General features: G+C 72.8%; 40 protein-coding genes and 2 pseudogenes (1 of these 42 running past the window's edge). 13 read left to right on the top strand and 29 right to left on the bottom strand.

Translation table 11 applies throughout. The annotated features are described in order from the left end of the window. Positions 1-226: the 5' portion of a DUF2399 domain-containing protein gene (locus RM812_RS14715; protein ID WP_311573101.1), read on the bottom strand. The gene continues 11 nt to the left of window position 1, outside the view; the window shows 226 of its 237 coding nt (coding positions 1-226); it begins with the start codon at positions 224-226; its stop codon lies off the left edge, out of view. Between the two features lie 189 nt (positions 227-415). On the opposite strand from RM812_RS14715, the gene RM812_RS14710 reads away from it, so the two are divergent. Further along, positions 416-1,285, top strand: a complete 870-nt coding sequence (locus tag RM812_RS14710) for a helix-turn-helix domain-containing protein (protein ID WP_311572974.1) — start codon at positions 416-418, stop codon at positions 1,283-1,285. Then, positions 1,282-1,464: a DUF397 domain-containing protein gene (locus RM812_RS14705; protein WP_311572973.1), complete on the top strand. Its 183-nt coding sequence runs from the start codon at positions 1,282-1,284 to the stop codon at positions 1,462-1,464. Before RM812_RS14710 ends, RM812_RS14705 begins: the two co-directional genes overlap by 4 nt. 191 nt (positions 1,465-1,655) lie before the next feature. On the opposite strand, the gene RM812_RS14700 is transcribed toward RM812_RS14705, so the two are convergent. From RM812_RS14700 to RM812_RS14690, 3 genes are all read right to left on the bottom strand, one after another. Beyond that, positions 1,656-2,267 (bottom strand): DinB family protein, encoded by a 612-nt coding sequence (locus RM812_RS14700; protein WP_311572972.1) that lies wholly within the window; start codon positions 2,265-2,267, stop codon positions 1,656-1,658. Between the two features lie 198 nt (positions 2,268-2,465). Beyond that, positions 2,466-5,567 (bottom strand): amidohydrolase family protein, encoded by a 3,102-nt coding sequence (locus RM812_RS14695; protein ID WP_311572971.1) that lies wholly within the window; start codon positions 5,565-5,567, stop codon positions 2,466-2,468. Positions 5,568-5,832: 265 nt separating this feature from the next. Next, positions 5,833-7,260 carry a non-reducing end alpha-L-arabinofuranosidase family hydrolase gene (locus tag RM812_RS14690; protein WP_311572970.1) on the bottom strand — a complete coding sequence of 476 codons (1,428 nt, stop codon included), beginning with the start codon at positions 7,258-7,260 and terminating at the stop codon, positions 5,833-5,835. 756 nt (positions 7,261-8,016) lie between these two features. Between RM812_RS14690 and RM812_RS14685 the strand changes: the two genes are divergently transcribed. Further along, a complete protein-coding gene (locus RM812_RS14685) occupies positions 8,017-9,447 on the top strand; it encodes an endo-1,4-beta-xylanase (RefSeq protein WP_311572969.1) in 1,431 nt (476 codons plus the stop codon). A 327-nt stretch (positions 9,448-9,774) separates the two neighbouring features. Here the strand turns inward: RM812_RS14685 and RM812_RS14680 are convergent, their stop codons facing one another. Further along, positions 9,775-12,549, bottom strand: a complete 2,775-nt coding sequence (locus tag RM812_RS14680) for a glycosyl hydrolase (protein WP_311572968.1) — start codon at positions 12,547-12,549, stop codon at positions 9,775-9,777. A gap of 335 nt (positions 12,550-12,884) precedes the next feature. Further along, positions 12,885-13,028 carry a hypothetical protein gene (locus RM812_RS14675; RefSeq protein ID WP_311572967.1) on the bottom strand — a complete coding sequence of 48 codons (144 nt, stop codon included), beginning with the start codon at positions 13,026-13,028 and terminating at the stop codon, positions 12,885-12,887. Positions 13,029-13,794: 766 nt separating this feature from the next. Between RM812_RS14675 and RM812_RS14670 the strand changes: the two genes are divergently transcribed. From RM812_RS14670 to RM812_RS14655, 4 genes are all read left to right on the top strand, one after another. Then, positions 13,795-14,490 carry a DUF4232 domain-containing protein gene (locus tag RM812_RS14670; protein ID WP_311572966.1) on the top strand — a complete coding sequence of 232 codons (696 nt, stop codon included), beginning with the start codon at positions 13,795-13,797 and terminating at the stop codon, positions 14,488-14,490. A 201-nt stretch (positions 14,491-14,691) separates the two neighbouring features. After that, a complete protein-coding gene (locus RM812_RS14665) occupies positions 14,692-16,785 on the top strand; it encodes a SpoIIE family protein phosphatase (RefSeq protein WP_311572965.1) in 2,094 nt (697 codons plus the stop codon). A 206-nt stretch (positions 16,786-16,991) separates the two neighbouring features. Beyond that, positions 16,992-17,207, top strand: a complete 216-nt coding sequence (locus RM812_RS14660; RefSeq protein WP_311572964.1) for a hypothetical protein — start codon at positions 16,992-16,994, stop codon at positions 17,205-17,207. 12 nt (positions 17,208-17,219) lie between these two features. After that, complete coding sequence (locus RM812_RS14655; protein ID WP_311572963.1) at positions 17,220-18,161, top strand: hypothetical protein; 942 nt, start codon at positions 17,220-17,222, stop codon at positions 18,159-18,161. A gap of 71 nt (positions 18,162-18,232) precedes the next feature. Here the strand turns inward: RM812_RS14655 and RM812_RS14650 are convergent, their stop codons facing one another. The 4 genes and pseudogenes from RM812_RS14650 to RM812_RS14635 all read right to left on the bottom strand — a co-directional run. Then, entirely contained in the window at positions 18,233-18,667 is a 435-nt protein-coding gene (locus RM812_RS14650; protein ID WP_311572962.1) for a DUF6299 family protein, read from the bottom strand. Positions 18,668-18,830: 163 nt separating this feature from the next. Continuing rightward, positions 18,831-19,229, bottom strand: a complete 399-nt coding sequence (locus RM812_RS14645; protein ID WP_311572961.1) for a RidA family protein — start codon at positions 19,227-19,229, stop codon at positions 18,831-18,833. Further along, positions 19,226-19,963 (bottom strand): annotated as a pseudogene (locus RM812_RS14640) (acyl-CoA dehydrogenase family protein); the annotation flags it as partial. The gene RM812_RS14645 and the pseudogene RM812_RS14640, both read right to left, overlap by 4 nt. Before the next feature lie 546 nt (positions 19,964-20,509). Further along, positions 20,510-20,920: pseudogene (locus tag RM812_RS14635) on the bottom strand (acyl-CoA dehydrogenase family protein); the annotation flags it as partial. Positions 20,921-21,026: 106 nt separating this feature from the next. On the opposite strand from RM812_RS14635, the gene RM812_RS14630 reads away from it, so the two are divergent. The 3 genes from RM812_RS14630 (at position 21,027) to RM812_RS14620 (ending at position 24,597) form a co-directional block, all read left to right on the top strand. Further along, the gene (locus RM812_RS14630) at positions 21,027-22,754 is read left to right on the top strand and encodes an AMP-binding protein (RefSeq protein WP_311573100.1); all 1,728 of its coding nucleotides are present in this window, start codon (positions 21,027-21,029) and stop codon (positions 22,752-22,754) included. A gap of 15 nt (positions 22,755-22,769) precedes the next feature. Continuing rightward, positions 22,770-23,600, top strand: coding sequence for a PaaX family transcriptional regulator (locus tag RM812_RS14625; protein WP_311572960.1), 831 nt, complete (start codon positions 22,770-22,772; stop codon positions 23,598-23,600). Between the two features lie 97 nt (positions 23,601-23,697). Then, a complete protein-coding gene (locus tag RM812_RS14620; protein WP_311572959.1) occupies positions 23,698-24,597 on the top strand; it encodes a sulfotransferase family protein in 900 nt (299 codons plus the stop codon). Here the strand turns inward: RM812_RS14620 and RM812_RS14615 are convergent. Beyond that, positions 24,585-26,990, bottom strand: coding sequence for a bifunctional salicylyl-CoA 5-hydroxylase/oxidoreductase (locus tag RM812_RS14615; protein WP_311572958.1), 2,406 nt, complete (start codon positions 26,988-26,990; stop codon positions 24,585-24,587). The two genes, RM812_RS14620 and RM812_RS14615, sit on opposite strands and share 13 nt — an antisense overlap. A 4-nt stretch (positions 26,991-26,994) precedes the next feature. Beyond that, positions 26,995-27,822 (bottom strand): enoyl-CoA hydratase family protein, encoded by an 828-nt coding sequence (locus tag RM812_RS14610; RefSeq protein WP_311572957.1) that lies wholly within the window; start codon positions 27,820-27,822, stop codon positions 26,995-26,997. Between the two features lie 265 nt (positions 27,823-28,087). Here RM812_RS14610 and RM812_RS14605 point away from each other — a divergent pair, with 265 nt between their 5' ends. Next, a complete protein-coding gene (locus RM812_RS14605) occupies positions 28,088-28,528 on the top strand; it encodes an ATP-binding protein (protein ID WP_311572956.1) in 441 nt (146 codons plus the stop codon). Here the strand turns inward: RM812_RS14605 and RM812_RS14600 are convergent. The 7 genes from RM812_RS14600 to RM812_RS14570 form a co-directional block, all read right to left on the bottom strand. Further along, positions 28,485-29,933 carry an amino acid permease gene (locus RM812_RS14600; RefSeq protein ID WP_311572955.1) on the bottom strand — a complete coding sequence of 483 codons (1,449 nt, stop codon included), beginning with the start codon at positions 29,931-29,933 and terminating at the stop codon, positions 28,485-28,487. The two genes, RM812_RS14605 and RM812_RS14600, sit on opposite strands and share 44 nt — an antisense overlap. 100 nt (positions 29,934-30,033) lie before the next feature. Then, on the bottom strand, positions 30,034-31,041 hold the full coding sequence (gene argF / locus RM812_RS14595; RefSeq protein WP_311572954.1) for an ornithine carbamoyltransferase: 1,008 nt from the start codon (positions 31,039-31,041) through the stop codon (positions 30,034-30,036). 138 nt (positions 31,042-31,179) lie between these two features. Next, a complete protein-coding gene (locus RM812_RS14590; RefSeq protein ID WP_311572953.1) occupies positions 31,180-32,406 on the bottom strand; it encodes an arginine deiminase in 1,227 nt (408 codons plus the stop codon). A gap of 89 nt (positions 32,407-32,495) precedes the next feature. Next, a complete protein-coding gene (locus RM812_RS14585) occupies positions 32,496-33,788 on the bottom strand; it encodes an aKG-HExxH-type peptide beta-hydroxylase (RefSeq protein ID WP_311572952.1) in 1,293 nt (430 codons plus the stop codon). A 766-nt stretch (positions 33,789-34,554) separates the two neighbouring features. Continuing rightward, positions 34,555-34,794 (bottom strand): hypothetical protein, encoded by a 240-nt coding sequence (locus RM812_RS14580; protein ID WP_311572951.1) that lies wholly within the window; start codon positions 34,792-34,794, stop codon positions 34,555-34,557. 100 nt (positions 34,795-34,894) lie between these two features. Further along, on the bottom strand, positions 34,895-36,028 hold the full coding sequence (locus RM812_RS14575; protein WP_311572950.1) for an effector-associated domain 2-containing protein: 1,134 nt from the start codon (positions 36,026-36,028) through the stop codon (positions 34,895-34,897). Continuing rightward, the gene (locus RM812_RS14570; protein ID WP_311572949.1) at positions 36,025-37,188 is read right to left on the bottom strand and encodes a hypothetical protein; all 1,164 of its coding nucleotides are present in this window, start codon (positions 37,186-37,188) and stop codon (positions 36,025-36,027) included. The genes RM812_RS14575 and RM812_RS14570 overlap by 4 nt, the downstream gene beginning before the upstream one ends. Before the next feature lie 206 nt (positions 37,189-37,394). Here RM812_RS14570 and RM812_RS14565 point away from each other — a divergent pair, with 206 nt between their 5' ends. Beyond that, a complete protein-coding gene (locus tag RM812_RS14565; protein ID WP_311572948.1) occupies positions 37,395-38,714 on the top strand; it encodes a cation:proton antiporter in 1,320 nt (439 codons plus the stop codon). Positions 38,715-38,787: 73 nt separating this feature from the next. Here the strand turns inward: RM812_RS14565 and fxsT are convergent, their stop codons facing one another. From fxsT to RM812_RS14515, 10 genes are all read right to left on the bottom strand, one after another. Then, complete coding sequence (gene fxsT, locus RM812_RS14560; RefSeq protein ID WP_311572947.1) at positions 38,788-43,389, bottom strand: FxSxx-COOH system tetratricopeptide repeat protein; 4,602 nt, start codon at positions 43,387-43,389, stop codon at positions 38,788-38,790. Further along, entirely contained in the window at positions 43,390-44,511 is a 1,122-nt protein-coding gene (locus RM812_RS14555; RefSeq protein ID WP_311572946.1) for a MoxR family ATPase, read from the bottom strand. Then, a complete protein-coding gene (locus tag RM812_RS14550; RefSeq protein ID WP_311572945.1) occupies positions 44,508-46,055 on the bottom strand; it encodes a VMAP-C domain-containing protein in 1,548 nt (515 codons plus the stop codon). The genes RM812_RS14555 and RM812_RS14550 overlap by 4 nt, the downstream gene beginning before the upstream one ends. A 169-nt stretch (positions 46,056-46,224) precedes the next feature. Beyond that, positions 46,225-48,777, bottom strand: coding sequence for a polynucleotide kinase-phosphatase (locus RM812_RS14545; RefSeq protein ID WP_311572944.1), 2,553 nt, complete (start codon positions 48,775-48,777; stop codon positions 46,225-46,227). Continuing rightward, complete coding sequence (locus RM812_RS14540; RefSeq protein WP_311572943.1) at positions 48,774-50,243, bottom strand: 3' terminal RNA ribose 2'-O-methyltransferase Hen1; 1,470 nt, start codon at positions 50,241-50,243, stop codon at positions 48,774-48,776. The genes RM812_RS14545 and RM812_RS14540 overlap by 4 nt, the downstream gene beginning before the upstream one ends. Positions 50,244-50,408: 165 nt before the next feature. Continuing rightward, positions 50,409-51,332 (bottom strand): LLM class F420-dependent oxidoreductase, encoded by a 924-nt coding sequence (locus tag RM812_RS14535; RefSeq protein WP_311572942.1) that lies wholly within the window; start codon positions 51,330-51,332, stop codon positions 50,409-50,411. Positions 51,333-51,451: 119 nt separating this feature from the next. Then, positions 51,452-51,943, bottom strand: a complete 492-nt coding sequence (locus RM812_RS14530) for a DUF6099 family protein (protein ID WP_311572941.1) — start codon at positions 51,941-51,943, stop codon at positions 51,452-51,454. A 183-nt stretch (positions 51,944-52,126) separates the two neighbouring features. Continuing rightward, positions 52,127-52,474, bottom strand: coding sequence for a nucleotide pyrophosphohydrolase (locus RM812_RS14525; protein WP_311572940.1), 348 nt, complete (start codon positions 52,472-52,474; stop codon positions 52,127-52,129). After that, entirely contained in the window at positions 52,471-53,634 is a 1,164-nt protein-coding gene (locus RM812_RS14520; protein ID WP_311572939.1) for an ATP-binding protein, read from the bottom strand. Before RM812_RS14520 ends, RM812_RS14525 begins: the two co-directional genes overlap by 4 nt. A 213-nt stretch (positions 53,635-53,847) precedes the next feature. Continuing rightward, positions 53,848-54,240 carry a cell division protein SepF gene (locus RM812_RS14515; protein ID WP_311572938.1) on the bottom strand — a complete coding sequence of 131 codons (393 nt, stop codon included), beginning with the start codon at positions 54,238-54,240 and terminating at the stop codon, positions 53,848-53,850. Between the two features lie 199 nt (positions 54,241-54,439). Between RM812_RS14515 and RM812_RS14510 the strand changes: the two genes are divergently transcribed. Continuing rightward, entirely contained in the window at positions 54,440-57,571 is a 3,132-nt protein-coding gene (locus tag RM812_RS14510) for an FAD-binding and (Fe-S)-binding domain-containing protein (protein WP_311572937.1), read from the top strand. Positions 57,572-57,671 lie beyond the last annotated feature (100 nt).

Below are 57,671 nucleotides of genomic sequence, written 5' to 3'. Positions count from 1 at the left end.
GCGTGCCGAGGTCCGTGAGCAGGTCGTTCAGCACTGTTTCCTCCTCGGCCCGGACACCGCACTCGGCGAGAGCGACGGCCAGGGCCGGGTCCCAGGGGGTCGCGGCGGGCGGGCCCGTCACATCCGGGGCTTCGGGCACTGCGGTCACCGCTGCTCGGTATTCCGCCGCCGTGTAGCGCCACGGCCGCCAAGGGACGCTTCGCGCCAGTGCTGTGGCGATGCGCACCCCCCATTGGGGTGCGTTGATGGGGCTGGGGAGTTGGCTCGTCACGCCGACAACGGTGCCTTCGGTCGCGTAACGTCACCAGCGGTGACGCACCGACGCGGCCCGTTGTACGCGTTGGGGCGGTACGGGTACGAGGCGCACGGCGTGACGAGGCCGCCGGGGCGGCGTTGGGCCAGGGAGGCGGTAGCGATGACCGAGGTTGCACGCGAAGGGGCCGACACCGTGGTGGCGGACGACGCGAACCAGGCGACGGCGGACACGTCCGGCCAGGCCGTGATCGTCGCGTTCGGGCAGACGATGAAGACACTGCGGGTACGGGCGGGGCTGGAGCGGGAGGAGTTCGGGCGGCGGATCGGGTATTCGGCGTCCACGGTCGCGTCGTACGAGCAGGGGCGGCGGATCCCGTCACCCAGGACCATCGAGCGTGCCGACGAGGTTCTGGACGCGGGCGGGCTGCTGACGGTGTGGAAGGAGCAGGTGGAGCGGGCTCAGTATCCGGTTCGTTTCCGGGGGATGGCAAAGCTGGAGAAGGAGTGCGTCGAGCTGCTCATGTACGACGCGCTCATCGTCAACGGCCTGCTCCAGACTGAGGAGTACATGCGGGCCCTGCTTGGTATGAGGCGTCCGCCCCTGACCCAAGAAACGATCGATCAGCGAGTGACCGCGCGGCTGGCCCGGCAGGACATCTTCGACCGGCAGCCCGCGCCACTACTGGGGTTCGTAATGACCGAGGCGGTGTTGCGGCAACGCTACGGCGGCAAGGGCGTACTGCGCGGCCAGCTGGAGTACCTCCTTTTGATCGGGCAGAAGCGGAACGTCGAGATGCAGATCATGCCGCTCGACTGCGAGGACAACGCGGGCGTGAACGGGCCGTTCACCATCGTCACTCGGAAGGACGGCAATAAGTTCGTCTACTCCGAGGCGCATGCGATCAGCTCACTCGTAGCCGACCCTGAACAGACGGTTCTCGCCGCGGCACGCTATGGGATCATCCGATCACAGGCTCTCAGTCCGCGAGAGTCCTCGCAGTTCGTCGAGAAGTTGCTGGGAGAGCTATGAACACCGCCGAGTCCGAACTCACCTGGTTCAAGAGCAGCTACAGCGACACCGAGGGCGCCCAGTGCGTCGAGGTCGCGGCCGGTGAGGATGTCGTACACGTCCGGGACTCCAAGTCCGAGGCCGGGCCGGTCGTCCGTGTCTCGCGTGAGGCGTGGGCGGGGTTCGTCGGGGAGGCCTGAGAGTTACCCAAGGACGTGAGCCCTGCTGAACCGGGAGGAACAGCAGGGCTCACGAACAGCAGGGACCGCGGCCTTCAGTTCCTCGCGGCCCAGGCGCCGGGGGTCCGTGCTCTCCGTGACGTCCGGCTGCTCGGCCGGGGTGAGCGTCATCCCGGCCCGCTGGAGGACACTCTGGCCCACCACAACGCAGCTCAGGACACGATCCGCCTGCTGGAGTACTGAGCCTTGACCGGTGCGGCCGACCTGGCGGCCTGCTCGATCTTCGCGCAGTGGGCCGCACGGGCTTCCTCGTCGATCCGCTGCTCGTGTTCGGCGCGCAGCCCGGTCCGGCCGTCGAGGCCCTCGCGCAGGATGTCGGCGTGCCCTGCATGCCGGACGGACTCGCTGAGGACGTGGACCATGACGGCGAACAGGTTCGTGTTGGGGCGAGGCTCCGGCCACCACGGCACGTGGCCGGGGGCGTCGAGGGGAAGCTCGTTGATCGTCGCGTCCGCGTGTTCCCACGTGCGCCGGTAGAACCCGATGATCTGGTCGCGCGTCTCGTCCTCGGTCGCCCACAGATCGCTGCCGTCGTGGTCCTGCCACCGGGGCAGCGGTTCCGGGGAAGGGCGGTCGAAGACCTCGCCGAAGTACCTGGCCTCGACGCCGGCCACGTGTTTGACCAGGCCGAGGAGGTTGGTCCCGGTCGCTGTCAGAGGTCGGCGGGCGTCGTATTCGGACAAGCCGTCGAGTTTCCAGAGCAGCGCCTCGCGGTCCCGCCGCAGTCTCCCGTGCAGGTCGTCTTTCGCGAATTCATCGATCACGCGGCATGAGCCTGCCATGGGCTGCTGGTGGCCTCAAGATCCCGTACATGGTCCGCAACGACCGACGGAGCCGAGGCCCGGCCATGGCCTCCGCCCCGACCTGCTACAAGAAGTTCGCGGGACGTGCCGCGCGAGACCACCTGCTACCGGACGCGTCGGGCCGCGCGGGGATACGGCCCACCGCCGGCCCGGCGTCCTTCACCCGCTGCAGCAGGCGTGCCGTGCCTCCTCCACGTACGCGTGCCCGTGCCACCAGAACGCGCCGTTGGCCGGGTGGTCGGGCACCGGAGGCAGCACGGTGCCGCCCCCGTCCGGCTTCCGGAAGCCGGACACCGGGGCCTCGGAGAACGGCCGCATCAGGGAGTCGACGGTGTGCGCGATTCCCGACACGAGCACCTGCCCGACGTTGGCGGCGTCCTTGATGTCGGTGAGGGGATCACCGTCGACGACAGCGAGGTCGGCGTACATGCCGGGTGCGATCCGGCCGAGGTCTTCGTGCAATGCCTCCCCCGCCAGGCTCGTCGCGGTCACCAGTGCCTCGTACGGAGTGAACCCGTAGGTGACCATGGCCCGCAGGTTCATGTGCAGGCTGACTGCCGCGTGGTCGATCGGGGCGTCGGTGCCGGCGACGATGCGGCCTCCCCTGCGGAAGATGTCGAGGGCCTGGCGGACCTGCGCCTGGAGATGCGCACGCCGCGCGGTCTGGTCGGTCCGGCTCGCCGCGTCGGCGCTCTCCCGCAGGGCGGCCATCCGCCACGGGGGATTGAGAGTCCGTACCCGGCGGTCTTCGACCAGGGATCTGTCCTCCCGGTACAGCGTGGTGGAACCGAAGAGGGTCGGTGTGCGGGCCATGTCCGACGCGACGAAGAGATCGGTGACGTCGGAGTAGCCCGTTCCGAGCGGTGTCACGGTGCGCGAGTAGCCGAACCGGTTCGTCGCCCCCGTGTGTTCCATGGCGTCACCGCCGAACGCCATGGCCGGGTAGTGGTAGTGCGAGGTGACGGGGATTCCGAGGCCGTGGGCGAAGGCGACGACCCGCTTGTGCCACACGGCCGGCAGGCGGACATAGCACTTCACCAGGTCGTACTCCAGACTTTTCGCACGCTCCAGTTCGAGCTTCAGCTGAGCGTCGGTGAACGTGGGGCGCATGAAGTTGTAGTAGACGCGCGGCCCGTCGACCGCCTCGCCCGTCGCGAAGTACCTGGGCGCGATCCGGGCGCCGGACCGGGTGGCCTCGCGCTCCTCGACCATGTGGTAGGCGGGGCTCCCCGGAGACCTCGTGGTGGTCACGCCCAGGGAGAGCCAGAGCCGTCCCTGCCGGTCGCCGTAGGCGTAGCCCTGCATCTCCCGGTGGTGGTGCATGTCGATGAGTCCGGGCATCACCAGTCGGTCGCGCGCGTCGATGCGCCTGCCCGCCCGGCCCTCGGTGTGCGGCTCCACGGCCCTGATCCGGTGTCCTTCGATGACGATGTCGACGTCGCGCCGGATCTGCCGGCGGAGGCCGTCCCACATCCGGCCCGCGTGGACCACGGTGCGCGCCGGCGGACGGACGGCGGTCCACGTCAGTGGCACGGCGACCGTGCGAGGGCGCCCGCCGTCCGCCGGTACGAGGCGGAGCCTGCCGTTGCTGAGGTACAGGAGGTGCTTCGAGTCGCCGCTCCATGACGGCGCGTCGGTCACTTCGCCGGTGATCTGCCGGGGTTCACCGACCGGCGTACCGTCCGTGGCGACGTCCACGGTGTACAGGAGGCTCGCGACCGCGAACGCCATGCGCCTGCCGTCGGGGGACCAGACGGGTCCGTCGTCCCCCCGCGTCTGGATCGAGCGGCCGGCCACGGCCTCGACGTACCTGCCCCGCCCGGTGGCCCGGTCGACGAGCAGGATCTGGCTCAGCCCTTCACGGAATCTGCCCGAGTACGGTTTCACGGCTGCCAGGGCGATCGTTTCACCGTCGGGGGACCAGGTGGGTCTCCCGGGCTCGAACGTCGCGGTGAAGACACGGCGCACGTCGCCGGCCGCCACGTCGGCGGTCCACAGCGCGCCGTCCTGGTCCAGGAAGGCGATCTCCTTTCCGCTGGGCGACCATGCCGCCGACACCGCCGCCCTGGTACCGAGGTCGGTCAGTTGCCGGTCCCGGCCCGTGGCGAGATCCCTGATCCAGATGTCGAGCGTCCCGCCACGGTCCGTCGAGTACGCCAGCCGCTTCCCGTCGGGCGACCAGGCGGGATCGCACTTCCACCAGTGGTCGCGGGTCAGGGGTTGTGGCGCACGGCCGAACTTCATGACGTAGATGTCGTTGAGCGCGCGGAAGGCGACGTGCTCCCCGTCGGGGGACAGCACCGGGCCACCGATTCCGCGCACGGGCCGTGGACCGGTGCTCTCGAAGTCGGACCGGCGCCTGGTGTACCGCGGCCTGCGGACCGTGACGGCGGCGGAGAAGCCGATGGTCCGGGTGCCCGAGCCGTGGAGTGACCGCACGTGGATCCGGCCGTCCGCGGTGTAGAGGAAGCGTTCCTGATCGAGCCAGGACACCCTGAACGGGAACGTCTCCTGGTCTTCCACCAGGGGCGTGTCACCGGTCATCAGGTGGCAGCGCCCGTCGTAGGTCAGGTGGTGGACCAGGCCGGTACCGTCCGGGGTCCATTCCGGCTGGTGGATCACCTGGCCCGCGGGCACGGTGACACGGGTGCCGCGCCGGCCGGTGGTGCGGTCCACGACCTCGATACGGGTGTTGTCCACCACGAAGGCCACCTGGTTGCCGTCCGGCGACCAGGCCGGTTCGTACTCCTCGCCGGGACCGTCGGCGAGTACGCCGACCCGTCCGCTGCCGACGTCGTAGGTCTGGATCGCGTAACTGCCCGTCGCGTCGCCCGAGAAGACGATCGTGCGCCCGTCCGGCGACCAGCGAGGCTCCCGGTGGTCGAAGGGGCCCTCGGTCAGCCGGCGCACCCCACTGCCGTCGGGCCGGACGGTCCAGAGGTTGAAGACACCGTCGCGGTAGGACTGGAAGACCAACCGGCTGCTGTCCGGCGACCAGTCGGGCTGCGCGATGTCGAACAGGTCGCTGGTCAGCCGCCGCGCGGGCCCGCCCGACGCCGGCATCACCCACAGGACCCCCAGTAGGTCGAGGGCGATCCACCGGCCGTCGGGCGAGACCCGTGCCCCGAAGGTGGTACCCGCGCCCAGCCGCAGGCTGCCTGTGCCGCCGGTGCGGGGACCGGCCGCGACGGCACTCGGCCCGGCCGACGACGTCAGCGCCACCGCGGCTCCGGCGCCTGCCAGGAAGCCGCGGCGGGACACCGGTGACGCCTTCGCCCCTCGGCCGGACTCGGCTTCTTCCGGTGATGCCGCAGAAGACGCTTCGTTCACAGCACATCCCTCGATCCGTACGAGGCGCCCGCCACCGGGCGCCTTCTTCATGAGGTGCTATGCCCGGTCGAGGGGTGTACGGAGCCCTGCTTCTTGTGCCGCTGCGCGAGTGGCCGCACAGGGCGATGTCGGTGAACACCGCCCGGCCGCCGCACGGCTGGGGTTCCTCGGAGAGGTCGGTCAGCGACCGGGGAGGTCAGCGCCGCAGGGTGAGGACACCCGGCCGCCACGGCAGTTGGTCGTAGGGGCCGCCCGCGGTGGGGGACTTGCCCTGGTAGAGGAACTGCAGGTTGCAGGGGTCGATGGTCATGGTCTGGTCGGGGTTGTCGCGGACCAGGTCACCGTGACTGATGTCGTTGGTCCAGGTGGCACTGCTGTTGGCCTTGCCCGCGAAGGGGTTGCTCTCGCTCGCGGCCTGCGGGGTCCACGATCCGCTCAGGCTGGAGGCCGTGAAGGAGCGGAAGTAGCGCCCGTTCGCGCCCATCGCCTCGACGATCATGAGGTACTGGTTCTGGCCCTGAACCTTGTAGACCTGTACGCCCTCGAACAGGTTGGCCTTCGTGTCGCTCATGATCGTCGTGTACGACGAGCCGAAGTTGCCCGGGAAGTTCCCGATCGGCATGCTCGCCCGATAGATCTTGCCGTTGTCACCGGCGAAGAACAGGTACATGTTCTGGCCGTCGGCGATCAGGGTCTGGTCGATCGGGCCGGTGTCGGAGCCGGAGATGCTCCCGGTGAACAGCGGCTGCGGAGCGGACCAGCCGTTGGGGTTGGTGGGGTCGCTCGACGTGCGGTAGATGAAGGGCCACGCACCCCACTGGTAGGCCAGTACCCAGATGTTCTTGGGCGCGAAGTAGAACAGCGTGGGCGCCACCGCGGCCTGACTCATCCCGGTCTGGCCGGTCGACGCCATGTCCGACCAGTTCGTGAAGGGGCTGAACATCATCGAGCCGTAGGACGATCCCGACACGTTCGACGCGTAGACCAGATGCCTGCCGTTGTGGGTCACGGTGGTGAAGTCCTTCACCGCGGCCCACCCGTTCGCCGGCTGCGCGAGCACGCCCGTCGACGACCACCGGTACGTCGACGGAAGGGAGCACGGGCCGTCCGTCGGCGGCGTCCCGGTCAGGCCGGTCCACTTCTGGTTGCCGGCGCCGTTGCACGTGCCGATCTGCACCGCCGTACCGTTGGCCGTTCCGGCCCCCGCGGCCTCCAGGCACAGCCCGGACTGCACGCCGACGACCGTGCCGTCGGTGTTCACCCGCCACTGCTGGTTCGCACCGCCGGAACAGGACCAGATCTGCACCCGTGTACCGGGCGTGGTGGCGTGCCCCGGAACATCCAGGCATTTGTTGCCGTACACGGTGAGCTGGTTGGTGTCCGTCGACGTCCACTGCTGGTTGGTCCCGCCCCAGCAGTCGTGGATCTGCAGGAGCGTGCCGTCGGTCTGACCACCGCCCAGCACGTCGAGACACCGGTTCGAACCCACACCGCGCAGGGCGCCACTGGTGGCCGCCTGAGCCGGGGTGGTGGCGACGAGCATCGCCGCCAACGCGGCGAGAGCCGCGGCCACGGCCGCGAGCACCGCGGACGTGTGCCCGCCGTTGAGCTTTCCTCTGTGCATGGGGACTTCCTCAACCTTGAGTGAGCGGTTCCGGTCGGCCTCGTCAGAGGTTGTCCGGACGGTCGGTGCAGTGCGGTGTGAACCTGCCGTGAGCACCGCGGCAGGCCACTTGTGACTTCCCGGTCCTTCGCGCCCTTCTGAACGACCGGTGGCGCCCGGAGCCTTCGGCGGCGACGACAGTGAGTTGGCGAGTCCATGACACATCCATGCGCACGGCTCCTTGCGGCTCTGCGTTCGGGTGACCGACCCGGCGTCGCCCTGCTGCGCGGCGGAGAGACCCACCATGTTCGTGATATCGAACGAACGTCGAAGTGTCGGGCAACCTGAATGATAGGGAACCGGTGAACGGCGTCAACACCTCTCGCATGCGTCGCCGACAGAGCCGAAACTTTTGCGGGCACCCGCGCCCGAAACGGCCGGGCAGGCTGCCACGTCGGCCAGAATCGTCCCCACACCCCGCTCCGACCCGGCCCTACGGCATCCGCCGAGCACGGCTTGGGAGGTTCACCGGCCGACACACGGGAGCTTCGAAAGTTTCGGACATGAAGCAGAAACTTTTTCCACATGAGGCATTGACGATGCATCGTCAATGCCTCAATCATTCCTGTCTGAGGAACCGGCCGCAGCTCGATACCTGCGCCAACCCAGCGGTCCCCATGACCTCGGTGTCTGATCCGTCCGTCTGCCGCGTGGGAGCGGACGACGCAATCCCCTGCGCTTCAGCCCTTCCGTGATTTCTACCTTGGAGGCACAGTCATGGGCTCGTACGCCCTTCCCAGACCCGTTACCCGCCGGAAGATCCGCGGCCTGCTGTTGGCCCTGGTCGTCGGCGTCCTCGGTGCGGTCACCGCACTGGTCGCACCGCCGAGAGCACACGCCGCCGAGAGCACGCTCGGCGCCGCGGCGGCGCAGAGCGGCCGCTACTTCGGCACCGCCATCGCCTCGGGCAAGCTGGGCGACTCGACGTACACGACGATCGCGGGCCGTGAGTTCAACTCGGTGACGGCCGAGAACGAGATGAAGATCGATGCCACCGAACCGCAGCGCGGCCAGTTCAACTTCACCGCTGCTGATCGCGTCTACAACTGGGCGGTGCAGAACGGCAAGCAGGTGCGCGGCCACACCCTGGCCTGGCACTCCCAGCAGCCCGGCTGGATGCAGAACCTCAGCGGCAGCGCGCTGCGCCAGGCGATGATCGACCACATCAACGGCGTGATGGCCCACTACAAGGGCAAGATCACCCAGTGGGACGTCGTGAACGAAGCCTTCGCCGACGGCGGTTCGGGGGCCCGGCGGGACTCGAACCTGCAGCGCACCGGCAACGACTGGATCGAGGTCGCCTTCCGCACCGCGCGCGCCGCCGACCCGGCGGCCAAGCTCTGCTACAACGACTACAACGTCGAGGACTGGACCTGGGCCAAGACCCAGGCCATGTACGCCATGGTCCGGGACTTCAAGCAGCGCGGCGTGCCGATCGACTGCGTCGGCTTCCAGTCGCATTTCAACAGCGGCAGCCCCTACAACAGCAACTTCCGCACCACCCTGCAGAACTTCGCCGCCCTCGGCGTCGACGTGGCCGTCACCGAACTCGACATCCAGGGCGCCCCGGCCTCGACCTACGCCAACGTGACCAACGACTGCCTGGCCGTCCCGCGCTGCCTCGGCATCACCGTCTGGGGCGTGCGCGACACCGACTCCTGGCGATCGGAGCAGACGCCGCTGCTGTTCAACGGCGACGGAAGCAAGAAGCCCGCCTACACCGCCGTCCTCAACGCGCTCAACGGCGGCTCCACCACGCCCCCTGCGGAATCCGGGCAGATCAAGGGCGTCGGTTCGGGCCGCTGCCTGGACGTGCCCAGCGCCGGCACCACCGACGGCACCCAGCTCCAGCTGTGGGACTGCCACAACGGCACCAACCAGCAGTGGACGTACACCGACGCCGGCGAGCTCAGGGTCTACGGCGACAAGTGCCTGGACGCCGCCGGCACCGGCAACGGCTCCAAAGTCCAGATCTACAGCTGCTGGGGCGGCGACAACCAGAAGTGGCGGCTCAACTCCGACGGATCCGTCGTCGGCGTCCAGTCCGGCCTCTGCCTCGACGCCGTCGCAGGCGGCACCGCCAACGGCACCCTGGTCCAGCTCTACTCCTGCTCGAACGGCAGCAACCAACGCTGGACCCGCACCTGAGGGGACGCCTCGGTGATCCGGCGCCCGCCGGGACGGCTCGGTGACGTCGTCCACCGGGGGCGGTGACCCGGCCGGCGGCTCGGTCGGGTCTCCCCCGTCGGCGGCCTCGTTCAGCACGTCGTCGACGGTCAGCGACTCACCGAGGTCCGGTTCCGATGCCGTCCGGGTGCAGGACAGGGCCAGGTCGCCGTACCCGGCCAGACCGAGTGGGTGCGGCCGGCCGGCACGTGCGCGTCACCGCCCCCTGGGCGGACACAGCGCGGAGCGGCGGGCGCGGGGCCGGAGCCCCGCACCCGCCGCCTCACCTGCCGGAGGCCGCCGCGTGCGTCACTCGTAGGGAATGACCACCACGGACGTGTCGCCGCCGGTGCGCAGCAGCGCGCTCGCGTTGCCGATCGCGCTCCAGACCTCCAGCCGCACCGTTCCCCCGCGCAGGTTCGCGAGGGTGCCGGTGGCGGCCTTCAGGCCGCGGGTCTGGTTGTACTCCTCCCAGCCCGTGACCGGGTCGGTGGCGAAGTACTGATAGGTCTCGGTCCGGTCGAAGGTGCCGTCGCCGGTGAGGTCGTAGCTGATGCGGGCCTGCTGGCCGAGGCCGACCGCGGTGCCGGCGTCCACCGGGAGGCGGAACGCCGTGGACGCGCCCGCCTTGAGGGTGGCGTTGACCCCCTTGGCTTCGTAGACGAGCGGCTTGTTCGGGGTGCCGTCGTGGTTGCGGCCCTCGGCCGAGGGGACGGTGTCGCTGACAGCCGTGCCGCCGGTGGCCGTGGTGAGGGCGCCGCCGGAGCGGAGCCGGAAGGTGTTGCCGGTGGACGGCTCGGGGTCCGGGCCGCCGGTGTCGGTGCCGGTCCCCGTCGCGGTGGAACGGGCGGGCACGGTGAGGCTCTTGCCGTCGGAGAAGGTGACCGTGCGGGCCGTGGAACCGTGGTTGTGGGCGGCGTAGGTGCGGGTGCCGTTCCGGGTGAACACCGCCGACGTGGGCAGGTCGCCGGTCACCGACGGGTCGGGGGCGCCGAGCGCGTCCAGGGTGGTGATCCAGTGGTACGTGTGCGCCTTGGACTCACCCTGCTCCGGGGTGTATCCGGCGTGGCCGGCGTCCCACTTCGCCTTCGCGGTGGCCGGGTCGGCCAGCGACTGGAACTCCCAGAGGATGTCGCGCCATTCGACGGCGGGCCCGCCGTTCTCGCGCTCCAACTCCGCGATGTTGCGCCGGATCGCGTCCTTGTGTCCGGCGAGGTGCGGGGTGCTTCCCGCGGTCACGGGCAGGACGTTGATGCCGTGGATCTCCTCCGGGTTGGCGGTCCACCAGGTGGAGTACGCCCCGCCGCTGCCCCACACCATGCCGACCGTGTCGTGGGTGAAGGAGCCGGGAAAGACCTGCTGGTCGGCGTCGAACCAGTACTGCGCGATCGCCTCGCCCTCGGTGGCGAGCAGATAGCTGCCGAGGTCGCGCAGTTCGGTGTTGCCGGTGGCCGAGCCCCAGAGCACCAGCGCCGCGCTGAGGTTGGTGGACTCCGAGGAGGACTCCTGGTTGTTGCCGGCCGCGAAGCCCTGGTGGCCGGAGGCCCAGCTGTGCCCGGCGTAGACGTCGAAGCCGCGGAGGAAGGGGAAGGCGCTGTCGGTGCGGCTCGGGTTGGCGGTGTCGCGGATCAGGGCCCTGACCATGCCGCCCCAGGCGGAGTCCGCGGCCCAGGAGGCGTCGTACTGGGCGACGATCGCGGCGGCGTACACGTAGTAGCCGTAGTGGAAGTGGTGGTCGTTGAGCTCGGCGTCGCTGCCGTAGGAGGCGGGGTAGCCGGTGAGGGTCTTCCAGTCCCTGTCGTACGAGAACTCGCTCGCCCCGCCCGCGGTGAACCACTCCTGCAGACGGCCCTTGAGCAGGCCGACGAGCTTGTCGCGGACCGCGGTCTCGCCGATCTGGTCGGCGAGCGGCACCAGCTGGGCGAGCTTGCCCAGCGCCTTGCCGGTCCAGTAGGTGTCCGCGGCCCCGGAGAACGGGTCGGCCGAGTTGGCGACCTCGGACAGGTAGGTGCGCAGCCGGGCCGTGTCGACCGCGCTGGTCCTCGGCAGCGCGGGCAGGACCGGGGCGGCCTTCTGGCGGGTGGTGAAGGAGGCGCTCTCCCGGACCTTCATGGTGCCGCGGGGAGAGACGTAGGTGTACGGGGTGAGGGTGTCGGTGGTGTGCAGCCACTGGTGCCGGTAGAGGGCCTGGAGGGTGCCGCGTTCGGTGCCCTCCTTGGCCTCGGTGGTGAGCCTGTACGTGGCGCCGACCGTGCCGCCGGACGTGCTCCAGTCGACCTGCGATCCGGTGACGAAGCTGAACGCGTACCTGCGGAAGGTCGCCAGCGCGTCCGTGGAGGGCAGTACGGCGAGGGAGAAGTAGTCCTTGCCGCCGAGACCGGCGGTGATCGTGGTACCGGAGATGTTCCAGTCGCTGCCGGTCGGCGCGAAGAGGGCGTAGTGGTGTCCGCCGACCGTGACGCCGACGACGTTGCCCTGGTCGGCGAAGACGGTCGGCGTGGCGGCGGTGGTGATCCGGGCGTCGCCGCCGGAGCCCTGGGCGTAGACGAAGGGCATGCCGTGACCGATGGTGGTCCGCAGGGTGCGGGTGCCGTCGGACCAGTACGGGGTGACCGTCCAGTCGGACCAGGCGTCGGCCTTGGTGTCGGGCGAGTTGAGCCCGCTCAGCCCGAGGGTGAGGTCGCGCTTGTGCGCGTACTCGTACTGGCGTCCCTCGCCCACGACGGTGGGGCTGGTCGGGTAGCCGACCTCCAGTCCGCCGGAGACGGCCTGGTACGTGAGCGGGTGGCCGTACATGGGCGTGGAGTACGGGTTGTCGCCGTAACGCTGGAAGGCGAGCGAGGACCACCAGTCGTTGGTGGGCACGGGCTTGCCCTTGGCGGCCTGTGTGACCTTCGGGGTGACCGGCGCGCCGGTGTTGGTCGTGGGGCCGGTCGTCCCCGACGGTCTGGTGTCGGAGTAACTCCCGGCTCCTACGGGGACGGTGGCGGCCGCCGCCGGGGTCGCGGCCGGGCCGAGGCCCACTGCCGCCAGTGCGGCGGCCAGGACCACCGCGGCAGCCGGCCGTGATCGGGGAGTTGGCATGGGGTGCACCTCGTGTCGTCGAGAGGGACGGCTCGTCAGCGGCGGTCGGGGGCCGAATGACGTGAAGTCGCGGCGGGACCGTGGTGGGGAGAGTGGGAGAGCACGGCCTGAGAGCGCTCTCAGGTGGCCCGAAAAGTAAGACTCCTGAAAGCGCTTGTCAATAGATCGCGCACGACGAGGTGGCTATGGGGGCAAGTTGGACATTTGAACATGTCCTCGCTTCGTTGTCCCTTCAAGTCTTGACGGGACGCATGCGAGGGAACGAGACCGACGGCAACGGTCACCGGCAGCCGGGGGACCTCCTCGCCCCGGATCTGACTCAGTGCCACCAGCGCCTACAGCGCGGTGACGCCGAACCCGGCGAGCGTGATCACGCCGCCGGCGAACGCGGCCGGCGTCGCCCGCGCCGTGGACGCGTCGAAGGTCGGGCCGGCCTCCGGCGGACTCCGCTCCCAGCCGGGCAGCGTCCAGTCGGGCAACGCCCCCGCTGCCAGGTTTGGGTCCGAGACTCACTCCTGCTCACTGATGAGGAACGCTTCCTGTCCCGTCCCGCCGGTGCTGCGGGACCGCGGTGAGCCGCAAGGCCGCTTCAGGGTGCGATGCCGGACAAGGACGAGCCGGAGCCCGTCGTGGCCGGTTCGTCGCACGTCACGCCAGGCCCCCCCCCCGGGGCGTCGTGTCATGCACTCCGGTCGGGTCGGGCGGAAGCGGCGCTCCGGCCGGCGCGCGCCGAGGTGGCGCGGGCGGAGTCCGTGGCGGGGGCTCTGCCGTAACCGGCCGGCACGCGGCGGGTGACGTGGGCACGGGGCCTGCTGCGCGAGCCGTAGCACCGGCCCGGGAAGCCGTCTGCGCGTGGTACTGGTCAAGGAAGGGCGGTGGACGACGGTGCCGACCATCGTGGTCAAGTTCCGCCGGGTCACGGGTCTGTCCCAGCGGGCGGTGAACGCGAAACGGTGCCGAGGGGTGGCCGGAACCGGGGGGCACCGCGTTCGGGCCCGTTTCCGGGCCGGACGGCGTCAAGGGAGGGCACGGCAGGAGCACGGGAGGGACCGGCCGGATTCCCCTGGGTGGCCCGCAGGGTGCCGGGCTGGTGCCGGGCTGTATGTAACAGGGGTGTCCTAGGGCGCGGTCACGCGGAACGGCTCGCCGGGCCGGGCGGGTCCTAGTGATCAGAAACGGTCGCTCGTACCGACTCGGACCGAGCGGCCGGCACCTCCCACCAAGACTGAGACTGAGGAAGAAACGATGCGCGTTCGCAAGCTCACCTTCGCCGCCCTGGCCGTTGTCGCGGGTCTCTCGCTCACGGCCTGCAACAGCGATGACGGTACGGCGCAGAGCGACGGTTCGTCCGCCTCCTCCGCGTCGTCCTCGGGCGGCGGTTCGGGCTCGGACGGCTCCCAGGAGGGCGGTTCGGAGCAGGGCGGCGGGAAGGACTCCACCGGAAAGAACTCCGGCGGGAAGAGCTCCGGCGGGAACGGTACGACCACCGGGAACGGCTCCGACGCGAACGCCGAGGCCGGCAAGTGCCGCACCGACGAACTGGACATCACCGCGTCGGACAGCACCATCGACGGCGACCCCCAGGGCTCGGTCGCGGTCACGTTCAAGAACGGCGGTGGCCGCGACTGTGCCCTGTCCGGTTACGCGGGCGTCGACCTCAAGACCAACGCGGGGGACCTGTCCGCCAAGCGCAGTGGTCAGGAGTCCAGCCCCGTGATCCTCAAGGACGGCGAGTCGGTGTCCTTCGGCATCACCTACCCGGTCAACGACTCGGGCGGCTCCGGCGTCCGCATCACCGGACTCGTGGTGACCCCGCCCAACGAGACCAAGTCGGTCTCCCTCCAGTGGCCGGGCGCCGCCAGCCTGCCCGTCACCGACGGCTCCGGCGCCCCCGTCGAGGTCGGCCCGATCGGCAGCGCCGGCCAGGGCGGGGCGAGCTGACCTCCCCCTTCGACGACGTAGTCTGCGCCGGTCGTACCGCCGTACTCGATCGGGCCCGTACCCGGCAGACGCGCACTCATCGATGAGATGCGGACTGATCATTGGAGGGGCCACCTGGCCGAGCCCTCCGAGAGCCGGCCGAGTTGCCGCGTGCGGCCGATGCGAGAAGGTGAGGAGGAAGGTCCGCGAAGGGAGCTTGCGGTGGCAGGCCGTTCCATCGACGACGCAGCGGTGCTGGCCGCGCTGTTCGCCGGTTCGCCCCAGGGTCTGTTCGTTTTCGATTCCGAACAGAAGGTCACCCGGTACCACCCCGCCGGTCGGGGAGTGCCCCCCGACGACATCATCGGCCACTCCGCCGAGGACTTCGCCCCCGGATTCGACCGCGCGGAGATCAGGGCCCTGATCGACGAGACCCTCGCGACCGGCGAGCCCCTGCGGGGTCGGCTGGTCCGGGGACGGTCGCCGTCGGTCCCGCACCGGACCCTCGCGCTGGAAGTGTCCCTCTTCCCCCTGCACGGCACGGGCGACGGGGCGCCGGGACTGGTGGCCGTGGTCGAGGACGTGACCGAGAGGCAGGAGTCGGCAGCCCGCCTGGCCGTTCTCAGTACGGTGCACGCGATCGTCGGCTCCACGCTGGAAGCGCGGACCACAGCCGACGAACTGGTGCGCGCTCTGGTGCCCGCCTTCGCCGACGCGGCGAGTGTCGACCTCCTGGACGACGGTCGGGACGGGCCCTGCGGGCAGGACGGCCCCCGGCCGACGAGTCTTCCGCTGCGTCGCGTGTCCTTCGCTCCGTCCGCCGCCGAGACGGGCAGAAAGGAGGGCGACAGCCGCCCGTTCCCCTTTCCCACCCCCTACACGCAGGTCCTCAACGACAGGGAGGCCCGTGTGGTCCGGGTCTCCCCGGACGCGCCGTGGCTGTCCGCCGATCCGGAGGGGTTCGCGCCGATGATCAGGGCGAACGTGCACTCCATGATCGTCGCCCCGCTCACGGCCCGGGACAGCGTCCTCGGGCTGCTGACCCTGTACCGGAACCGGACGGACGCCTTCGACGAGGCGGATCTGGACGTGGCCCGGCAAGCGGCCTCCACGGCGTCCGCGCACCTGGACAACGCGCGCAGCTACCACCGCGAGCACACCGTGGCCACGGCGTTGCAGCGCAGGCTCCAACCCGGTGCGATCCCGGAGCTCTCGGCGGTGGAGACCGCCCATGTGTACCTGCCGGAGAGCGCCGGCGGTGACTGGTTCGACGTCATCCCGCTCTCCGGCACGCGCGTCGCCCTCGTCGTCGGCGAGGTCGCCGGTCACGGCATCGAAGCGGCGGCCACCATGGGCCAGCTCCGGGTCGCTCTGCGCACGCTCGCCCTGCAGGACCTGGAGACGGACGAGTTGCTGACCCGACTGGACGAGGTCGCGGCCCAGCTCGCGAGCGCCTCCGCGTCGGCCGCGGACGCCCATGTGGCGACGTGCGCGATCACCGTCTACGACCCCGTCTCGTGCCACTGCACCATGGTCCGCGCGGGACACCCCTCCCCCATCGTCATCGACCCCGACGGCTCCCCGCTCACCGTGGACGTGCCCCAGGGGCCGCCCCTCGGAGCGGGCAGCGGACGTGCCTTCACCCCGATAGTGATCGAGCTGCCCCCGGGCAGTCTCCTCGCCCACTTCACCAACGGCCTCCTCACCGCCGACGGCCGCGACCAGGGCGACCGGGCCGCCGCCGCACGCCGCCTCGAACGCGTCCTCGCCACCACCACCCAGCCGTTGCAGGAACTGTGCGACACCACCGTGTACCGCGTGGCGCCTTCCCGGCACGACGACGCCGTCCTCCTCCTCGCGCGCACCCAGGCCCTGCCGGCGGAACGGGTCGCGGACTGGACGCTGCCCGCCGACGCGTCCGTCGTGAGCACGGCACGGCTGCTCACCGACCGGCAACTCGCCGCCTGGGACCTCGACGACGCGGTCTTCACCACCGAACTCGTCGTCAGCGAACTCGTCACCAACGCCATCCGCTACGGGAAGGGACCGGTCCGCCTGCGGCTCATCCACGACCGGGACCGGCTGCTGACCGAGGTCACGGACGCCAGCAGCGCCAGCCCCCACCTGCGCCACGCGAGGGAGAGCGACGAGGGCGGACGCGGCCTCTACATCGTCACGCGGCTCAGCTCCCGCTGGGGCGTCCGGCACAGCCGCCGGGACAAGACCATCTGGTCCGAACAGCAACTCGACGGCGCACCCGCGGACCCGTCGGTCATGCTGGACGCCGTCGACATGAGCGCCGCGGCGGAGCCCTGATCCGCCTCCCGGCGTTATTCATACAGAGATACCATCGCTCTTCCATGCATTCGGATGGGGTGAGAATCCCAGAATTCGTTCACTCGACTGCCACGCATCCGATGGAGTAGGCAGACGTTACTTCGGATATGACCGAGCAAAACGGGGAATTGGTCTCCTGTCCGTTGAAGCGAGAGCAAGGGCACGTCATCGAAGGGGGGTGTTCGGTGACGCTGGGCCCCTACACCTACACGCCCGGCAGGAACCACAGCCCGTCGCCGGTCGACGGAACCCTGACCAGAGGCGGGTTCCCCGTCCCGCTCCGGGTGACCGAGCCCGTACTGCAACGCTTCCTGGACGTCATGACCGAGCTGGAGGCCGGTTTCGCCGAGCGTTGGGGCCGGTCCTCCCAGGGTTCCCTGACGTACACCACGGCGGAGTGACCCGGGCGCGTCATGCACGATGAGCACATTCATCAGCCCCTGCCCTACGGCGAAGGCCTGTTCCCCTCCGCGGGCACCGGCCGCCACCGGGGGCCCCGGGAAGCGGCTCCGGAAGCCCTGGTCCCACCGGAACCCGGCTGGGACCCGGCCGAAGAACTCGCGTTCCTGCTCCAGGACGCGATGGAACAGCAGACCACCGCGCTTCAGGAAACGGACACGTCTGCGATCACCCCCGCACCGGGAACACCGCTCAGCAATCTGCAGGAAATCACGGCGGAACTGCCGCCGTTGAGGGATTCCCCCACGAGCCACCGCAGGGTCCGCACGGGCAGAAAGGTGAGCCGGCTGCGCGCCACCAGCCTGAGCATCGCCGCCCTCGCCGCGGTCATCGCGGCCTCGGTCAGCCTGTTCGGCGGCATGGTGGCCTACGAGTCCCTGCGCCTGGCGGCCGTGACCCGCGCCCGCGGCAGCGTCGTGTCCTGGTGGCCGCTGCTGGTGTACGGGCCCTGGTTGGTGGCGTCGCTGGCCGTCCTGCGGTCCGCGCTGCACCAACGCCGCGCGGTCCACTCCTGGGCCATGGTGCTGCTGTTCTCGGCCATCGCGATGCTGCTGTGCATCGCACAGGCACCCAGAACCCTCAGCGACAGCGCGGCAGCGGCCCTGCCGGGGCTGGCGTCGCTGGTCTGCTTCCAGCAGATCGTCCGCCAGATCACCCTCACCCGTCCGCCGCGGCGAGTGGTGCCGCGCCACCGCCAGCGCCCCGTGCCGGCGCCGGCCGACGAGGCCGCGGGCACGGCAGCGCGGGACTCGGTGGCGCGGGACTCGGCGGACCGGGACTCGCTGTCCTTCCCCCAGCAGCGGCATGCCCAGCACCCGTCCCGGTCCGGCGTACGGACCCGCCCGGCCGACCCGGTCGGCCGGCCCCCCGGACGGCCGGCGCGGAAACGCACCTGACCGGGACGTCATGGCGAACGTACCGGCGTGGGCCCCCGTACCGGGTCGGTGCGGGGCCCGACGGCGCGGGCTCAGCCCGCGACCAACGTGACGGCCTGCTCCTGCCATGCGTGGAAGTGCGGCAGCAGCAGGCCGCTGGTGGGCCGCAGCTCCATCAGGCTGGCCTCGACGTGTGCCTCGCCCGACTTCAGGGCGTTCGCGAACGCCCTTCCTCTGTTGACCCAGCGGTGCTCCTGGCCGTCGCACACCGCGCGGGTGCCTCCGATGCCGTACCGCACGGACGGGTTGCTCTGGCTCACTGAGGAGCTGACGAAGACGGGACCGGTGCCGGCGGTGCAGCGGTAGGTGCCGGAGAGGGTGACGGTGCCGTCCGAGGCGATGCGGCCGGTCCGGTCGACCGTCACCGTCTCCGTGTCGGCCGCCGCGAACGCGGCGGGGGTGGCCGGCAGGAGCAGGGCTGCGCCGGCGGCTGCGGCGAGGGCGGCGGATCGTACACGTACGGGCATGGTGGGACCTCCCGGTCGGTCGGAATGGAGGGTTCCACTGGTACAGGGTGAGGGGGCCGACGACAGTGACCGTCACCCCTTCGGTGGCGAGTCCGCGACGGCCGTCACGGACTCGCCACCGGGTGTCCCTCCGGGGCGGACACGGGAGTTGTGGCAGGGGGGCCTACGGCAGTACGGCGAAGCCGTCGAGTTCCACGAGCGCCCGCTCGTCCCACAGGCGTACGACCTCCACCACCGCCATCGCCGGGTAGTCGCGGCCCGCCAGTGCCCGCCAGATGCGGCCGAGGTCGGCGGCGTGGGCGCGGTAGGCGGCGACGTCCGTGGCGTAGACCGTGACGCGGGCGAGGTCGGCGGGGGTGCCGCCGGCGGCGCGCAGGGCGGTCAGGAGGTTGGTGAGGGCCCTTTCGAACTGGGCGGGGAGGGTGTCGCCCGTGACCTCGCCGTCGGTGTCGAGGGCGGTCTGGCCGGCCAGGAACACGACACGGGTGCCGGTGGCGACGACGGCGTGGGAGAAGCCGGCGGGCGGGGAGAGGCCAGGCGGGTTCACCCGTTCGGCGGTCATGCTCCGGCCTCCTCGGTCGCGTCCTGCGCCCGGTACAGCTCCTTGGCGATGATGCCGCGTTGCACCTCGCTCGCGCCCTCGTAGACGCGGGGGGCGCGCACCTCGCGGTAGAGGTGTTCGAGGAGGTGGCCGCGTTGCAGGGCGCGGGCGCCGTGGAGTTGGACGGCCTTGTCGACGACGTACTGGGCGGTCTCGGTGGCGAGGAGTTTGGCCATGGCGGCGCGCTGCGGGACGTCCGGCGCGTGCTCGTCGTACGCCGTGGCGGCCGCGTACACCATGAGGCGGGCCGCCTCGGTGCGCAGGGCCATTTCGGCCACCTGGTGGGAGACGGCCTGGAGGTCGCGCAGCTTTCCGCCGAAGGCGTCGCGGGCGGTGGTGTGCGCCAGGGTGGCGTCGAGGGCGGCCTGCGCCATGCCGACCGCGAAGGCGCCGACGCTGGGGCGGAACAGGTTGAGGGTGTCCATGGCGACCCGGAAGCCGCGGTCCGGTTCGCCGAGGACGTCGTCGGCCGTGACGGGTACGGCGTCGAAGGCCAGGGTGCCGATGGGGTGCGGGGAGAGCATGTCGAGGGGAGCGCCGGTCAGGCCGGGGCGGTCGGCGGGCACGAGGAAGGCGGTGACGCCGCGGGCGCCGGCGTCGGGGGTGGTGCGGGCGAAGACGGTGTAGAAGTCGGCCTCGGGGGCGTTGGAGATCCAGCACTTCTCGCCGGTGAGCCGCCAGCCGGAGCGGCCGTCGCGGTCGGCGCCCAGAGCGCCCAGAGCGGCGGTCGCGGCCGGGTGCTCGCCGGTGCCCGACCTGTCGCCGGGCGGGCTCGGCTCCCCGGGGCGCGCGGCGGCGTCACGCGCGGCGGCCTCCGGGGGCGGCGGATACGCACCCGCACCGGGGTCGGCGGTCGACCGCACGGCGTCCGCGGCCGAGGGATTCGAGGGGGCCGGCCCCACGCCACGCCACGCCCCACCCCGCGCGCCACCCCGGGCCGAGGGATCCGGGTCCACCGCCCTCACGTCCCGTCCCACGCCGGTCCTCATGACGTCGGCGGCCGACGAGCCCGTGCCCACGCCACGCCCCACGCCACGCCCCGCACCACCCCGCCCGGCGTCCGGCGCCTCGCCCCGGCCGACGGCGGGCCGTGCGGCGTCCGATGCCGACGGGCTCGAACCCGTGCCGCGCCCCGCGGTGGGCCGCCCGGGGCGACCGGCCCCGGCCTCCTGCCCGGCGGTGGCCCGGCCGGCGGGCGGGGAGCCCGCGGGGCCGCCTTCCCGTGTCGTCCATCGCGCCGTCGCGGCCGGGTCCGCCCGGAGCGTCAGCGCCGCCGCGTCCGAGCCGGCGTCGGGCTCGCTGAGCGCGAAGGCGGCCACCGCACTGCCGTCGCTCACGCGGGGCAGCCAGCGGGCGCGCTGGGCGTCGGTGCCGTGGGCGTGCACCGGGTGGGCGCCGAGGCCCTGGAGGGCGAGGGCGGTCTCGGCCTCCGTACAGGCGTGGGCGAGGGACTCGCGCATCAGGCACAGGTCGAGCGCGCCCGAGGTGAACAGGCGGGGCAGCAGGCCGAGGGCGCCGAGTTCGGCGACGAGCGCACGGTTGACGCGGCCCGGTTCGCCCTTCCGGGCCAGGGGGCGCAGCCGCTCGGCGGCCAGGGTGCGCAGCTCGTCGCACCAGGTGAGTCGTGCCGGTTCGAGCGAGAATGCGGTCATCGCCGGTCCCTTCCCCTGCTCCCCTGCTCCCCTGTTCACAAGCCACAAGCCACAAGCCACGGGCCACGGGCCACGGGCCACGCCCGAGGTTATCGCGCACCGTTGACTGCCGTCACCAACACGATACGCTCATGGCGCGAGCCCACCACGGCAAAGGGGGCGAACCGCCATGGCAGATCCGCACCGCACGGAACCGCACCGCTCCGCCCACGTCGACACCTTCGCGCGCGAGCACCTGCCGCCCCCCGACCAGTGGCCCGAGCTCCGCTTCGACCTCCCGGAACTGCGCTATCCCGCCCGGCTGAACTGCGCCGCCGAGCTGCTCACCGGCCCGCCCGACGACCGCCCGGTCTTCCGTACCGCGTCCGGGGACACCTGGAGCTACGGAGGGCTGCGGGCCCGCGTCGACCGGCTCGCCCACCTCCTCACCGGCGACCTCGGTGTCGTCCCCGGCAACCGGGTGCTGCTGCGGGGCCCCACCACCCCGTGGCTGGCCGCCTGCTGGCTCGCGGTGCTGAAGGCGGGCGCCGTGGCGGTCACCGTGCTGGCCCAGCAGCGTCCGCACGAACTGCGCGCGGTCTGCGAGATCGCCCGGGTGCGGCACGCCCTGTGCGACGTCCGGGCCGTCGACGACCTCGCCGGGGCGGAGATCCCCGGGCTGCGGATCACGACGTACGGCGGGGACGGGCCCGGCGACCTGCTGGCCCGCGCGGAGGCCGGCACGGCGCCGCACGTCCCGTACCCGGCCGTGGACACCGCGGCCGACGACGTGGCGCTGATCGCCTTCACCTCGGGCACCACCGGGCGCCCCAAGGGCTGCGTGCACTTCCACCGCGACGTGCTGGCGGTCGCCGACACCTTCTCCCGGCACGTGCTCAAGCCCCGCGCGGACGACCTCTTCGCGGGCAGTCCGCCGCTCGGCTTCACCTTCGGGCTCGGCGGGCTGGTGATCTTCCCGATGCGGGCCGGGGCGAGCGCGCTGCTGCTCGAACAGGCGGGCCCCCGGCAGCTGTTGCCGGCCGTCGCCGAACACCGGGTGTCGGTGCTGTTCACGGCGCCGACGGCGTACCGCGCGATGCTCGACGACCTGGACGCGTACGACCTGACGTCTCTGCGACGCTGCGTGTCGGCGGGCGAGAACCTGCCCGCGGCCACCTGGCACGCCTGGCAGGAGGGCACCGGCCTGCGCATCATCAACGGCATCGGCGCCACCGAGCTGCTGCACATCTTCGTCTCCGCGGCGGACGGTGACATCAGGCCCGGCACGACGGGCGTTCCGGTGCCGGGGTGGCAGGCGCGCGTGCAGGACGAGCACGGCGCGCCCGTGCCCGACGGGGAGCCCGGACTGCTGGCGGTGCGCGGGCCGGTGGGCTGCCGGTACCTCGCCGATCCGCGGCAGCGGGAGTACGTGCGCGACGGCTGGAACATCACCGGCGACACCTACGTCCGCCGGCCCGACGGCTACTTCCGGTACGTGGCACGCGCCGACGACATGATCATCTCCGCCGGTTACAACATCGCCGGGCCGGAGGTCGAGGACGCGCTGCTGCGGCATCCGGACGTCGTCGAGGCGGCGGTGGTGGGCCGGCCCGACCCGGCCCGCGGGCAGGCGGTGGTGGCCCACGCGGTGCTGAAGGAGGGTGCCGAGCGGGACCCCGACGCGCTGCGCGCCTTCCTCCGGGCCGAGCTGGCGCCGTACAAGTGCCCGCGCGAGATCGTCTTCCTGGACGCGCTGCCGCGCACGGCGACCGGCAAGCTCCAGCGCTACCGGCTCCTGGCCCCACCCGGCCCCGCTCCCGGCTCCGCTCCCGGTCCCCGGTGTGACCAGGCGTGATGCCGACGACCTAAGATGATCAACGTGTCCGAGCAGCACGCGCAGCACGCCCCGAGGTCCCTGATCGTCACGCTCTACGGCGCGTACGGCCGGTTCGCCCCGGGCCCGGTGCCCGTCGCCGAGCTGATCCGGCTGCTGGCCGCGGTGGGGGTGGATGCGCCCTCCGTACGCTCGTCGGTGTCCCGGCTGAAGCGGCGCGGGCTGCTGCTGCCCGCCCGGACGGCCGAGGGTGCGGCCGGGTACGAACTGTCCGCCGAGGCACGGCAGTTGCTGGACGACGGGGACCGGCGCGTCTACGCCACGGCACCCTACGAGGACGAGGGCTGGGTGCTCGCCGTGTTCTCCGTGCCGGAGTCGGAGCGGCAGAAGCGGCACGTACTGCGGTCCCGCCTGGCCGGCCTCGGTTTCGGCACCGCGGCCCCCGGCGTGTGGATCGCCCCCGCCCGCCTGTACGAGGAGACCCGGCACGCGCTGGGCCGCCTGGGCCTCGACTCCTACGTGGACTTCTTCCGCGGAGAGCACCTGGGGTTCACGCCGACCGCTCGGGCGGCGGCACGCTGGTGGGACCTGGCCGCGATCGCCAAGGAGCACGAGACGTTCCTCGACCGCCACGCGCGCGTACTGCACGCGTGGGAAGGCCGCTCGGACACCCCGCCCGAGGAGGCCTACCGCGACTACCTCCTCGCCCTGGACTCCTGGCGACACCTTCCCTACACGGACCCCGGGCTGCCCGCCCGGCTCCTGCCCGGCGACTGGCCCGGCACGCGCTCGGCGGCCGTCTTCCGGGCCCTGCACGAGCGGCTGCGCGACGCGGGGGCGCGCTACGCGCTGCCGGAGCGCCAGTGAACTCCTCGCGGTGAACCGCGCCACATTTCTCCGGGATCAGGGAACCCTCAGGTCCTTCCGACCCTCTTCTCAGGTTTCCCCCCTACCGTCCGGACGCATGAGTCTCACACGTCACTTGAACCGGGCCCTCACCGTCACCACCGGCCTGCAGGTACGGAGAGCTCCCCGGGCCGCGAAGGGCACGAAGGGGGAGACGTCCGTCGTCCGGAAGCCCGCCGGGCCGCCCGCGGCGACCTACCGATGTCCGTCGGCCGACGAACTGGCGACCGACCGGCTGCTGCGGCGGCCGGTCTTCGTCATCTCGTCCATCCGTTCCGGTTCCACCCTGCTGCGCATGATGCTGGGCGCCCATCCGCGGCTGCACGCCCTGCACGAGCTGCACCTCGGCCGGACGGACGTCGTCTGCGGCAACTGGCACTCCGAGCGCGCCATGAGCGCCCTCGGTCTGGGCCGCGGCGACCTGGAGCACCTGCTGTGGGATCGCGTCATGCACCGCGAACTGGTCAAGTCCGGCAAGGACTTCATCGTCGAGAAGACCCCGGCCAACGCCTACATGTACGGGCGCCTGAAGGACTGCTGGCCGGACGCGCGCTTCGTCTTCCTGCTGCGGCACCCGGAGTCGATCACCCGTTCCTGGCACGAGAGCGACCCCGTCAAGCGGCCGTACGACAAGGCCGTCACCGACGTACTGCGCTACCTGACGGCCGTCGAGGAGGCCCGCGCGGCCGACGCCGACGGATTCACCGTGCGCTACGAGGACATCACCGCCGACCCCGAGCGGGAGATGCGCCGCCTGTGCGCGTTCCTCGGCGTCGACTACGCGCCGGCCATGCTGAACTACGGCAGGAAGAGCGGAAGCGAGCTGGTCAGGGGCCTCGGCGACTGGCGCGACAACATCCGTACCGGAACGGTCCAGCCGGGGCGCGCGCTGCCCAAGGACGACGAGATCCCCGAGCGGCTGCGCGGGATGTGCGAGGCCTGGGGTTACACGTCCTGAGGCGGGGTGCGCAGCGTGAGCCTGGGCCTGGGCGCGTCCGTGCGTCCGGTCACCGGGCGGCGGCTGCCCGCCCGGTAGGGCGCCGGCCAGACGGCACCCGGGCCGTCGTAGCCCTGCTCGGCCGCCGCGTGCAGCGTCCAGTGCGGGTCGTAGAGGTGGGGGCGGGCGAGCGCGCACAGGTCGGCGCGTCCGGCCAGGATCAGGGAGTTGACGTCGTCCCAGGAGGAGATCGCGCCGACGGCGATCACCGGGACACCCGCCTCGTGCCGGACGCGGTCCGCGAACGGGGTCTGGTACGACCGCCCGAACTCCGGCCGCTCCTCGGCCACCACCTGGCCCGTGGACACGTCGATCGCGTCGGCGCCGTGCGCCGCGAAGGCGCGGGCGATCTCCACGGCGTCCTCGGCGCTCGTGCCGCCCTCGGCCCAGTCGGTGGCGGAGATGCGGACCGTCATCGGCCGTTCCCCGGGCCACACGCCGCGTACGGCGTCGAAGACCTCCAGGGGGAAGCGGAGCCGCTTCTCCAGGGAGCCGCCGTAGGCGTCGGTGCGGTGGTTGGTGAGCGGAGAGAGGAAGCCGGAGAGCAGGTAGCCGTGGGCGCAGTGCAGTTCGAGCAGGTCGAAGCCGGCCCGGGCGGCCCGCGCCGCGGCGCCCGCGAACTGCTCCCTGAGGTCCGTCAGCCGGGCCCGCGACAGCTCGCGGGGAGTCTGGCTGCCCGTCCTGTAGGGCAGCGCGGAGGCGGCCACGAGGGGCCAGTTGCCGTCGGGGAGCGGTTCGTCCATGCCCTCCCACATCAGCCGGGTCGAGCCCTTGCGTCCGCTGTGGCCGAGCTGCACGCCGATCGCGGTGCCGGGCGCCCGGGCGTGCACGAAGTCCGTGACCCGCTTCCACGCCTCGGCCTGCCGGCCGGTGTAGAGGCCCGTGCAGCCGGGGGTGATGCGGCCCTCCTCGCTGACGCACACCATCTCGGTCATCACCAGTCCCGCGCCGCCCAGGGCCCTGGCCCCCAGATGGACCAGGTGGAAGTCGCCGGGGAGACCGTCGGTGGCCGAGTACATGTCCATCGGCGAGACGACGACGCGGTTGCGCAGGGTCAGGCCGCGCAGCCGGAACGGGGTGAACATCGGGGGCGTGCCGGGCGGGCAGCCGAACTCGCGCTCCACCGACCCGGTGAAGCGGACGTCGCGCAGCCGGAGGTTGTCGTGGGTGACGCGGCGGCTGCGGGTGAGGAGGTTGAAGGCGAACTGGCGGGGCGGCTGGTCGAGGTACCGGGGCAGGTCCTCGAACCATTCCAGGCTGGCGCGGGCCGCGCGCTGGGTGGAGGCGACCACGGGGCGCCGCTCCTGCTCGTAGGCGGCCAGCGCCTGCGCGAGGGAGGGCTGTTCCTCCAGGCAGGCGGCGAGGGCGAGGGCGTCCTCCACGGCGAGCTTGGTGCCGGAGCCGATGGAGAAGTGGGCGGTGTGGGCGGCGTCGCCGAGGAGGACGAGGTTGCCGTGGGACCAGCGTTCGTTGACGACCGTGCGGAAGGTGGTCCACGCCGACTTGTTGGACCTCAGCGGCCGGCCGCCGAGGGCGTCGGCGAAGATCTTGGCGCAGCGGGCGGTGGACTCGGGTTCGTCCAGTTCGTCGAAGCCGGCCGCCCGCCACACCTCCTCGCGCATCTCCACGATGACGGTGGAGGCGTCGGCCGCGTACGGGTAGCCGTGCAGCTGCATCACGCCGTGCTCGGTCTCGGCGATCTCGAACCGGAAGGCGTCGAAGGCGAAGTCGGCGGCCAGCCAGATGTAACGGCAGCGGTGGCCGGTGACGCGGGGCCGGAAGACGTCGCGACAGGTCTCGCGGGTGGTGCTGTGCACTCCGTCGGCGGCGACGACGAGGTCGTACGTCTCCGTCAGCCGGGCGGGGTCCGGGGCCTCGGTGCGAAAGCGCAGCTCGACGCCGAGGGCGCGGCAGCGCTCGTGCAGGATCTCCAGGAGGCGGCGGCGGCCGAGGGCGGCGAAGCGGTGTCCTGAGGAGGTGTGGCGGGTGCCTCGGTGGACGATGTCGATGTCGTCCCAGCGGACGAAGTCCTGTTTCAGGGCCGCGTGGACGACGGGGTCGGCGTGTTCGATGCCGCCGAGGGTTTCGTCGGAGAGGACGACGCCGAAGCCGAAGGTGTCGTCGGGGGCGTTGCGTTCCCAGACGGTGACCTGCCGGTCGGGGGCGAGGCGTTTGAGGAGGGCGGCGGTGTAGAGGCCGCCGGGGCCGCCGCCGATGATCGCCGCGTGCAGGGGGTGGCTGGTCGTCGCGGGCGGCTGCGGGTGCGTCGTGGCTCCTCGCGCCCCGCGGCGGAGCCGCTGATCGTCACAGCCCCGCGCCCCTGAGAGTGCTGCGGTCCCCTTGGCCGGAAGCATCCCCCTACCTCCCCTGCCACTTGGGCGGCCGCTTCTCCGTGAAGGCCGCGTGGAACTCGGCGTAGTCCTCGCCGTTCATCAGGAGGGCCTGGGTCGAGGCGTCCAGCTCCACCGCCGCCGCCAGGGGCATGTCCAGTTCCGCGGTGAGCAGGGCCTTGGTCTGGGCGTACGCCAGGGCGGGGCCGTCGGCCAGGCGGCGGGCGAGTGAGTGGGCGGCCTCGTCGGCGCGGCCCTCGTCGGTCAGCTCGCTGATCAGGCCGATCCGCTCGGCCTCGGGCGCCCGCACCGGTTCGCCGAGCATCAGCAGGCGGGTGGCGTGTCCGAGGCCCACGACGCGGGGCAGCAGGTAGGCGGCGCCCATGTCGCCGCCGGAGAGGCCGACGCGGGTGAAGAGGAAGGCGAAGCGGGCGGACGGGTCGGCGACACGGAAGTCGGCGGCCAGCGCGAGGACCGCCCCCGCCCCGGCCGCGACGCCGTGGACCGCGGCGATCACCGGGAACGGCGCTTCCCGTACGGCGCGCACCACCTGGCCGGTCATCCGGTTGAAGTCCAGCAGCCGGGCGGTGTCCATGGACAGCGTGGCGCCGATGATCTCGTCCACGTCGCCGCCGGAGCAGAAGCCGCGTCCCTCGCCGGTCAGGACGAGGGCCCGTACGCACCGCTCCCGGGACAGCTCCGCCAGCAGGTCGCGCAGGTCGGCGTAGGCCTCGAAGGTGAGCGCGTTGAGCTTGTCGGGGCGGGCGAGGGTGACGGTGGCGACACCGTCGGTGAGATCGACGCGCAGGTGCCGCCAGTCGGGGGTGCGGGCGGCGGAGCCGGTGAAGGGACTCATGACGGGCGGCCTCCTCGGGCGGGCGCGGCCTCACTGAGCTCCGGGTACCGAAGCACTTCGAAGCTATCACCGTCCTGTGACTGTCGTCACGTAGGCGCGATAGGACGGCTCCCGGACGGATGCCGCCGCGTTCACCCGGGTACGCCGTCCGGTAGCGGGCCGAAGGTCCCGCGAGGTGCCCGTCGAACGGCTCTGCCGGGATGCGCCGTACCATTCGTAGGGTTGAAAGCAGGACAGGACCGCCTGCTCCAGAAACGGATCAGCCGTGCACGATCGCTCTCATGCCCCCGCCTCCTGGCGCATCGCGCTGCCGCACTCCGCCGCGGCCGTGCCGGTGGCGCGTGCCCTGGTCCGTACGGCGCTGGCCGAGCTGGAGCACCCGGCCGACAGCGACACCGCGGAGCTGCTCACGGCGGAACTGGTCGCCAACGCCGTCGAGCACACCTCCGGCGAGACGCCGATCGAGCTGGTGGTGGAGCTGATGCCGACAGGCTGCCAGGTCGAGGTCCACGACCCGGACCCGGCGCCGCCCGGCGACCTCACCCGTCCCGGTGTGGAGCCGCCCGACCCCTGGCAGGAGTACGGGCGCGGTCTGCTGCTGATCCGCGCCCTGAGCTCGTCCTGCGGCCACCGGCCCACCGGGTCCGGCAAGGCGGTCTGGTTCAGGCTTCCTGCGGTACCCGCTCAGCGTCGTCCTCCGGCGTGACCTGCGCGCCGGCCCCGGCGAGGCGGGAGTGCCGGCGCCCGTAGGCGGCGTAGACCAGCAGGCCCACCGCCAGGAACACCGCGAACTGGAGCCAGGTGGCCCGGCCCGTCTCGTAGATCAGGTAGAGGCAGAAGCCGACCCCGAGGAGCGGCGTCACCGGGTACAGCGGCACCCGGAAGGTGCGGGCGAGGCCGGGCTCGCGGCGGCGCAGCGCGATCACGGAGACGTTGACGGCGGCCATGGTGGCGAGGGTGCCGATGGTGCACAGGTTGACCACCGCGTCGAGCGGGGCGAAGGCCGCGGGGAGCGCGAAGACCACGCCCACGATGAGGGTGCCGGCGACGGGGGTGGCGGTGCGCGGGGAGATCTTCTCGAAGACGCGCGGGATCAGACCGTCCCGGGACATGGACATCAGGATGCGGGTCTGGCCGTACATCACGGCGAGCACCACCGAGGCGATGGCCACCACCGCGCCGAAGGCGACGACACCGCCGCCGATCGTGGAGCCGGTGACCTCGTTCACGACGTAGGAGAGGGCGGCGGGGCGGTCGCCGACCGTGTCACCGCCGACGGCGCCGATCGCGGCGACGGCGACCGCGCAGTACAGCAGGGTGACCAGGCCGATGCAGACCAGGATCGCGACCGGGATGTCCCGGCGCGGGTTCTTGGCCTCCTCGCCGGCCGTGGTGATCGCGTCGAAGCCGATGTACGAGAAGAAGGCGGCCGTGGTGCCGGCGCCGATGCCGCCGAGGCCGGCCGGGGAGAACGGGGTGAGGTTGCCGTCCTGGAAGGCGGAGAAGCCGATGGCGCAGAAGGCGACGAGGACGGCCAGCTTGAGGACGGCCATCGCGGCCGTGGCCCGGGCGCTCTCCCGTACCCCGCGCACCAGCAGCACGCAGGCCAGCGCGATGACGATCACCGCGGGCAGGTTGACCACGCCACCGTCGCCGGGCCCCGCCGAGAGCCCCTGGGGCAGCTGGATGCCGAGGACGCTGTCCAGCAGTTCGTTGACGTACTGGCTCCAGCCGACCGCGACCGCGGAGACCGACACGCCGTACTCCAGCAAGAGGCACCAGCCGACCAGGAAGGCGGTCCGCTCGCCGAGTCCGGCGTAGGCGAAGGAGTACGAGGAGCCGGAGACCGGGATGGCGCCGCCCAGCTCGGCGAATGCGAACGCGGTGAACACGCAGGTGATCGCGGCGAGCACGAAGGAGACGACGACGGCCGGGCCGGCCTCGGCGACCGAGTCGGACAGACCGACGAAGATGCCGGTGCCGACGATGGCGCCCACACCGAAGCAGACGAGCTGGAACAGCCCCATCGTGCGCTTCAGGCCGTGGCCTTCGCGGTCGGCGCCGGATTCGGCCACCAGGAGGTGGGGCGACTTGATACGGGAAGCGGGCATTGCGGGTGGTGCTCGTTTCTGGTGGTGCGGAGGCGACGGGTGTGTCGCACGGCGGCCTGCGGAAGGGGTGGCTCCGGGCCGCCGGACAGCATAGGTCGGTTCAGGCGAGGGTGGCGACGAGTACGGCCTTGATGGTGTGCAGCCGGTTCTCGGCCTCGTCGAAGACGACCGAGTGCCGGGACTCGAAGACCTCGTCGGTGACCTCGAGGGAGTCGAGGCCGTGGCTCTCGTGGATCTCCTGGCCGACCTTGGTGCCCAGGTCGTGGAAGGCGGGCAGGCAGTGCAGGAACTTGACGTCCGGGTTGCCGGTGGCGCGCAGGACGTCCATGGTCACCGCGTACGGGGCCAGCGCGGCGATCCGCTCGTCCCAGACCTCCTTCGGCTCGCCCATGGAGACCCAGACGTCGGTGGCGACGAAGTCGGCGCCCCGGACCCCCTCTTCCAGGCCCTCGGTGAGCGTGATGCGCGCCCCGTTCGCCTCGGCCAGCTTGCGGGCGCTGTCGACGATCTCCTGGGCGGGCCAGTAGGCCTTCGGGGCGACGATGCGCACGTCCATGCCGAGCAGGGCACCGGTGACCAGGTAGGAGTTGCCCATGTTGAAGCGGGCGTCGCCGAGGTAGGCGAAGGACATCGCCTTCAGGGGCTTGGCACAGTGCTCGGTCATGGTCAGCACGTCGGCGAGCATCTGCGTGGGGTGCCAGTCGTCGGTCAGGCCGTTGTAGACGGGCACGCCGGCGCAGGCGGCCAGCTCCTCGACCTTCCGCTGGCTGTCCCCGCGGTACTCGATCCCGTCGAACATCCGCCCGAGCACGCGTGCGGTGTCCTTCACGGACTCCTTGTGCCCCATCTGCGAGCCGGACGGGTCCAGGTACGTGGTCGACGCCCCCTGGTCGGCGGCGGCGACCTCGAACGCGCAGCGGGTGCGCGTCGAGGTCTTCTCGAAGATCAGCGCGATGTTCCGGCCCCGCAGGTACCGCGTCTCGTTCCCGGCCTTCTTGGCGGCCTTCAGCTCCGCGGCCAGTTCGACCAGGCCGCGGAACTCGTCCGCGGTGAAGTCGGTCTCCTTGAGGAAGTGGCGGCCGGCGAGGGCGGTCGGGACTGTCGCCATGGGGCGCTCCAGAGGTGCAGGGACGGGGACGCTTGGAAGTCTATACGAACTTCTGAATTTATATACAGTCTATGTTTGCCCGCCTTTCCTCCACAGCCTGCCTTCTTGTCCAGCCTGCCTTTTCCTCCCCAGCCTGCGTCACTGCACGGCCTCGCGCTCCACCGGGCAGCTCATGCAGCGCGGCCCGCCCCGGCCCCGCCCCAGCTCGCTGCCCGGGATCTCGATCACCTCGATGCCCTGCTTGCGCAGGTGGGTGTTGGTGGTGGCGTTGCGCTCGTAGGCGACGACGACCCCCGGCTCGACGGCCAGCACGTTGCAGCCGTCGTCCCACTGCTCGCGTTCGGCCGCGTGCACGTCCTGCGTCGCGGTGAGCACGCGGATCTCGCTCAGCCCGAGGGCCGCGGCGATCGCCCGGTGCATGTGCTCCGGCGGGTGGTCGGTGACCTTCAGGTCCTTCTCCCCCGCGCCCGGCTCGATGGTGTACGAGCGGAGCATGCCGAGCCCGGCGTACTGCGTGAAGGTGTCCCCGCCCACCATGGTCATCACGGTGTCCAGATGCATGACGGCCCGCCGCTTGGGCATGTCGAGGGCCACGATCGTGCGCGCGGAGCCCGCCGCGAACAGCTTGTACGCGAGCATCTCGACGGCCTGGGGGGTGGTCCGCTCGCTCATGCCGATGAGCACGGCGCCGTTGCCGATGACCAGCACGTCACCGCCCTCGATGGTGGAGGGGTAGTCGGCCTGCCCCTCGGACCAGAGGTGGAACGTCTCGTCGCGGAACAGCGGGTGGTGCCGGTAGATCGCCTCGAAGTGGACCGTCTCGCGCTGCCGGGCGGGCCAGCGCATCGCGTTGATGGAGACGCCGTCGTAGATCCAGGCCGAGGTGTCCCGGGTGAAGAGGTGGTTGGGCAGCGGTCCGAGCAGGAAGTCGTCCAGCTCCATGGCGTGGAAGCGCACGGAGTTCGGCTCCGGGTGCGCGTCCAGGAACTCCCGCTTGGTCATGCCGCCGACCAGGGCCTCGGCGAGCTCGCGGGCGGGCAGCGTCTCGAAGGCGGCCCGGAGGTGGTCCGTGGCCAGCACTCCGTACTCCTTCTCGTCGAAGACCCGGTCCAGTACGAGCCGTCGGGCCGCCGGGACGTCCAGGGTCTCGGTGAGCAGGTCGCCGAAGAGGTGCACGGCGACCCCGCGGTCGCGCAGTACGTCGGCGAACCCGTCGTGCTCGGCGCGGGCCCGGCGCACCCACAGCACGTCGTCGAAGAGAAGGGCGTCCTTGTTGCTGGGGGTGAGCCTTTTGAGCTCCAGATCCGGCCGGTGCAGGATGACGCGGGTGAGCCGCCCGGCTTCGGAGTCGACTTGGAATCCCATGCCTCCATCCTGACCATTCGGGCGCCTGTTCATCCCCTGGTTGCGCGGACCCGCGCGCCCCGGGGGCCGCCGCCGGGCCGGCTCCGGGGTCAGCCGCTGGGCCGCGGCAGGAGCAGCTCCGGGCGGGCGAGCGGGCGGCGCGTGGCGTGGCCCGGGACCAGGACCGCCCGCGCGACGATCCAGCCGGACCGGGCGTGGGGGTCGGCCGGGTCACGGGCCAGGTCCTCGGCGTAGCCGTCCAGCGCGGCGGCCGGGTCGCCGGCGGCGAGGTGCTCGTCGGGGGTACGGGGATCGGCGGGGCGGGTGGCGAAGGTGTGGCTGCGGGTGTCGGGCCAGAAGCCGCGGTCCGGGCGGAAGCGGAGGGCGCCGTCCGGCCCGGCCGGTGCCGCGACGTTGCGCAGTCGCCACTGTGTGCGGTGCAGGGCGGCGGCCGTACGGGCCCGGGCCAGCGCGGCCGGGTCGACGGGTTCGCGCAGCCAGCCGTCCAGGGTCCGGGCGAGGCCGGTGACCAGCCGGCGCCCCGGTGCGGTCAGCCGGGCACTGGTCAGCAGGGTGCGCACGACCAGCCGGCTCTGCAGCCGGCGCAGCGCGAAGTGGTAGGCGGCGGCCTCGGCGTGTTCCGGCTCGGCCAGCCGGTCCCGCCAGAAGCCGGCGACGCCGGTGAAGGCGTACGCGCCGTGCAGCAGCCCGGTGAGGTGGCGCGGGTCGGCGCGCCAGGGGGCGTAGTAGCACTCCTCGCGGTCGTCGTCGAGGAGGGGGAAGAGGTGGAGGAGGGCGGCGAGTTTGCTGTGCTGGAACTCGTGGACGAGCGTCTCGGCGAGGGCCAGCGGGGACGCGGGGCGGGATATCAGCATGGCGCCGAAGGAGTCGCCGCTGGAGGCGGAGACCCCGACGGTCGGCGGAGCGGGCGGTGTGACCGCGGTACGGCCGTACGGCACCACGGCCCGGACGGCGGCCGGGTCCAGCCGGCCCGGGCCCGGCTCGGCGCCCGCCCCGGCGAGGACGGCGACGGCGCCGTCGAAGACCCGCTGCCACTGCGCCGCCTCGTCGGCCTCCAGCCGGGCGGGCGGGACCGGGTCGTCGAGGTCGCGGTACGGGTCGAGGTCGTCGAGGGGGATGGCGACGGGGCCGGCCGGGGTGGTGTGGGTGAGGGTCCGCAGGGGGAGCCAGGAGCCGGTCCTCTCCGCGGGGGCCGACGCCGTCTCCGACCGCCCCTCACCCCACGGGGCTCGAGCCCACCGAGCCCCCTCCGCCCCGGACTCCTCAGGCCGGGACCCACCCGACCCCGGCCCAACCCGCCGGGGCCCCTCCGGCTCGGAGCCCTCAGGCCGGGGACCAGCCCACCGAGCCCCCTCCGCCCCGGACTCCTCAGGCCGGGACACCTCCGCCCCCGGCCCAACCCGCCGGGGCCCCTCCGGCTCGGAGAGCCCTCGGGTCCGGGGCCGTTCGCCGGTGTCGTCGTCGGGCGGTGTGTTACGGAGGTCCGGTCGCCCTTGTGGTCCGGTGGGCCGGAGAGGGTCAGTTCGCCCGCTCTCGTCGCCGCCCGGGCGACGGACGGGCCCTGCGGCGCGTCCGGGAGGCGGAGCAGGCCCAGGCCCGGCAGGTGCAGGCCGCCGTCCATGAGCGGGACCGTGAGCACCGCCTCCGTACCGGCGTGCAGTGCCGCGGTGACCGTCAGGACGTTCAGCCGGCCGGCCTCCGCCCACAACGGCGGCCCGGTGGCGGTGCCGTGCACCCGGCGCAGCATGTGGGCGATCCAGCCACCGGTCGTCGGCGCGAGCAGGAGCCGGTCGGCCGCCGCGGGCGCCCGTTCGGCGGCCCTCTTGAACGTGTCCCAGGCCTCGGCGACCGGCGTCAGGGGCGTGGGCAGTTCCGCGAGCCGGTCCAGCAGCGTCCGCAGCAGGAGCAGCCGCCGTGCCCGCTCCCCGCGCTCCAGGAAGGCGACCGCCTCGGCGGAACCCCCTCCGGCGGCCAGTTCCGCGAAGAGCCGGTCCGGCACACGGAACGGGGCGGGGCGCGGCTCGCTGGTCATGGGTGGGGACCTCCGGTCGGTGCGGGCATGCGGGGACCCCGGCGGGCGCACGGCCTCGTCGGGGCTCTCTCGGCGGCGCTGTGTCGTCGGGGCTCTACGTCGGCGGCGGGCGGCGGCTATTCGGCGCGGGCTCCGCCGCCACCGCCTTCGCCGCCGCCTCTGATGCCGCCGCGTGCGCGCAGGACCTCTTCGAGCAGGCGGGCGGTGGGGCCGAGCGGCGTGAGACCGTCCACGGCGGTCAGGGGCAGCGCCGCGACGTCCGCCAGGTCCGACTCCCAGACGTCGGCGCGCCCGAGGGCGACCGGTTGCTCACGGGTGGCGGCTTCGGCATGGCGCAGAGCGGGCGGCTGGTCCAAGGTGCTTCCCCCTTCTCGCACGGTGGCACTCGATGCCCCGTGTCCTTTCCATCATGGCCATTCAGGCCCATGTCGAAAACCGTACGATCACGCCACCTGATCAGCCACGCGCACCCGGCCACCCCCCGGCGCCCTCCAACTCCCGCAAGGCCTTGGCGAGTTCCTCCCTGCGCTCCGGGTCGTCGTCGACGGACACCACGGCGTCGAACAGTTCCCACAACGCCTGCGGACGGTGCCGGGCGAGCCCGTTGAGGATGCCGGTCGCGTCCGTGCGCGCCTTGGTGTGACGGGGCAGTGTCCCGGTGACGCGTGGGCCCAGCGTGGCGACCACCGTCTGCCGCTCCGTCGGGTCGCTCATCAGCGGATAGGCGAGGAGCGCGTCCACGGCCCGCAGCAGCGGGGAGGCCTGCCGCTCCCGGCCGCCCGGCCCCGCCGGGGCGAGGATCTCGGTGCGTTCGGGGCTCTGCAGCCGGATCTCGGGATACTGCAGAGTACGTCCCGCCTCCCTGAGGGCGGCGATACGCGTCCGTACGGCCGGAAACAGTTCCTCCGCATCGGGCGGGGCGGGCAGGACGGCCGTCCGGTCGGCCAGCAGGGCGAGCAGGACGTCGGAGAACAGGCCCGTGGCGCGCACCGGATCGTTGGCGGCGGCCCGGCCCCGTCCGGCGGCGCGGAGCACGGTCTGCCGGTGGGCGTGACTGCGCCGCCCGACCGGCAGCGCGTCGGGCGGCAGCGGCTCGCGGAAGGCGAGCGCCTCCTCGAAGGTCTCGCAGGCGTCCACGATCCACAGTTGGTCCGCGAAGCCGGGCACGGCGTCCCCCGCGTACCGTTCGAGCGCGGAGTCCAGGTCGATGCCCAGCTTGTCGTCGGTGGTGGCGTCCGCGCAGAACAACCGCAGGTGTCCGGACCGGTCGAGGACACCGTGCCCGCCCCACCAGACCCACAGCACGTCGCCCCGGACGGCGGGGAGTTCACGGACGAGGACCCGGCGCAGCGTGGCGTGGTCGGCGGGCGCGTACGGCAGTTCGGGGACGTACGGCGCCAACGGCGCGAGGTGCAGCCGGACGTTGGCCTCCGGTACGCCGGCGGCGCGCAGCAGGTGGTGGAAGCGGACCGCGTCCCGGGCCGGCCCGGGCAGGTCCCAGCCGGGGTCGGCGTCGTAGGCCTCGACGCCGACGACGAGGGCGTGCACGCGCGCCGGGTCCACGGCGGGGGCGGGGAGCGGGCCGGTCACGGGAGCCGGTCCACGATGTGCCGGTACACGGCCGGGTTGGTCCAGTAGGCGCTGTGCGCGGCCGGGAACGGCTGGCGGCTGTCGACGGCGACGTCGGTCACCCGGCCCGGGAACAGACCGGCGCCCAGGTAGGAGAGCAGGTCGCGGGGGTCGTAGAGGTTCAGCCACTCGGGGAAGTGGTCCGGCAGCGGCGCGGGGTGTTCGAGGGAGGGCAGCGACCCCGACTCGTACAGGAACGGCCCCTGGGAGCCGGCCGTGACCAGCAGCCGGACCTGCGGCAGCGGGGTGAGGACCAGGGTGTCCAGGGCGATGATGCCGCCGAGGCTGTGGGCGACGATCGCGACGGGCGGCTCCAGACCGGCGAGCAGCGTGCGCAGTCCGGCGCGGACCGCCTCGCCGCGGCTGAGGTAGCGCAGGACGTCCCCGGCGGCCGGGTGGGCGGCCTCGGTGAGGGCGCGGCGGCGGCGTACGACGGCACCGGAGGCGGCCGATCCCGCGACCCGCAGGACCAGGGAGCGCACCCCGCGTTCCCTGCCCGGGGGCGATGCGCCGAGGGTCCGGGCGAGCCGGTCGGTGACGGCGTCCCGGGTGGCACCGGCCGGTACGAGGGGTGCGTCGGAGTCGAGGGCGTCGGCGATGACCCGGGCGGTCAGGCTGCGGGCGGCGAGGTGCGCGAGGTCGTCCGGGGTGAGGGCCGCGGCCGCGGCGCCGAGCAGCGGGTGGGCGGCCAGGTCGGTGGCGGCGCGCGCCAGGCCGGGGCCCAGGTCGGCCGCCGGTGCGTCGCCCTCGGCGGCGAGGGCGGCCAGCCGTGCCCGGAGGTGCTGGTCCGGTGGCAGGGAGCCGGGCGGCAGCTCGGCCGCGGGGGCGCCCGCGGCGGCGGTGAGGGCGAGTTCGGCGTACGGGTCGGCGTAGAGGGCCGCCCAGGCGGCCGTGTCGTCGTCGGCGGCGTCCGGTGCGGCGGGGCCGCGTCTGGTGCGGGAGGCCGGCGGCAGGCTCGCTCCGTCGGCGGCGAGCGTGGCCCCGTGCTCGCCGCCCCAGTAGTACGGCACGACGCGCAGCCCGCCGCGCAGCGCCGTCACTCCAACGGAGAAGCGCCCCGCGAGCGCAGAGAAGCCCGGTTCGCGAACCCCTGTGCCGTGGATGAAGACGACCGCCGTCATATGCCCCCCGTGACCCTGGTGAAAGCCGTGTACGACTTCCGACGCGACGTCAAATTGAATCTATTCTAAAGAAGTTGAAGCTCCGCTGCGGGTGCCGCTGCGAACACGGGGCCGCCGAACGGGAAATCACCGAACAGAAGACCGCTGAACAAGAGACCGCCGTACGGGTCTGCCACCGGACGACCACCGGACCAACGGGGAGACACATGAGCCCGGACGCGATGATCACGCACTTCGTGGGTGCTTCGGCCGTCATCGTGGTGGCCGCTCAGGCGGCCGGCTGGCTGGCCCGGCGGCTGAGACAGCCCTACATCGTGGGGCAGTTGGCGGCGGGCATCGCGCTCGGCCCCTCCCTGCTCGGCGCGCTGGCGCCGGACGCGTACGCGTCGCTGTTCCCCGGGGAGATCGAGCCCGCGCTGATGGGCTTCGCGCAGTTCGCGCTGGTGGTCTTCCTGTTCGAGGTGGGCTACGAGCTGGATCTGAAGATCCTCGGCGACCGGGCCCGCACTTCGCTGATCGTGGCGCTGGCCTCGTTCGTGGTGCCGATGGCCGTGGGCTGCGGGAGCGCGCTGCTGTTCCGGGAGTCGCTGCACGAACTGGGAATGCCGCGGGACCTCTCCCCCGCCATGGTGGTGTTCGCCGGGATCGCCCTGTCGATAACGGCGGTGCCCGTGCTGACGGCCATCGTGCGGGAGAACGAACTGTCCCGCTCCGTGCCGGGCGTGGTGGCGGTCTCGGCGGCCGGGCTGCTGGACGCGGTCTGCTGGACGGTGCTGGCAGCGGCGCTGATGGACAGCGGCGGCGCCGAGTCGGCGCTCGGCTGGCCGTGGCGGGTCGTGCTCGCCGTCGGCTTCGTGGCCGTGATGGTGCTCGCGGCCCGGCCGGTGCTGCGCCGGCTGCTGTGGGGGACGCGGATGGAGCCCTCGCTGCGGCTGGCCCTGCTCATCGGCTTCGCCCTCGGATCGGCGTGGGTCACGCACTCCCTCGGGCTGCACGTGATCTTCGGTGCGCTGCTCGCCGGTGTGGTGGTCCCGCGTGAGGAGGACGGCACGCTCGACCCGGACCTGTTGCGACCGCTGCACGACGTCAGCTCGCTGCTGCTGCCGTTCTTCTTCGTGCTCTCGGGCCAGTCCGTGGCGCTGAACAGCATGAACGGCACGGGCTGGGCCGTCCTGCTGGTGGTGACCGTGCTCGCGGTCACCACGAAGATCGGCAGCGGGACGCTGGCGGCCCGGGTCGGCGGGCTGGACCGGCACGATGCGCGGACCGTCGGCGTCCTGCTCAGCGCGCGTGGCCTCACCGAGCTGATCGCCCTCAACGCCGGGCTCCAGGCCGGCCTGCTGAGCGCCCCGCTCTACACGGTGCTGATCTTCATGGCCCTCGCCACGACCCTGCTCACCCAGCCGCTCCTGCTCCTGACCCGCCGCCTGGCCGAACGCGACCGTGCTCGACGCCCCTCCCCCGTCCCCTTCGCGCCCCCACCCTCCCAGAACGGCACGACGACGGCACCGGCGGACGTGAGCTAGGCCGGGCACCCGGCGACCGGCACGGGCCGCCGGGTGCCGGGCAAGGGTTCGCGCCCCGCCCGGCCGCCGGGGGTTACAGCGGCATCGGCGCCATGTCGCACTCGATGCGGCGTCGGCGCCGTGCCGCGGTGAGCCAGGGATGGTCGGCGCGGACGACGCCGGTGAAGCCCTCGACGGCCCTGCGCTGCAGTTGGTCCGCCTCCGCGCCGCGACCCAGGCCGCGCAGGTCGAGGGCGAGGTTGGCGGTGCAGGTCAGGGTGAGCGGGTGGTCCTCACCGGCGACCTCCGCGAGCAGCGGCAGGGTGGCCTCGTCGATCTCGCGGGCCCGTTCGAAGTCCAGCCGGGCGTAGGCCGTGTTCGCCTGTCCGATCGCGGTGGTCAGCGTGGTGATGTGCCGCTCCCCCACCGTCTCGGCCAGGCGGCGGGCCGCCTCGTCCTCCTCCTCCTGCGCGGTGTCCAGCGCTCCGAGCGTGCGCAGGGTGGCGGCCAGGTTGGCCCGGGTCAGCAGGGTGTACAGGTGGCTCTCGCCGAGCCGCTGCTCGTAGCGCCGCACGGTCTCCTCGGCCAGCTGCCGCGAGCCGTCGAGGTCACCGGCCAGGCGCCGGTCGACCGAGAGGTTGGTCGCCGTCGCCAGCGAGTCGGAGTGGTCGCTCCCGTAGCGGTTGACGAAGCGCCGCAGCGTCTCCTCGGAGAGCTTGGCCGCCTCGGCGAGCGCGCCGTCCCGGCGCCGGCACACCGCGAGGTTGCGGGCGATGCGCAGGGTGAGGGGGTGCTCGTCGCCGAACGCGGTGCGCGCCCGGCGGTACACGTCCTCCTGGAACTCGCGGGCGCCCGGGTAGTCACCGCCCTCCCGCATGTCGATGGACAGGCCGTTGAGGGTGTTCAGGGTGAAGAAGCTGGACGGGCCGAACAGCAGGTCGCGCAGCCGGGCGTTCTCCTGGTCCAGCGGCAGTGCCTCGCGGAACTCGCCGACCAGTCTGAGGTCGACGCCCCACGAGTGCGTCGCACGCAGGGTGGCGGGGTCGTCGGAGCCGAACAGGGACCGGGCCAGCTCGGTGGCCTCCCGGCTCACGCGCCGCGCCTCCTCCATCCTGCCCTGGTAGCGGCGGGCGTCGGCCATCTCGCACAGGGAGTCGATCAGTTCCTCGGGTTCGACCTCCAGCCTGCGGGAGGTCTCCAGCGCCTTCTCGATCAGCGGGATCGACTCGGGCACCTGCCCGGTCTGCCGCAGCAGGAACGAGAAGCTCTTCGTCATGCGGATGACGTGGATGTCCTCCTCGCCGGAGGCCGCGAGCCAGCGGCCCCAAGCCTCGCGCGCGTAGTCCGCGGCGCCCTGGTGGTCGCCCCAGTAGTAGAGGAACCAGATGGTGTCGGCGACCAGGTCCCGCACCCAGGTGTCGGAGCTCGTGACGGCCTGCGAGGCCAGTACGTGCGGCAGGAGCGCCTGGTAGGCGGGCCATTCCAGGGAGGAGCCGTAGGGGCCCGGCTTGGCCGCCGACAGCAGTTGGTGCGCGGCGCCGCGCATGCGCTCGCGTTCCTCCTCGCCCAGCTTGGCCAGGAGCACGGTCTGCAGCAGGCGGTGCATCTGCAGGGTGTCGGAGCGCGGGTCGACCTTGATCAGGGAGAACTGGCTCAGGTCGCGCACGGCGCGGTTCAGCCGGATCGACTGGCGCAGCAGCGGGTCGACCTCGGGCGTGATGCTGACGCCCCGGCTGCCCCGCAGGATCGAGCGCGGAATGGGCTCGGGGGCCATGCTGGCGCAGATGTCGAGGAGCTGGCGGGCGCCCGGGTTGTTGCGCTGGATGCGTTCCAGCGAGAGGTCCCAGGCGGCGGCGACGGAGACCGGGTAGTCGGGCGTCGGGTCGAGTTCCAGGATCTCGGGGCTGCGCTGGGCGAGCAGGTCCAGGTACTCGTCGACGAGCATGCCGGTGACCGCGCGCCAGGCGCCGGCCTGCTCGACGGCGAGCGGCAGGTCGCCGAGGGCGTCGGCGAGCCGGTCGGCGTCCGCGGTGCTCAGGTCGGGCGAGCGCTTCTGGAGCAGTTCGATGGACTCGGACCGCTCGAAGACGTTCACCGGCAGGGGGGTGGCCACGCGTTCCCAGGCCCGGTTCCGGGAGGTGACGATGACCTTGCCCGGCCCATTGGTGGGGAAGTACTGGCGTACCGCCTCGACGTCCTCGGCGTTGTCGAAGACGAGCAGCCAGTCGTTGTACGGGGCGCCGCTGCGCAGGGCCTCCAGTACGGCGGGCACGGCCGTGTTGGCGGCGGGTGCGCCCAGGCGGTCCGTGCTGGAGGGGGCGACGCCCAGCTGGGCGGCCAGGGTGCCCAGGGCGGCCAGGATGAGGCTCTCGCGTTCGGCGGGGATCCAGCAGATCACCTTGTAGTCGTGCTGGTGGGTGTAGATGTACTCCAGGGCGAGCTGGGACTTGCCGACGCCGCCCAGTCCGTGCAGCGCGTGCGGGAGCACCGCGGCCGTGTCCTGGGCACCCAGTTGCTCCTCCACGGCCCTCAGCAGCCCCTGCCGGCCGACGAACGAGGTGTTCCGCAGCGGAACGTTCACCAGTAGGGCGGGCGTCGCGGTGGTGGTGCTCTGCATGAGCTGCTCAGCCTCCGGGGCTTCGGGTGGGGTGTCGTCGGTTACCAGGGGTGGCACGTGGTCTCCAGGTTCGTCGGGATGGTTCGACGCTGGATCACTGCCTTCTCGGCCGCCGGATGATCCCCCGCCGTCCGCAGGGTTCACCTCAGTGGGTGTACCCGCGGGCAAACCGGCGCCCACCCGTTCGGCCGCACCGGGCGGAAGGCGCCCGGAGAGTTGGGGTTCGATGCGCCTGGCCCGTTCGGAGTAGGGCCCCGAAAGGGCGCGCATCACGGCCAGTTCGCTGCGTGCCCAGCCGCGCTCGGCGGGGTCGGGCAGGGCGGCTCCGGCCGGGTCGTGCAGGGCGGCGCGCAGGGCGACGCCGCGCCGTCCGGCGGCCGGGAGCTCGCCCACCACACTGATGGTGCGGGCGAGTTGGCTGCGGGTCGTGGTGGCGAGCAGCGCCTCGCGGACCCCGTCGGCGAACTCGGGACGGCCCTCGCCGCCGCTGTTCCAGTCGATCAGCCCGCCCATGAGGATCTCGGCGAGGTGGTCGGGGCCGGTCTCCGGCATGGTGCGCCGCCGCATCTGCTCCACCAGGTCGAACTCGAAGGGGATCGCCGCCAGTTGGGTGGCGAGCCGGCGCGCGGCGGGGGTGGCGAGGGTGAAGAAGCGGCGTACGGCGGCGGTGGCGGCGCGGGGCAGGCGCGGGGCGCGCAGACCGGGTGCGGGCGCGCCCTTGGCGAGGGCGCCGGCGAGGACGACGGGCAGGGACCGGCGCACACCCCGCTCGCCGGTGACGAGGTCGGCCCAGGTGCCGAGGGAGGCGTGCTTGAGGGACAGCACGGGCACCGGCACGGAGCCGTCACCGGCCTCCGGCAACGGGCGCAGCGGGTCGGGGCCGCCGGGCGGTGCCCAGTGCCCGAGGCCGTCGTTGGGGGCGCCGAACCCGCCGGCTTCCAGGACCGCCGGGTACGGGTAGAGGGAGGTGCGGTGGCGCAGGTGCGGCGGCAGCAGGTGGACGAGGGCCGTGGGGCCGGCGTGGCCGAGGCGGCCGAGCAGGTCGTCGGCGGCCGGGGCGGCCCAGCCGTGGGCGAGCCCGTCGGTGACGACGAGGAAGACCCGGCCGCCCCTGCCGTCGAGGAGTTCGCCGGGGTCGGCGGCGGCGCGGTCGGCGGGCCGGCGCAGGGTGGCGGTGCCGGTGCGCGGCACGTGCACCCGCACGGCGCGGACGCCGCGGAAGGCGCCGCTGTGCTCGGCGGCCTCGGTCAGGCGGGCGCAGGTCTCCTGCCAGATCCGCATGGTCGGGGCGTCGTCGACGAGCAGCACGAGGTCGAAGGCGGTGGCTCGGGCGGGCCGCAGGAAGGGCAGCCACAGGCCGTCGGAGACGCCCTGCTCGGCGGTGGTCTCCTCGTCGAGTTCCAGGGTGTGGCGGGAGGGGATGCGCCGGGCCAGTTGGTGCAGGGCGCGGGCGAGCAGTGCGGTGGCCCGGCCGGGGCCGGGCTGCGGGCGCTCCTCGGCGGGCAGCAGCGGTCGCCCGATGTGCAGGGTGAAGGTGCCCTGGGTGTCGGGTAACAGCCGGCGCGGGGTGGGCGGCTCCACGGGTGCGCCGTCCGGGTGACCGGTGACCCGGGGCCGGTCCGCGGGGTCGGGTGGCGGTGCGGGCGGCGTGGTGGGAGCGGCGGTGCCGGAGGCGGTCGGCCGGGGCGCCGGTGCGGGATCGGCGGCGCGCGGGCTCTCCTCGGGCGAGGGCGGGTCCGGCGGCCGTACGTCCTCGGTCGCGGGCGGCTGGGTGGGCCGTGGGCGCGCGGGGGCGGGGGCCGCTTGCGGACGGCCGCCGCCCGGGCCGCCGTGGCGGTCCCAGTACGCTGCGAGCCAGACCGCTTCGGCCACCTCCCGCCAGTCCGGGTCCGAGGGCCCCGGCTCGTCGGGGTGCGGCCGGTCGCGGGCGGGCGCGTCCGGGGCCGGGGCAGCGGTCAGCGCCCCTCCGTACCCACTCGCGCCTTCGACGGACTCGGGGAACGCCGATGGAGGCGACGCCCCTGATACGGGATCACCGTCGCCCGGTCCGGATGCGCGCTCCCTGGGAAAGCCGGTCATTCAGCGGCCCTTCGCGAGGTCGCGGAGGAGCATTTCCACGAGCTTACGCCCGTCACCGTCCGCCTGGAAACCACCCGCGGTAGTCATCTGGACGGCGTTGAGCAACTGGTCCAGGGAGTGGGTGCCGCCGGACTGGATCTGCCGTACGAACTCGTCCACCAGGGACTCGGTGCCCTCGGGCCGGATGCCCAGGTGCCCTTCCACCAGGGCGAGCAGCTGCTCACGGCCGGGGGTGCGCATCTCCAGCGGCAGGCAGCGCCGGCGGAAGGCGGCGGGGAACTCGCGTTCTCCGTTGCTGGTGATCACCACGACCGGGAACTCCCGGCACTCGACGCGCCCGTCCCGCACCAGCGCCTGGCCGGCGGGGTCGCTGGTGTGGACGCGCGCGGTCCCCGCGGCGTCGCGCACCAGTTCCGGGACCTCATAACTTCCGTTCTCCAGGACGTGCAGCAGGTCGTTCGGCAGATCGATGTCGCTCTTGTCGAGTTCGTCGACAAGGAGTACCCGGGGACGATCGTAGGGCAGTAGAGCGGTGCCCAGCGGCCCGAGGGTGATGAAGTCACCGAGAACGGGCGGAAGTTGACGCCGCGTTGACGAGACCGCCGGGTCGGCGTCGCCCGGTTCGGCCGCCGGGGCCTGCGCGTGGGCCGTCGCCGGTCCGGCCCCGTCCGGTTCCCGGGACGCGGTGCGCAGTCCGGCCTGCCAAGCGGCGATGGCCTGCGCGCGGCCCATGGCGTCGTGGACGTACAGCCCGTCCCGGAGCGTGGTGCGGCTGACGATGTTCCACTCCAGGACCCGGCCGAGGCCCAGTTCCCTGGAGATCACGTAGGCGAGCGTGGACTTGCCGATTCCGGGCGGGCCGGTGATCAGCAGCGGCCGGCGCAGCAGCAGGGCGGCGTTGACGGTGTCGATCTCGTCGGGGCCGAGCCGCGGGGTGACGTCGCCGGGGCCCAGCCGGCGCACCGCGGCCTCCGGCTCGTCCGGCGGGGCGGGCTGGGACGGTGCGCCGAGGAACCGCCGCCAGGGCGGCGCCTGGGGCAACGGGGGCGGGACGACCGGCGGGCGGCCGGTGCCGTGGAACACGCGCCAGCCGTTCGGGGACGCCTGCTCGTGCGCGTTCATGCCGGTGCCTCCTCGCCGGCGAGATCGCCGGGGTCGATGGTGTGCATGTCGACGATTCGGGTGGGATCGTCCCAGAAGAATCCTATGTGCCGCCCGAGGAGCCGGCCCGGGCCCTGCTGGTTCAGTTCGGCGTTCTGCCGCAGGCGGTGGATGGCGAGCGGGATCTGACCGGGCGTCGGCACCGCGGCGAACACGGCCGTCACCACCTCCCGTCGCTCCTCGGGGAAGGTTCCCCTGCGGTCCCACACCGCCAACCCGATGCCCTCCGCTATGGCGGCCTTGAGCGCCTCCATGGCCAGGACACCGGCCGGGGCGTCCAGCACCACGGCCGTGTGCCTGCTGTCCCCCGCGAGTGTCGCCTGCCACGCGTCGAGCCGCCGTCCGTCCGGCTCGCTCCAGCCGTGCACGCCGACCCCGTGCTGCCGCAGCGCGTGCCAGCGCTCCTGCCACTGGTGTCTCACCAGCGCGTCGTCGGTGCGCATCCGTTCCAGACTCCGTAGATGGACCCCGTACTTCAGCCCGAGCGGCAACGGCCGCCCGTCGCCGACCTGGTACGTCAAACCCGCCACATCGTGGTTGAGCAGGTCGTACGGAAGGACGAACTCGACGTACGCCGACGGCTGCCGGTGTCCACCGGAGGGGGCCTGCGGGGGCGTGGCCCAGAGCCGGGCGCCCTGTCGCAGCGCGTCGTCGACGGCCGGGCCGAGCGCGTCCAGGGTGGTCACGGCCGGTGCGCCCGGCTGGGGGTCCCAGTGGCCCGGCACGGTGTTGAGCCAGGGGCGTACGACGACGTCGTCGGAGCCGTCGCGGGCGGGCTCGACGGCGACGATCAGGCAGCGGGGGACGTCGGGGTCCCGCACCACCCGGGTGCGCGCCTCGCGGCGCCGCTTCAGCTCCTGGGCGAGGCCGGCCCGCTGCGCCCAGTCGTCGACCCAGCCGGACAGGGCGGCGCGGTGGCCGCGCGTGGTGGCGAGGAGGGCCGCCCGGTCGAGCAGCAGGACGGCGGGCGGCAGGCCGTCCGGCTGGGCGTTCCACGCGAGGACGTGGAGGAAGAGCTGGTCGGGTGTCAGGCCGGTGGGGAGGTCGAGGCCGTTGAGTTCCTCGGCGAGGTCGTCGCGCAGCCGGACGGCGTCGAGGTCGCCGTCGGCGAGGACGGCACGCGCGCCGGTCTCGTCGCCGGGGCCGAGCGGGCCCGGCGGTGCCTCGGGCGCGGCGGGCGGGTCGGGGGTGAGGAGCCGGTCCAGTTCGTCGCCGGCGGGGGCCCCTTCGAGGATGCGCACCACGGTGACGAGCACGCGTTCCCCGCCCGCGACGTTCAGCGCGGTGCGGACCAGGGTGACCACGTCCTCGCGCTGCTTGACGCCCCGCAGGTCGACGGGGCGGCCGAGCTGTTCTCCGAGCACCGCGGCGAACTGGCCGCGCCCCTGCGGGTCCTCCGTGCAGCTGAGTCTGCACAGGGCCTCGGTCAGCTCCAGCAGCAGTGCGAGCCCCCGCGCATGCCGCGCGTCGTCGTCGGCTCCGCCGAATCCCGCGCCCGTCTCCACCGACTGTCCCCCATGAGTCGGTACCTCTGTCTGACCGACCTGCGAAGTTAGCACGGCGACTGACGGTTAACCAGGGACACGTGGGGTCCGGGGGCACCTCGTCCGGCCGAGATGCCCCCTGAGGGGCAACTCGGCCGAAAACGTGTGCCACACCCGGACGGCAGGGTGGCTACAGCCGCGGGTCCACCGGCTCCGACTCCAGCGCCAGCACGCCGAACACCGCCTCGTGCACGCGCCACAGCGGCTCGCCGTCCGCCAGACGGTCCAGGGCCTCCAGGCCGAGGGCGTACTCGCGGATCGCCAGGGACCGCTTGTGGTTGAGGAACCTGTGCCGCAGCCGGGCGAGGTTGTCGGGGCGCGTGTACTCCGGGCCGTAGATGATCCGCAGGTACTCGCGGCCCCGGCACTTGATGCCGGGCTGCACCAGGCGGCCCCTGGCGTCGCGGACCAGCGCGCCGGCCGGCTTGACGACCATGCCCTCGCCGCCGCGGCCGGTCATCTCCAGCCACCAGTCGACGCCGGCGCGGACCGACTCGGGGTCGCCGGTGTCGACGTGGAGCCGCCGGGTGGTCTGCAGCAGGCCGCTGCCGTCGTGCTCCACGAGCCGGTCGATCAGGGCGAGCTGCTCGTCGTGCGGCAGGGCGGCGAGGCTGCGGCCCTGCGCGGCCAGGATCTGGAACGGGGCCAGGCGGACGCCGTCCAGGCCGTCGGTGGGCCAGCAGTAACGGCGGTAGGCGTCGGTGAACGCGGCGGCGTCGGCGGACCGGGCACGCTGGCGGGCCAGCAGCTCAAAGACGTCGACGCCGCGCGCCGCGGCGCCCTCCAGCGCGGCCAGCGCGCCCGGGAACACCGCCCCGGAGGCGGCGCCCACGGCGGCGTACTGGGAGCGCAGCAGGCCGGAGGCCTTCAGCGACCACGGCATCAGCTCGGCGTCCAGCAGCAGCCAGTCGGTGGACAGCTCGTCCCACAGACCGGCCTCGCCGATCGCGGTGCGCAGCCGGTCGAGGACCGCCTCGGTGAGGGACGCGTCGTCGAGGAAGGGGCGGCCGGTGCGGGTGTACAGGGAGCCTGTCGGGCCGTCCACCCCGAAGCGGGCGCGCGCCGCGTCCGCGTCGCGGCAGACCAGCACCACCGCCCGGGAGCCCATGTGCTTCTCCTCGCACACGACCCGCGCCACGCCGTCCGCCGCGTACTGGGCGAAGGCCTCCTTCGGGTGCTCCAGGTAGCCGTCCACCCCCGAGGTGGCGGTCGGTGCCATGGTCGGCGGCAGGTACGGCAGCAGCCTCGGGTCGGTGGCGAAGCGGCTCATGACCTCCAGGGCCGCCGCCCCGTTCTCCTCCCGTACGGTGATCCGCCCGGCGTGCCGGGTCTCCACCACCCGGCGCCCGTGCACGTCCGCCAGGTCCAGCGGCCGGCCGTCGTGTCCGCCGGGGGCCTCGGTGCGCAGCGGCCTGGCCGGCTCGTACCAGACCCGCTCGGCGGGTACGTCGACCAGTTCGCGCTCCGGCCAGCGCAGCGCGGTCAGCCTGCCGCCGAAGACGGCGCCGGTGTCCAGGCAGATGGTGTTGTTGAGCCAGGTGGCCTCGGGGACCGGGGTGTGGCCGTAGACGACGGCGGCGCGGCCCCGGTAGTCCTCGGCCCACGGGTAGCGCACCGGCAGGCCGAACTCGTCGGTCTCGCCGGTGGTTTCGCCGTACAGGGCGTGGCTGCGGACCCGGCCGGAGGTGCGGCCGTGGTACTTCTCCGGCAGACCGGCGTGGCAGACCACGAGCCGGCCGCCGTCGAGGACGTAGTGGCTGACCAGGCCGTCGATGAACTCCCGTACCTCGGCGCGGAACTCGTCGCTCTCGTCGTCCATCTGCCCGATGGTCTCGGCGAGTCCGTGGGTGTGCTGGACCTTGCGGCCCTTCAGGTACCGGCCGTACTTGTTCTCGTGGTTGCCGGGGACGCACAGGGCGTTGCCCGACTTCACCATCGCCATCACGCGACGCAGTACGCCGGGGCTGTCCGGGCCGCGGTCGACGAGGTCGCCGACGAAGACGGCGGTGCGTCCCTCGGGGTGGACGCCGTCGGTGTAGCCGAGCTTGCCGAGCAGGGTCTCCAGTTCGGCGGCGCAGCCGTGGATGTCACCGATGATGTCGAAGGGACCGGTGAGGTGGGTGAGGTCGTTGAACCGCTTCTCGGTGACGACGGTGGCCTGCTCGATCTCCTCGACGCCGCGCAGGACGTGCACCTTGCGGAAGCCCTCGCGCTCCAGGTGGCGCAGGGAGCGGCGGAGTTCGCGGGTGTGGCGCTGGATGACCCGGCGGGGCATGTCGGCCCGGTCGGTGCGGGTGGCGTTGCGCTCGGCGCAGACCTGTTCGGGGACGTCGAGGACGAGGGCGATCGGCAGGACGTCGTGCTTCCTGGCCAGTTCGATCAGCTGCCGCCGGGCGTCCTGCTGCACGTTCGTGGCGTCGACGACGGTGCGGCGGCCGGCGGCGAGCCGCTTGCCGGCGATGTAGTGCAGGACGTCGAAGGCGTCCCGGCTGGCGCTCTGGTCGTTCTCGTCGTCGGCGACCAGGCCCCGGCAGAAGTCGGAGGAGATGACCTCGGTGGGCTTGAAGTGGCGCCGGGCGAAGGTGGACTTGCCGGAGCCGGAGGCACCGATCAGCACGACCAGGGACAGGTCGGTGACGGGGAGGGCACGGGCCCTCGGGCGGGTGTCGGTGGTGGTGCTCATGCGGCCTTCGCCTCCTTCTCGGTCGCGGCCTCGGTGGTGAACACGGCCATCTGGGTGGGCGGGCCCACCTCGGGGTCGTCGGGGCCGACGGGGCGGAACCCGACGTCGTAGCCGTGGCGTTCGGCGACCGTCCGCGCCCAGGTGCGGAACTCCTCGCGGGTCCACTCGAAGCGGTGGTCGCGGTGGCGGACGTGGCCGGCCGGGAGGGTCTCCCAGCGGACGTTGTACTCGACGTTCGGCGTGGTGACGACGACGGTGCGGGGACGGGCGGAGCCGAACACGGCGTACTCCAGGGCCGGCAGCCGGGGCGGGTCGACGTGCTCGATCACCTCGCTGAGCACGGCGGCGTCGTAGCCCGCCAGCCGCTTGTCGGTGTAGGCCAGGGAACCCTGGAAGAGGTTCACGCGCGCGGCCTGCCGCTCGCCCATGCGGTCCAGCTTGAGCCGCCGGGAGGCGATGGTGAGCGCGCGCACGGACACGTCCACGCCGACGATCTCGGTGAAGCGCGGCTCCTTGAGCAGCTCGCGCACCAGGTGCCCCTCGCCGCAGCCGAGGTCGAGGACGCGGGCGGCGGAGTTGTCCCGGAGCGCGGTGAGGATCGCCTCGCGGCGGTGCACGGCGAGCGGGGTGGGCTTCTCCTCCTGCTCGGCCTCCGCCTCGACGGCGTTGTCGATCTCCTCGACGTCGCTGTCGTCGGTCTCGGCGAGCCGGACCAGCTCCAGCCGGTCCATCGCCTCGCGGGTCAGGGACCAGCGGCGGGACAGGTAGCGGCTGGTGATCAGCTTCTGCTCCGGGTGGCCGGGCAGCCAGCCCTCGCCGGCCCGCAGCAGCTTGTCGACCTCGTCCGGGGAGACCCAGTAGTGCTTGGCGTCGTCGAGCACCGGGAGGAGGACGTACAGGTGGCGCAGGGCCTCGGCGAGGGTGAGGGTCGTGGACTCCAGGAGGAGGCGGACGTAGCGCGAGTCGCCCCACTCGGGGAACTCGGTGTCCAGCGGGACCGTCTCGACGGTGACCGCCCAGCCGAGCGGCTCGAAGAGGCGGCGTACGAGGCCGGGGCCGCCGCGGGCGGGCAGCGCCGGGACCTCGACGCGCAGCGGCAGCGGCTGGGCCGCCCGCTCCGGGCGGGCCTTGCACACGCCGCGCATCGCGCTGGAGAAGACGTTGCTCAGCGCGACGGCTAGGAGCGAGGAGGCGGCGTAGGGGCGGTCGTTGACGTACTGCGCGAGTGCCGCGTCGGGGGCGCCGCCCCGGCCCTTGCCCTTGCCGCGCCTCACCAGCGCCACCGCGTCGACCTCCAGCAGCAGCGCCGCCGTGCAGCGCTGCTCCTCCGCCTCCGGGTAGAGCACGTGGGCCGTGCCGAAGGAGGTGGAGAACGCCTGCGCCTTCTCGGGATGCTTGTGCAGCAGGAAACCGAGGTCGGTCGCGGGGTGCTCGGGGGTGCCTGTGGTGGTGAGGGTCAGGAACATGGGAGGGCCTCTCCGGCCGGGTGGAAGTGACGAGGTGCCGTACGCGCGGGAGCCCCCAGGGTGGTTGATCCCGGGGGGCTCCGGCAGGACGACGGTCACACCATCGCACAGGGCGGGTGACCGGCGCCTTCGGTTATTCGGCGGGCGGCGTCACGGCATCCGGCGTCATGTCAGCTGGGTCTGGACCTGGGTGGAGATCAGCTCCAGGTGGTCCAGGTCGTCGAGGTCGAGGATCTGGAGGTAGATCCGCTGTGCGCCGACGGCGGCGTAGCGGCCGATCTTGTCGACGACCTCGGCCGGGGTACCCGCCAGGCCGTTGGCCTTCAGCTCGTCGACCTCGCGGCCGATCACGGCGGCCCGTCGGGCGACCTCGGCGTCGTCCTTGCCGACGCAGGCGACGAGGGCGTTGGAGTAGGTGAGGGCGCCGGCACCGCGGCCGGCCTCCTCCGCGGCGGCCCGCACCCGGCCGAACTGGCGCTCGGTGTCCTCGACCGACGCGAACGGGATGTTGAACTCGTCGGCGTACCGGGCGGCCAGACGCGGGGTGCGGGTGGCACCGTGGCCGCCGATGAGCACGGGGACCTTCGCCTGCGTGGGCTTGGGCAGCGCGGGCGACTCGGTGAGGTCGTAGAACTTCCCGTGGAAGTCGAAGGTCTTGCCGGGCTCCGTGGCCCACAGACCGGTGACGATCGCAAGCTGCTCTTCCAGGCGGGCGAACTTCTCCTTCGGGAAGGGAATGCCGTACGCCCTGTGCTCCTCCTCGAACCAGCCGGCGCCCAGGCCCAGCTCGATGCGGCCGCCCGACATCTGGTCGACCTGAGCGACCTGGATGGCGAGCACGCCGGGCAGTCGGAAGGTACCGGCGGTCATGAGGGTGCCGAGCCGGATGCGCTTGGTCTCGCGGGCGAGTCCGGCGAGGGTGATCCAGGCGTCGGTGGGGCCGGGGAGGCCGTCCACGGAGCCCATGCGGAGATAGTGGTCGCTGCGGAAGAAGGCGTCGAAGCCGAGGTCCTCGGTGGCCTTCGCCACGGCGAGCAAGGTGTCGTAGGTGGCCCCCTGCTGGGGCTCGGTGAAGATACGGAGATCCATGTCTCCATCCTGCCTGCTCGGTCCCGGTGTGCCGGACAGGCTCTCCCCGGCCCGGCGCATCCGCGCGTCGGCCGAGGCGAGGTGTGCGGTGGAGCGGTCGGCGGCTCGCCGGGTCCGGGCTAGCCCGCCGCCCGCTGCGGTAACTCCGCGTCCCGGTCCGGTGTCACCGCGTCCCGGTCCGCCAGTTTGCGCAGCATCTCCAGGACCCGGTCGCGCGACTCGTCCGTCGCGTCGATGGCCTCCATGCACTGCCAGTACGTGGCCTCGTCGTCCGCGGCGCAGGCCGCCCCGACCAGGGCGATGCCGGTCTCGCCGAGCAGGGTGCCCAGGCGCATCAGGGCCTGGCGGGCGTCGCCCAGTTCGGTGAGCTGGGCCGCGCGCAGTTCGCCCGGGGCCAGCTCCGGGGTGCGCAGCACTCCGCAGCCCCGGCCGGCCAGCTCGGTCAACCCGATGGCCTCGCCGCGTAGTTCGGGTGGCCCGTGGACCGCCAGCCGACTGCCGATCGCCCGCGCCAGGGCCTGCACCTGCCACACCTCCGTCAGGATGTCCGGCACCTGGCCGCCGACGGCCAGGGCGCGCCCACTCGTCACGATGAGCCGCACAGCGTCCATGCGCTGCCCCCGTCTGTCCGACGCGCTCGCGGCGCGTCCGCCCGAACTCCGCTGTTCACTACCCAGAGTGAAGGTGTGTGGGACGAAAAGCTAGAGGAAGGCGGAAATCTTCGGACAACAAATTGGTTTCTGGCATGTCTTTGGCTGCGGAGAGTGATAACGGAGGTCGTGACTCCTCCCTCTTCAGTCCGCCCCCGGTGCGGGGAACCGGGTCTCGTTCCGCTCGATCTTCGCCTCCAGGGCAGCCAGTGGATCGACGTCGAGCACCTCGCAGAACTGGAGCAGATACGCCAGCACGTCGGCGACCTCGTCCCGGACACGGTGCGCGGTGTCCGGGTCGGTCATCACGCGGGCCGACTGCTCGGGCGTCAACCACTGGAAGATCTCGACGAGTTCGGCGGCCTCCACGCTGAGCGCGGCGGCGAGGTTCTTGGGGGTGTGGTACGGCTGCCAGTTGCGCGCGGCGGCGAACTCGGCCAGCCTGCGCCGCAACGCCGCCAGGTCGGGGGAAGGGTGGGGATGATCGGTCACGCGTCCAGGTGTACCACCGTGACGCCGTCCGCCCCGGCCGTCCACGAGGCGTCGGCGACCGCCGCGACGAGGCGGACGTGCCCGCGGTCGCACATCCGGCCCGCCAGCCGGAGCAGTTCCGCGCGCTGCCGCACGTCCAGACCGCGGTCGAAGCCGTCGGCGAGGACGGTGAGCGTCTGTAACGCGGCGGGGACCTCGCCGGCTGGGTCGACCTCCAGCACGCCGGGGCCGGTGAACAGCACCAACGCGAGGGCGAGGTAGCGCAGCTCGCCGTAGCCGAGCCGTGCGAGGCCGGTGCGGACGCCGTCGCCCCGGTCCAGCAGGGCGCGGACCACGCCGCCGACGACCGGTTCGGCCAGGACGTCCGTGACGGGGCCGGCGCACCCGGCGCGTACCGCGGCGACGAACTGCGCGTGCCGCCGGCCGCACTCGGCGCGGGTGCGCCACAGCACGTCGGCGAGGTTGTCGCAGCCGCCGAGCAGGTGGCCGGAGCCGGTGGGCACGGGTTCCCGCATCCGGCCCGGCCGCGGATCGCAGGCGAAGACGGAACGCAGGGCGACCACCATCTGCTCGGCCGCGGCGAGCACCCTGCGCTGCCCGTCCGTCTTGCCGGCCACCCGCAGCGGCAGCAGCGGGGTGCCGAGCCGGTCGTCCGGCAGCGGGGCCCGCGTCACCGGCGCCGGTCCGGCGGTGTGCCAGGCGGCCTGCACGGCACGGCGGCCCGGGTCGCGCAGGGCGGTCTGCAGCAGCACGACGCCGTCCGCCGTCAACCGCTCCCCCACGATGCGCAGCTCGGGCTCCGCCTGCACCGCGACGTCCAGGTGGACCGGGCCCTCGGCTCCGTCGGCCGTGCAGCCGATGCGGAAGCCGCGGCGGTGCTGGGCGTCGGGCCGGGCCCGCTCGGGCACGCAGGCGACCGGGTCGGCGAAGACCGCGCCGAGTTCGGCGCCGCCCCCGAGCCGGGCGAGGGCGTCGTAGGCCCGCAGGGCGGTGGTCTTGCCGCAGCCGCTGGGCCCGGCGAGCACGGTGAGCGGGCCGAACCGCACCACGGCGCGCCGGTGCCCGGCGAAGGCGGACAGCCGCAGCTCCGTGACGCGGGGCCGGTCCGGGTGGGGCCGAGCGGGGGCGGCGGACACCATTGACGCAGTCGACACGGCCATGAGCGGACCGTAGAAGTCCGCAGAAGTCCGTCTTCCTGGCGAACCGTTCCGTCCGGACGACTTTCCTACGATCGGGGGACGCGGCCGTCAGGGCCGACGCGGCCCGTCACACCTGGGAACCCGTGCGGTGGCAGCCGTGCCGGCCACCGCACGGCACCGCCCCGCACGGCATCGCCCCACACCGCCCCGCACGGCATCGCACCGCCGGTCCCGTCACATTCCCGGAACCCCCGCCGCGCCCTCCATCAGCCCGTTGACCTCGGTCCCTGCCGGGGTCAGCAGGAAGACGTTGCGGTCGACCCGGTGCATGCCGCTGGCCAGGCCGAAGACGACTCCCGTACTGAAGTCCAGTACCCGCTTGGCGACCTCGCCCTCGGCGCTGGTCAGGTCCAGGAGGACCGGAATGCCCGCCATCAGGGTCTCGGCGACCTCGCGGGCGTCCGCGAACACATTGACCCTCAGGACGACGAAACGGCGACGTGTCTCCGTCTCCGCCTCCGGCAGCGCCCGGTGGCCGACCGCGGACGGCCAGGCGTCGCGCCCGCGCAACGGAACGACCTGGGCGAGCCCTTCCCACTGTTCATCGGTGACGTCGTGGCTGTTCACCGGCTCCCCCGATTTCACTCGCCTTCATTGCCTGCACCAGCCAATTCTTACGCCAAGTCACCCGTTCGGCCCAACAGCGACACGGTCCGCGACGCTCCGTGTCCGGTGGTTGCCGCGGCGAGCACCGGGTACTCAGCGACGGCCGCGCCACGCAGCGCGGGTGCCGTTGCCGCGCCGACACCTGACAGGAGGGCCCCTCATGGGTGCGCTGGAAATGCCCGAGCCCGTCGTCCGCGAAGGCGCGCCGGCGCCCTTGGACCTGCGGGGGCTGGAGGCGAGGCTGCGCGAGCGGGTCGACGGCGAGGTCCGGTTCGACGCCGGGAGCCGGGCCGCGTACTCCACGGACGCCTCGAACTTCCGGCAGACGCCCCTCGGCGTCGTCGTCCCGCGCACCCCCGAGGCCGGCGCGGAGGCGGTGGCCGTGGCGCGGGAGTTCGGTGCGCCGGTCCTGTCGCGCGGCGGCGGGACGAGCCTGGCCGGGCAGTGCACCAACGCCGGTGTGGTCCTCGACTGGTCGAAGTACTGCACGCGCCTGGAGTCCGTGGACGCCGACGCCCGCACCTGTGTCGTGCAGCCCGGGATCGTGCTGGACGACCTCAACCGGCGGCTGGCGCCGCAGGGCCTGCGCTTCGGCCCGGAGCCCGCCACCCACGCCAACTGCACCCTCGGCGGCATGATCGGCAACAACTCCTGCGGCGCCACCGCGCAGGCGCACGGCAAGGTCGTCGACAACATCGCCCGCCTGGAGGTGCTGCTCTACGACGGCACCCGCTTCTGGTGCGGGGAGACCGACGACGAGGAGTACGCCACGATCGAGCGGCAGGGCGATCTGCGGGCGACCGTCTACCGGCGGCTGCGGGCCCTGCGCGACACCTACGCGGACGAGATCCGCCGGCGGTTCCCGGACATCCCGCGCCGGGTCTCCGGCTACAACCTGGACTCGCTGCTGCCCGAGTACGGCTTCGACGTGGCGGGCCTGCTGGTGGGCAGCGAGTCGACGCTGGTCACCGTCTTGCGGGCGGAGCTGGAGCTGGTGCCGGTGGTGCGGGAACGGACCCTGGTGGTGCTGGGCTTCGACTCCGTCGACAAGGCCGCGGACGCGGTGCCCGACATCCTGCCGCACGAGCCGATCGCGCTGGAGGGCGTCGACGCCCGGCTGGTCCGCGACGAGCGGATCAAGCACCTCAACGAGAAGGCGCTCGCCGAGATGCCCGACGGGAACGCCTACCTGATGGTGCAGTTCGGCGGCGACACCGCGCAGGAGGCGGACGCGCGGGCGCACCGGATGCTGGCGGCGGTGCACCGCTCCGAGCACGACGCGGACTGCGCGTTCCTGGACGACCCGGCACACGAGGAGGCCCTCTGGCAGGTCCGTGAGGCCGGTCTCGGCGCCACCGCCCACATCCCGGGCAGGGCCGACACCTTCGAGGGCTGGGAGGACTCCGCGGTCGCCCCGGAGAAACTCGGCGACTACCTGCGACGCCTGCGCGCGCTGTACGAGGAGTTCGGCTACCTGAGCGACACCGGGCCCAGCCTGTACGGGCACTTCGGGCATGGCTGCGTGCACACCCGGATCCCGTTCGACCTGTACACCGCGGACGGCGTGGCGGCGTACCGGGGGTTCATGGAGCGGGCGGCCGACCTGGTCGTCGAGTTCGGCGGGTCGCTGTCCGGCGAGCACGGGGACGGGCAGAGCCGGGGCGAGCTGCTGCCGCGGATGTTCGGCGACCGGCTCGTCGAGGCCTTCGGGCGGCTGAAGGCCGTCTTCGACCCGCTGGACCGGATGAACCCGGGGAAGGTGGTCGCACCGTACGGACTGGACGAGAACCTGCGTCTGGGCGGCGACTGGGCCCCGTACGAGCCCCGCGACCTGCGCTTCCGCTTTCCGCACGACGGCGGGTCGTTCGCGCAGGCCGCCAACCGGTGCGTCGGCGTCGGCAAGTGCCGGCAGCACACCAGCGACGGCACCGTGATGTGTCCGTCGTACCAGGTGACCCGGGAGGAGGAGCACTCCACGCGGGGCCGGGCCCGGCTGCTGTTCGAGATGCTCGACGGGCACGGGGACGGTGCGATCCGGGACGGCTGGCGCTCGGAGGCGGTCCGGGACGCCCTCGATCTGTGCCTGGCCTGCAAGGGGTGCAAGAAGGACTGTCCGGCGGACGTGGACATGGCCACGTACAAGGCGGAGTTCCTGTCCCACCACTACGCGGGCCGGCCGTGGCGCAGGCCGCGTTCCGACTGGTCGCTGGGCTGGCTGCCGGTGCTCGCCCGGGTCGTGGGCCGCACCCGACTCGCGCCGGTCGTCAACGCGCTCACGCACGCCCCGCTGCTGTCGCGGGCCGCGGTGGCGGTGGCGGGGGTGGCGGACCGGGAGGTGCCGCTGTTCGCCGAGCAGACGTTCGAGCAGTGGTTCGCCCGGCACGAGCCGCAGGGGGGTGGGGAGCGCGGGACCGTGCTGCTGTGGCCGGACACCTTCACCAACCATTTCCACCCGCACATCGGACGGGCGGCGGTACGGGTGCTGGAGCAGGCCGGCTGGCGGGTGGAGCTGCCGGCCGAGGCGCTGTGCTGCGGGCTGACGTGGATCTCCACCGGGCAGCTCGGGACGGCGGAGCGGGTCCTGGCCCGGACCGTGCGCGGCCTGGCCGCCCATGTGCGGGCGGGCGGTCTGGTGGTGGCCCTGGAACCGAGCTGCGCGGCCGTGTTCCGGTCGGACGCGGCGGAGATGTTCCCCGGCGACCAGGACGTGCTCCGGCTGCGCGAGCGGACGGTCACCCTGGCGGAGCTGCTCACCGAGCACTCCCCGGGCTACGAGCCGCCGCGGGTGCCCGAGCGGTCGGCGCGGGCGTTGGCCCAGGTGCACTGCCACCAGCACGCGGTACTCGGCTGGGACGCCGACCGGGAACTGCTGCGCCGCGCGGGGGTGGACGCCGAGCGGCTGGACTCCGGCTGCTGCGGGCTGGCCGGCAACTTCGGCTTCGAGCGCGGCCATCTGGACGTCAGCGAGGCCTGCGCGGAGCGGGTGCTGCTGCCACGGCTGCGGGCGGAGGACGAGGCGACGGTCGTGCTCGCGGACGGGTTCAGCTGCCGTACCCAGATCCACGAGTTCGACAGTGGCGGCCACGAGGGCGTGCACCTGGCGGAGTTGCTCGCCTCGGCGCTGCCCGGTGCCGCGGGCGACACGGACGTCCCCGGCAGCGCCTACGGCACCGCACCGGGCGCCCGCCCGACAGCCCCCGGACGCCGCGCCAAGGCCCTCGCCCTCGCCGGCACGGGGCTGGCCGCCCTCGGCGCGGCGGCAGCATTGACGCGCTGCGCGCGGCGCCACTGAGCCCCGGAGCGCGCCCGGACCGGGCCGACCGCCGGCCGAAACCCGCCCAGGCAACGCACCCGGCACCCACCCGCCCGCCCCCGGACCCCGCGCCAAGGCC

Origin of the sequence: Streptomyces lancefieldiae (assembly GCF_031845825.1) — a bacterium.
GTDB classification, from domain to species: domain Bacteria; phylum Actinomycetota; class Actinomycetes; order Streptomycetales; family Streptomycetaceae; genus Streptomyces; species Streptomyces lancefieldiae.
Note: the sequence above shows the minus strand (reverse complement) of the source record. Positions and strands in the feature narration are given on the sequence as shown.

Coding starts and splice junctions, on each gene's coding strand:
- RM812_RS14710 (WP_311572974.1), top strand. CDS start 416: ATGACCGAGGTTGCACGCGAAGGGGCCGACACCGTGGTGGCGGACGAC.
- RM812_RS14705 (WP_311572973.1), top strand. CDS start 1,282: ATGAACACCGCCGAGTCCGAACTCACCTGGTTCAAGAGCAGCTACAGC.
- RM812_RS14690 (WP_311572970.1), bottom strand. CDS start 7,260: ATGCACAGAGGAAAGCTCAACGGCGGGCACACGTCCGCGGTGCTCGCG.
- RM812_RS14685 (WP_311572969.1), top strand. CDS start 8,017: ATGGGCTCGTACGCCCTTCCCAGACCCGTTACCCGCCGGAAGATCCGC.
- RM812_RS14680 (WP_311572968.1), bottom strand. CDS start 12,549: ATGCCAACTCCCCGATCACGGCCGGCTGCCGCGGTGGTCCTGGCCGCC.
- RM812_RS14670 (WP_311572966.1), top strand. CDS start 13,795: ATGCGCGTTCGCAAGCTCACCTTCGCCGCCCTGGCCGTTGTCGCGGGT.
- RM812_RS14655 (WP_311572963.1), top strand. CDS start 17,220: ATGCACGATGAGCACATTCATCAGCCCCTGCCCTACGGCGAAGGCCTG.
- RM812_RS14650 (WP_311572962.1), bottom strand. CDS start 18,667: ATGCCCGTACGTGTACGATCCGCCGCCCTCGCCGCAGCCGCCGGCGCA.
- RM812_RS14645 (WP_311572961.1), bottom strand. CDS start 19,229: ATGACCGCCGAACGGGTGAACCCGCCTGGCCTCTCCCCGCCCGCCGGC.
- RM812_RS14625 (WP_311572960.1), top strand. CDS start 22,770: ATGATCAACGTGTCCGAGCAGCACGCGCAGCACGCCCCGAGGTCCCTG.
- RM812_RS14620 (WP_311572959.1), top strand. CDS start 23,698: ATGAGTCTCACACGTCACTTGAACCGGGCCCTCACCGTCACCACCGGC.
- RM812_RS14615 (WP_311572958.1), bottom strand. CDS start 26,990: ATGCTTCCGGCCAAGGGGACCGCAGCACTCTCAGGGGCGCGGGGCTGT.
- RM812_RS14610 (WP_311572957.1), bottom strand. CDS start 27,822: ATGAGTCCCTTCACCGGCTCCGCCGCCCGCACCCCCGACTGGCGGCAC.
- RM812_RS14600 (WP_311572955.1), bottom strand. CDS start 29,933: ATGCCCGCTTCCCGTATCAAGTCGCCCCACCTCCTGGTGGCCGAATCC.
- argF (WP_311572954.1), bottom strand. CDS start 31,041: ATGGCGACAGTCCCGACCGCCCTCGCCGGCCGCCACTTCCTCAAGGAG.
- RM812_RS14590 (WP_311572953.1), bottom strand. CDS start 32,406: ATGGGATTCCAAGTCGACTCCGAAGCCGGGCGGCTCACCCGCGTCATC.
- RM812_RS14570 (WP_311572949.1), bottom strand. CDS start 37,188: ATGACGGCGGTCGTCTTCATCCACGGCACAGGGGTTCGCGAACCGGGC.
- RM812_RS14565 (WP_311572948.1), top strand. CDS start 37,395: ATGAGCCCGGACGCGATGATCACGCACTTCGTGGGTGCTTCGGCCGTC.
- fxsT (WP_311572947.1), bottom strand. CDS start 43,389: ATGACCGGCTTTCCCAGGGAGCGCGCATCCGGACCGGGCGACGGTGAT.
- RM812_RS14555 (WP_311572946.1), bottom strand. CDS start 44,511: ATGAACGCGCACGAGCAGGCGTCCCCGAACGGCTGGCGCGTGTTCCAC.
- RM812_RS14545 (WP_311572944.1), bottom strand. CDS start 48,777: ATGAGCACCACCACCGACACCCGCCCGAGGGCCCGTGCCCTCCCCGTC.
- RM812_RS14540 (WP_311572943.1), bottom strand. CDS start 50,243: ATGTTCCTGACCCTCACCACCACAGGCACCCCCGAGCACCCCGCGACC.
- RM812_RS14535 (WP_311572942.1), bottom strand. CDS start 51,332: ATGGATCTCCGTATCTTCACCGAGCCCCAGCAGGGGGCCACCTACGAC.
- RM812_RS14530 (WP_311572941.1), bottom strand. CDS start 51,943: ATGGACGCTGTGCGGCTCATCGTGACGAGTGGGCGCGCCCTGGCCGTC.
- RM812_RS14520 (WP_311572939.1), bottom strand. CDS start 53,634: ATGGCCGTGTCGACTGCGTCAATGGTGTCCGCCGCCCCCGCTCGGCCC.
- RM812_RS14510 (WP_311572937.1), top strand. CDS start 54,440: ATGGGTGCGCTGGAAATGCCCGAGCCCGTCGTCCGCGAAGGCGCGCCG.